Here is a 55,318-nt window from a genome sequence, read left to right as displayed (position 1 = left end):
TGTGCGAATCCAGTGGCTTTTCGCTGGACTTTTCAAACGTTCCCTCTATGGTCGTCGTCCCACCATTCCTCCACCCAGGGGAGCGTGACCAACCTGCCTCTTGCACCGACTCGCCCGATCGGCGTTCTGCGCCATCGCAAGGACCCCATGTCATCCCAGGAATCCGCGAAGAGCGGACGAAACGTTTCCCCCGACCTGGTCACCGGCAAATGGCTAACGACCGACGAACTCGCGGGCATCTTGAACCTCGATCCCTCCACGCTCCGTCGCTGGCGCACTGCACGCCCCCTGCAAGGGCCGCCGTTCGTCCATGTGTCCGATCGCATCACCCTGTACAGCGCGATTGACGTCGAACACTGGCTGCGCAGTCGCCGTGTCGATCCCGAACAGGCGGCCTGACATGGCGATAGCGACACCTGCTTCAGCCGTCGAGGCCGTGCCGGTTGGCGTCCGCCTCACCGCTGATGTCGAATACCGACCCAACCGGCCTTCGCCCTACCGAGCTCGGGTGCGCTGGTGGGACCCCACGACAAAGTCCCGCAAGTCCATCTCCGAAGCCAAGGAGACCGAGGACGAGGCCCAGGAGTGGATCTCGGCCCTGGTCGAGGCCGCTCAGGCCGGCGTCAACCCGTCGCTTGCCACCATGCCATTGGCCGACTACGGCACCGCGAACATGAACCTCGCGCTTCGAGGACTGGAGCTCAAGACGCTCGACCCCTATATGGCCGGTTGGCGTCTGCGCGTAGTGCCCTCCCTCGGGCATCTACCGGTTCGGATGATCACCAACGGTGCAGTGGACCGCACCGTCTACCGGTGGATCGCTGACGAGTACAGCCGCTCCACCGTGAAGAACACCATCGCCGTCCTCGTTCGCGTCATGGAGCAGGCCGTTCGAGACGGGCTCATCAAGGTCAACCCCGCGCGAGTCAGCGGCTGGCAGCGCCAGTACCAGCAGGTCGAGGACGAGCTGAACGACCCGCGTGCGCTCGCCTTGCCCGACTGGGAGACCCTCCAGACCCTCGCCAAGGCCCTGGTCGCTCGCTCATACGGCCAGTACCAGGGCTGGGGCGACGTGGTCACTTTCGCCGCGTCCACGGCAGCCCGCATCGGCGAGGTCTCCGGAGTCCGCGTCAAGGACATCGACACCGACACCTGGATCTGGACCGTACGACGGCAGACCACCCCCGCCCGAGGCGGGCTCGTCGACAAGGCCACCAAGGGAAAGCGCGCCCGCAAGGTACCCCTCATCGAAGAGGTACGGCCAATGGTGGCTCAACGCCTGCTCGCCGCCGGCGACAGCCCAGACGCCCGGATCTTCTTCGGCCCCCGCGGCGGACGCATCTCCACCGCCGTCCTGCGCGACGCCACCCACTGGGACAACGTCGTCACCGAGCTCGGTTTCGAGCACCTTCGACGACACGATCTGCGCCACACCGGGCTGACCTGGTTCGCCGACGCAGGCGTCCCCCTCCATGTCCTGCGCAAGATCGCCGGACACGGCTCGCTGACCACCACTCAGCGCTACCTGCACCCCGACGCCGGCCAGATCACGGCAGCTGGTGCCGCGCTGTCTGCGCACCTCATGGTGCTCCGTGCACCTCGTTCGCTGCCAGTCACGGCCGTTACCGCCGTCTGACCCGCACTGAGCGCATTGGTCCCCAACTGGTCCCCAAAAACGATCAAGGGGCCGTTTCAGATTGCTCTGAAACGGCCCCTGATCTGCGACTCTTTCGAGTCGGGACGACAGGATTTGAACCTGCGACCCCTTGACCCCCAGTCAAGTGCGCTACCAAGCTGCGCCACGTCCCGATGCGCGCTGACCTGGGGTTTCCCCTGGTTGAACGCGCAGGAGAACGATACCGCACTTCGTGGGGTGCTTGCGCGCACCTTTCCGTCTCCGGGTCCGGGCGGCCGTGTCACCGCCCTCAGCCCGTGTCCGCGGTCAGCTCCGGATGCGCGGCGATCAGGCGCTTGGGGGCCGCCTGGAGCCAGGAATCGGTGAGGATGGAGCGCAGCTCGGCCTCGTTCCGCACGGCCTCGAGTCGGACCCGGATCCAGGCGTAGTGGTCGTCGTGGCCCGGGCGCAGGAAGAACTTCTCCGGCTCCGCCGCGATCAGCTCCGCCCGGTCCTCCATGGGGCACTTCACCCCGATCGAGGTGTCGTCGTCGGCGAGCGAGACGAAGATCTTCCCGCCCACCCGGAAGGTCGGCATGCCCCAGGCGAGCTTCTCGCTGCTGTCCGGAAGCGACAGCGCGATCAGGCGGACGTCCCGTGCGGTCGTGGCCATCCCGGTTCTCCTCTCCAGCCACCGGTGAACCCTTGTCCGACGACCGTAGCCCCCGCCACTGACAGACCCGCTCACCCCCGCCGGTCCTCCCGCTCGTGCACCAGCGCCACCAGGTCCGCCGCGAGCGCCTTCACCGTGGCGAGCCCCTCCGTCCCCCACTTGCGGGGCACCACGTCCACCGCGCACACCGTGCCCAGGACGATCCCGCGCCGGTCCGTCAGCGGCGCGCCCGCGTACGACCGCACCCCGCTCTCGTCCACCACCGCGTTGCCCGCGAAACGCGCGAAGTCCCGCACGTCCTCCAGCACCAGCGCCCGCCGCCGCACCACCACGTGCGGGCAGTAGCCGTGGTCGCGGGCCAGCACGCGCGCCGGGTACCCGCTCGCCGGGGCTTCGGCGGCGTGGTGCAGCCCGGCGAAGAACTGCCGTTCCTCGCCGATGAAGTTGACCCCCGCGTACGGTGCGCCGAGCGCGTCGGCCACGCGCCTCGCGAAGGCGTCCAGTTCGGCGTCCGTCCGCTCCCCCAGGCCCAGCTCGCGCAGCCGGACGGCACGTGCGGGTGCCTCCCGGTCCACCGGCGTGAGCAGCAGGTGTCCGTTCGATTCGTAGTACGTCATGGCGGTTCCCCCGACTCCGAAGACGAAGAGCTGACCGTGGACATGCAGAGCAGGTGCCGGACGAGGGCGGCCAGCGTCCCCGTCCCGGAGCTCGCCAGGCGCGCGTCGCACCGTACGACGGGCACCTCGGGCCCGAGCCCCACCGCTTCGCGGACCTCGTCGGGCCCGTAGCGGTGACCGCCGTCGAACTCGTTGACGGCGACGATGAAGCCGATCCCGCGCCGCTCGAAGAAGTCCACGGCGGGGAAGCAGTCGTCCAGGCGGCGGGTGTCGGCGAGCACCACCGCCCCGAGCGCGCCCGCGCACAGCTCCTCCCAGAGGAACCAGAAGCGGTGCTGTCCCGGGGTGCCGAAGAGGTAGAGCACGTGGCGCTCGTCCAGGGTGATCCGGCCGAAGTCGAGCGCCACGGTCGTCGTGGTCTTCTCCTGAACGCCGTGCAGCGGGTCGAAGCCCGCGCCGAGTCCGCTGAGGAGTTCCTCCGTGCTCAGCGGTTCGATCTCGCTCACGGCGCCCACGAAGGTGGTCTTGCCCGCCCCGAACCCGCCCGCGACCAAGATCTTCAAGGTCGCGGGCGGAGCTCCGGCCGCCGGGGTCGGGGCCGGAGCGGGGGCGGGACCGTCACAGTCGTTTACGTAGGCCATCGAGCACCGCCAGGAGCAGGGACCGGTCGTCGGCGGCGAACGAGCTCCCGCCCGGGAACCGCGGCGCCTGCGCGACGACGGCCCCGTGTTCCATCAGATCGGACAGCAGCACCTTCACCACGACGGCGGGCAGCCGCAGCTGCCCGGCCACCTCGGCGACGGTGACGGTGGGGACGCCCGCGCACAGCCGCAAGGCGAGCGTGTGCTCCGCCCCGAGCGGGACGTGCGGCCGCACCCCGGTCGCCGTCACCAGCGAGAGCAGGTCGAGCGTGAAGCCCGGCCTGGTCCGTCCCCCGCTGGCGGTGTACGGGCGCATCACGCGGCCCGCCGAGTCGTCGAGCCACGGTGTGTCCCGCGCCTTCGCGCACGCCCCCGTCCCGCGGACCCTCATCGCTCCGTGTCGGCGACGGGCCGCCGCGGCGGGGCCGCGAGGTACGGACGTACGCTCTTGACCAGCATCGCCATCTCGTAGCCGAGCACCCCGGCGTCCGCCTCCCGGTCGGCCAGGACGGCCAGACAGGTGCCGGATCCGGCCGCGGAGACGAAGACGAGCGCGCTGTCGAGTTCGACCACGACCTGCCGCACCTCGGCGCCGCCCGCGAAGCGGGCCCCGGCGCTGCGGCCCAGGGAGTACAGCCCGGAGGCGAGGGCGGCCATGTGGTCGGCGCTGTCGGCGTCCATCCCGTGCACGCAGGTCACGAGCCCGTCGGCGGTGAGGAGTACGGCGCTCCGCGTGTACGGCACGCGCTGCACCAGGCCGCTGAGCAGCCAGTCGAGGTCCGAGAGCCGGCCGCCGGTCTTCGTCGCCATATCGCCGCCCATGGGGGTGCGCTCCTTGCTGATGGGGGGAGGGGTCGGGGTCATACCTGGTTCTCCGACTGGGCCAGGCCGAAGCCCCGTTGGAAGGCGGCCATCAGGCCCGGGTCGTGCACCGGCTGCTCGGGGGCCGCGGCCCGCCGGGGGGCGGGGGCCTCGCGCAGCTGGGGCGCGAGGTGCTCCTGGGCGCGGCGCCGGGGCAGCCGCGGCCGGTCGCCCGTGGCGGGCCGGTCCGGTGCGGGCTCGGCCGCGGGTGCCGGGCAGGGCGCCGGCGCCGGCGCCGACCAGGCCACCGCTCCGGTCGATGGATCCGGCACGGGCCCGATCCGGGGATCGGCAGCGGGCGCCGACCAGGTCACCGCCCCGGGCCCGTCCGTCGCCCCGGACCGGGGCGCGGGCAGGGACGCGGGACGGGGCTGGGGCCGGGGCTCGGGCCGGGGCCGGGGCACGGGCCGGGACGCGGGTTCCGACGGGGTCGCCGCTCCGGGCCCGGGCCGCGTGCCGGTGCCGGCCACGGAGACGGGGGCGGGCACGGAGACGGGGGCGGGGACGGGGACGGGGGTGGGGACGGGGGCGGACGGGGAGTGGGACGGGGATGCGGGTGCAGGTGCGGGTCCGGGGTGCAGCCCGGGTCCGGGGTGCAGCCCGGGTCCGGGGTGCAGCCCGGGTCCGGGGTGCAGCCCAGGTGCGGGGTGCAGCCCAGGTGCGGGGTGCGGCCCGGGGTCGTGCGGGGCTGCGGCCCCCGGGCCCCCGAAAGCCCGCCGAGCTTCCGGCCGGGGCGTCGGCAGGGGCATCCGTACCGGCTCCAGCGGGGGCACCGCCGCCCCCTGCCCGGTCCCCCACGAGGTGGCCCGCGAGCCGCCCGCCGCATCGGCCGCGGTGGGCGCCTCCGCGCCCAGCAGCTCCTGCGGCAGCACCAGCACCGCGAGCACACCGCCGTAGATGTTGGACTTGAGCTCGACCGCGATCCCGTGCCGGCGGGCCAGCGCCGACACCACGAACAGGCCGATCCGGCCGTCCGCCAGCAGGTGCCGGACGCTGATCTGGTCGGGGTCGCCGAGCAGGGCGTTCATCCGGTGCTGCTCCTCGGCCGGCATGCCGAGTCCCCGGTCCTCCACCTCGACGGCGATCCCGGCGGTGACCCGCTCGGCGCGCAGCACCACGTCGGTGTCGGGGGCGGAGAAGACCGTGGCGTTCTCGACGAGTTCGGCCAGCAGGTGCACCACGTCCGCGACGGCGTGGCCGCGTACGCTGCCGCCCGCCGGGGGCACGACCTTGACCCGGGTGTACTGCTCGACCTCCGCGACCGAGGAGCGGAGCACCTCGCTCAGGTCGATGGGCCTGGTCCACTGGCGGCGGGACGCCGCGCCGCCCAGCACGGCGAGGTTCTCGGCGTGCCGGCGGATGCGGGTGGCGAGGTGGTCGACGTGGAAGAGCTCCTTGAGCAGGTCCGGGTCCTCGACCGTGTCCTCGAGCTCGTCCAGCAGCGAGATCTCGCGGTGCACGAGGGACTGGAGCCGGCGCGCGAGGTTGACGAAGACCTCGATCTTGCGGTCGCTGTCGGTCGGGGCGGCCGGTCCGGCCAGCCGCAAGAGGGTCGTGTGCGCCTGTTCGCGGGCGCCCCGCAGCTCCTGGGAGAGCAGCCAGAACTCGTCCATCCCGGCCGGGTCCCCGCCGGGCAGCGGCGAGCTCGGCCCACCGCGCACCGGGCGCGGCGGGGTCTCGCCCCGTTCCAGCCGGTCGGCGGCCGTGCGCAGCTCGCCCCGGCCGCGCACGCTGGAGCGGCGCAGCGCCTCGCACCGGTCCCGTACGGCCTTGGCGGCGCGCTGGGCCCCGAGCAGGGCCGCGGCGAGTGCGCCGACCACGAGGAGGGCGCAGCCGGTGAGTACCGGCCACAGCCGGGCGTCGCGGTCGCCGGCTCCCCCGCCGAGCTGGAGGGTGAAGATCACCGCGGCGGCGCCGCTGAGCCCGGCGGCGAGCGTGGGCAGCAGGGCGGCGCGCACCAACTGGGGGCGTATCTGCCGGGCGGGACCGGAGACGACGTGTCTCGACGGGGCATGGCGGGCGGCGCGGAGTCCGGACATGTGGGCGTCCTCGGTACGTGGGGCCCGGCCCCCAGCGATCCCGGGGCCCGGTGTTGATCACCGAATACCCACGCTAGACCCCATCGCAGCACCCCGGAACGCCAGTTGGTGAACTTCGCGGGGGTGCTTCCCGCTCCCGGTGGAGCGCTCGCACAGCAGCCCGAATGCGCCGTTCGGCCCCGTGGGACCGCCCCGGCGGCGCCTCTCCCCGGCCGGCACCGATCGCCGGGCCGGCGGCGGCACCGTGCCGTGGCGGTGGGAACTCGTCCCCGCTGTCGGTCACTTGGGGTAGAACTGTCGCTGTCGGTAGCTGAACCACCCTCTGGAGCACGACGAATGACCACAACGGTTCCCCCTTCGGGCGAAGGTGTCACCCCGGCACCGTCCCCCACGGGAACGACCGCCCCGACTCCGGCCGCACCCGATCCGGCGGCCGTGGCCGCACAGGCGGCCCTGGAAGACCGCGTCAAGAAGGAGGCGCTCGCGCAGCTCCGGGGCTGGCTCGTCTCCTCGGTCCTGTTCGCGCTGATGCCGACACTCATCCAGTTCCTTGCCGGCCGGCAGACGGCGGGCTACGTTCAGCCCGAGTTCCTGGAGATGGCGAGCAAGGCCCAGCTCTACCTGGTCTCCATCGGCGTCACGATCCAGGCCCTCGTCCAGGCCCTGATGGAGCTGCGCAAGAGCGGGAACGGCAAGCTGATCAACCTCTCCCTGATGAACCTCATCATCCTGGCCGCAGCGATCTTCCTGGCGTCCACCGCGGACAGCAACGACGCGCTCAAGACCGTGGTCGGCTATCAGTCGCTGTGCCTGTTCCTCGCGGCCCTGGTGTCGTCCGGACGCAGCACGTGGATCTGCGCGAAGGAGGCTGCACGCCGTGATGGATGAATGGGTGGCCGTCGTGGCGGCCATGGCCTCCGCGCTGTTCGGCCTCGTGACCACGTCCGAAGCCCTCAGGGAGTGGATCAGGCGCCTGCGGCGGGGAGCTCGGGAACGCCGCGGGCTCTGAGCCGGAAGGACCCCCGCGGGTACGTCCGGCGGGGGTCCTTGCGTGTGTCCGGGGGCGGGCCGGGCCGGAGCGGTCGGTCCCCACCCCGGAGCCGTGCGTTACGAGCCGACGGACTCCGACTTCTCCTGACCGTCGGCGGTCACGGACGCCACCCGTGCAGGAGCCGCCGCTGCGCCCGCCCCGAGCGGCGGCACGGACGCCCGGCCGTCGAGGGGACCGCCCGCCGGACCGGCGGCGACGAAGGGCCGCCACCACGGTGCGGTGGGCGCAGCCGCCGAGCCGGGCTCGAAGGGCTGCCCCGGGATCGGGAGCGCGATGGCCGCGCCCGCGTTCTCCGATGCGGTCAGCGTGCCCTCGCCCGGCTCGTCCCACGGGTGCAGGGCCAGGTTGAAGGTGCCCCAGTGGATCGGCAGCATCGTCCCGCGGGGGGTGCCGCCCTGCAGGTCGAGGTGGGCGCGCATGCCCTCCTCCGGCGTCATGTGGATGTCGGGCCAGTACTCCGAGTAGGCGCCGATCTGGATCATGGTGGCGTCGAAGGGCCCGTGCTCGGCACCGATCTCCTCGAAGCCCGGGAAGTAGCCGGTGTCCCCGCTGTGGTAGATCCGGTGCTCGTCGCCCGCGACGACCCAGGACGCCCACAGGGTGTGCTGCTGGTTGCGCAGGCCGCGGCCGCAGAAGTGCCGGGCGGGGGTGGCCGTGAGCGAGAGACCGGCGATCTTGGTGCTCTCGTTCCAGTCCAGCTCGCGCAGCCGGTCGGCCGGTACGCCCCAGCGCTCCAGGTGCGCGCCGACGCCCAGCGGAACGGCGAAGACCGTGTCCGTCCCGGCCAGCGCCTTGATCGTCGGCAGGTCGAGGTGGTCGTAGTGGTCGTGCGAGATGACCACGACGTCGACCGTGCCCAGCAAGGCGAGCGGGACCGGTACCGGGTGCAGTCGCTTGGGGCCGGCGAAGGGGAAGGGGGAGCACCGCTCGCCCCACACCGGATCGAACAGCACCCGGCGCCCGTCGATCTCCGCGAGCACGCTGGAGTGCCCCATCCAGGTCAGCCGCAGGCCGCTCGCGGGCGGCTTCGCCAGGTCCGCGAGGGTCGTCGGGTGGACCGGGATCGGCGCGGCGGGGCTGCGCCGCACCCGCTGCTCCCGGTGGAAGTAGATCTTCGCGAACTCCGCCATCGACCCCGAGGGCCTGTTCCGGGCCCCGACCGGGTTCTGGAAAACGCCGTCGGCGAAGTTCGGCGAGCGGCGGATCCGCTCCAGCCGGGCACCGGACGGGTCCGCACCGAAGGCTTCGGGCCGCAGGGCACGCAGCCGCGGACGCAGGGGACGGGAGCCGGTCAAAGCGCCTCCAGGGAGGATGGGGTCAGGATGGTCGTCGCTCTACGACCATCCCAACGCACACCGGCGCCGAAGGATTCCGCTTCCGGCTTCCCCGCCCGCTACAGCGGCAGCAGGTCCGGCCGCTTCGCCTCCACGTGGTCCCCGGAGGACTCCCCGCGCAGCCGTCGGCCGATCCACGGCGCGAGGTGGTCGCGCGCCCACTGGATGTTGTCCCGGGTCACGTCCACCGAGCCGCGCGGCCGCTCCGGGGGCCACGGCTGGTCGGGGTCGGCCGGCACGTCCAGCCCGAGCACCTGCGCGGCGCGCAGCGCGACCCGCGTGTGCCCCTCGGGCGAGAGGTGCAGCCGGTCCGTGTCCCAGGCCCGCCGGTCCTGTACGGACTTCAGCGACCAGAGGTCGAGCACCGGGCAGTCGTAGCGGTCGGCGATGGCGCGGACGTGCGCGCTGTACGTCGCCACCTTGCCGCGCAGGTGCTTGAGCACCGGTACGCCCCGGGTGTCGAAGCCCGTGGTGATCATGACCTGGCCCACGGCCCCGGTGAGGTCGGCCACGGCCGCCTCGAACCGCTCCGCCACGTCGTCCGGGTCGGTCCCGGGCCGGATGATGTCGTTGCCGCCCGCGCAGAAGGTCACCAGGTCCGGTGCGAGGGCCTTGGCCCTCGGAAGCTGGTCGGCCACGATCTGGTCGAGGAGCTTCCCCCGCACCGCCAGATTCGCATACCGGAAGTCGTGCTCTTCGCGCTGATCGGCCAGGAGCACGGCGAGCCGGTCCGCCCAGCCGAGAAATGAATCCCCGGGTCCCGGGTCCCCCACGCCCTCGGTGAAGCTGTCCCCGATCGCCGCGTACGAGCCGATGGTCTTGAGTTTCGTCGTCGTCGCTGCCACGAGAACCCATCCTTCACTCCCGTAACCAACCTACGCCAACGTAATGAGGGGTTGACGGGCCGTGATCTATACCACGCGGGAGATAAGGAATAAGTACACGTGGGGCCGGGACCCCCCTCGGGTCCCGGCCCCACGCGTGTCGATGCTCCTGCGGCGGGTGCCGTCAGAGGCTCGCGCCCTTGGAGCGGAGGTAGGCGATCGGGTCCAGGTCCGAGCCGTAGGACGGGGTCGTACGGATCTCGAAGTGGAGGTGCGGGCCGGTCGAGTTGCCCGTGGAGCCGGAGAGGCCGATGGTCTGCCCCGCGGTGACGCTCTGACCGGAGGAGACGGAGAGCTGGGACAGGTGGGCGTACTGGGAGTACTTGCCGTCCGCGTGCTGGATGACGACCTCGTTGCCGTACGAGCCGCTCCAGCCGGCGGAGACCACGGTGCCCGCTCCGACGGCCTTGACGGTGGTGCCCATGGCGGCGATGAAGTCGACGCCGGTGTGGTAGCCGGAGGACCACATGGCGCCCGCGACCTTGTACTGGGTGGAGATGCCGCCACCGACCGGGGCCACGAAGCCGGCGGCCGACTGCGGCGCGGCGGCGGGGGCCTCGGCCCGGGACTCGGCGGCGGCTCCGGGGGCCGGGGCGGCCTGCTCGGCCTGCTTGCGGGCCTGCTTCGGCGCGACCGGCGCAGCCGGCTCCGCATCGGCTTCGGGGGCCGGGGCGGCCTCGGCCTCGGCGGGAGCCGCCCCGCCGGAACCGCCGAGGGTGAGCTTCAGGCCCGGGTGGATCAGCGACGGGTTGCCACCGACGGCCTCGCGGTTGTCGGCGTACAGCTGCTCCCAGCCGCCGGACAGGTGGCGCTCGGCAGCGATCTTGGAGAGGTAGTCGCCCGGCACGACGGTGTAGACGGTAGGCGCGGCCTGCACGGCGGCGACGGGGGCCGCCTGCAGGGCGACGGGGGCCTGCGGCGCCACCGCGGGGGCGGCGGCCGGGGCGCCGGCCGCGTGGGCGCCGGCGGCACCGATCAGCGGCAGCGCGAGGGCCGCGCCACCGGTTCCGGCGACGGCGAAACCGCGGGAAAGGGAAAGGGACTTGGGGCGGCGGTGCTTACCCTTTGCAGGCATGACGAATTCCTCTCCGGCGCCTGCGAGGTGAGCTGTCGGGTTCGAACTGGAGATGTCCGGCCGTACATGTACGGGACATGCACGTCTTCACCCCGAGCCGTCCCGGCGAATGGATCTCCGGGTCGGCGGCTTACCTGGTTCCCCCGCTCCTGCCGCGCGAATAGGTCGGATGCGGTTTCCGGGAGGCGGCAGGATTTGGCGGTCCACCCGGATCGATCGCGAAGGTAATCCCTTGCGACCTCGGGTAACAAGCCGCGAATTCCCTGACGGAATAACAGGCATGAGGGACCGCCGGAATTACCGTCACCCTGCGTCCATTCCCCACCGCCAACAACCGCCCCGACGGGGCCATTCGCCCTTAGCGATCAGGCACTCACGGTCACCGTATGATCTGGCTCACGGGGACGTGCCCGGTCTCGCCTCCGGATATGGCAAGTTGGCGCCAAATAGCGTAATTCGGACAGAGGACCCAGGACGTGGCGGAGGAGTTGCTTTGACCCAGCAGATACAGGAGCCGGAGCTGTCCGGAGTGCGCAATTTCCGCGATGTGGGCGGATTGCCGACTTCTGACGGACGAACGGTCAGGACGGGACGACTGTTCCGAAGCGGACATCTCGCACATGCCACCGAAAGCGATGCAGAGTTCCTCGCTTCGCTCGGCCTCCACACCATCTTCGACTTCCGCAACGTCGCCGACCACGCCCTGGAGGGGCCGGACGTCGAGCTGCCCGGCGTCCGGAACGTCAACATCCCGCTCTCGGACCCGGCCGACGGACGGGAGTTCTGGCGGCTGGTCCGCGACGGCGACCTCGCGCAGCTGCGCGAGATCCTGGGCGACGGCAAGGCGGCCGCCCGGATGTCGCACTCGTACCGGGGGATCATCCGGCAGCGCACCGCCGAGCACAGCCGGGTCGTGCACGCCCTCGCCGAGGACAGCGTCCCCGCGCTGATGCACTGCGCGGCGGGCAAGGACCGGGCCGGCCTGTCGATCGCCGTCACCCTGCTCGCGCTGGGCGTCGAGCGGGAGGCGATCGTGGCGGACTACCTGGAGTCGAACGCCCCGCACCGCCGCTACCGCGTGCGCCGCAGCGACGAGTCGGCGGCCGCCCGCTCCCCCGAGGTGATGGAGCTGCTCGCGCCGCTCTTCGACGCCCGCGCCGAGTACCTGGTGGCCGCCTTCGACACCATCGACGAGCTCTGGGGCGGGGTGGACCGCTACCTGGCGGAGGGCCTCGGGCTGACGCCCGAGACCCTCGACCGACTGCGCGACCGGCTGCTGGTCTGACGCGGCGGGGACCGGCGTCCCCCACGGGGTGGGCGGGCCGTCAGCGCGCGGCGACGGCCTGCTTCACCAGCGTCCTGCCGAAGTCCCAGATCAGCCCGGACCCGCCGTGCGCCTCGTCCATGACCTCGCGGAAGGCCCCGACGAACCGGTCCACGTCCGCCTCGTCCACGATCAGCGGCGGGATCAGCTTGATCACCTCCAAGTGGTCCCCGGAGACCTGGGTGAGGATCCGGTGCTTCTGCAACAACGGCACCACGACCATCTGCGCGAAGAGCCCCTTGCGGGCCGCCTGCAACATGGTCCACCGGCTGCGCAGGCCCAGCGAGGACGGCCGGCCGAACTCGATGCCGATCATCAGCCCGCGCCCGCGCACCTCGTGCAGCAGCTCGTACTCGTCCACCAGCGCCGCGAGCCGCGCGCGCAGCAGGTCGCCCGTGGCCCGGGCGTTGGCCACGACCTCCTCGTCCTCCATGACGGACAGGACGGCGAGGCCCGCCGCCATGGCCTGGGCGTTGGAACCGAAGCTCGCGGAGTGCACGAGCACCCGGTCCATGGACGAGTAGACCTTCTTGAAGATCCAGTCCTTGCCCAGGGTCGCGCCGACCGGGACGTATCCGCCCGACAGCGCCTTCGCCACGCACACCAGGTCCGGCTCCACGCCCGGCTCGTGCTGGTACGCGTAGAAGTCCCCGGTACGTCCGAGGCCGGTCTGCACCTCGTCCGCGATCAGCAGCGCCCCCCGCCGGTGCAGCAGCTCCTGCGCGGCGAGCAGGAACCCCGGCGGGGCGGCCAGGACCCCCTTGCCCTGGATCGGCTCGACGACGAAGGCGGCCACGTCCCCGCGCTTCAGCTCGCGCTCGAGCGCCGCGAGGTCCCCGAGCGCGATCCTCGTGTCGGGGAGCAGCGGTGCGAAGCCGTCGCGGAACCCGCCCTCCCCGTTCACCGAGAGGGAGCCCGTGGTCAGCCCGTGGAAGGCGTGGTCGCAGTAGAGGATCCTGGGGCGCCCGGTGGCGTACCGGGCGAACTTCAGAGCCGTCTCCACCGCCTCGGTGCCGCTGTTGCCGAAGAAGACCCGGTCCAGGTGCGGGCTGTACGAGAGCAGTTTCTCGGCCAGTAGACCGGGCAGCGGTTGGCAGTCGAACCGGGTCAGGTCGGCGAGCTGGGCGTCCAGGACGTCGTGCAGGGCCCGGCGGACGACCGGGTGGTGCCGGCCCAGGCCCATCACCCCGAACCCGGCCAGCATGTCCAGGTAGTCGTTGCCCTCCGCGTCCCAGAAGTGGGCGCCCTCGGCCCGCTCGTAGACCTTGTCGAAGCCGATGGTGTGCAGCATGCGGGGCAACTGGTGGTTGAGGTGCCGGGCGTGCAGCTCGTACCGCTCCGCGCCGCGCTCGGCCAGCAGGGCGCCGAGGTCGAAACCCGGGCCCCGGCCGCCCCCTTCCTCCCCCGGCCGCCCGCTCATGCCGACTTGTCCCGGTTGCTGGCGATCGTTTCCCGGGCCGCGCGCAGGGATTCCTTGAGGGAGCCCATGGTGGCGAGGACGGCGGTCGGCTCGTAGCCGCAGTGCGCCATGCAGTTCGCGCAGCGCGGGTCCTTTCCGCGGCCGTACTTGTCCCAGTCGGTGTCGTTGATGAGCTCGCGGTACGTCGGTACGTAGCCGTCGCTCATCAGGTAGCAGGGGCGCTGCCAGCCGAAGAGGGAGTAATTCGGAATGGCCCAGGCCGTGCAGGGGAAATCGACTTTCCCTTCCAGGAAGTCCAGGAAGAGCGGGGAGTGGTTGAGCCGCCAGCGCCGGCGGTTGCCGCCCGCGAAGGCCTTCCTGAAGAGTTCTCGGGTCTGTTCGACGCCCAGGAAATGCTCCTGGTCGGGGGCCTTTTCGTAGGCATAGGCGGGCGAGATCATCATTTCGTCGACCTGGAGGTCGTCATTGAGGTAGTTGAGCACCTCGATGATCGTCTGCGGGGTGTCGGTGTTGAAGAAGGTGGAGTTGGTGGTCACCCGGAACCCGCGCCTCTTCGCCTCCTTGATGGCGGCGACCGCCTCGTCGAAGACGCCTTCCTTGGCCACGGACTCGTCGTGGCGCTCGCGCAGGCCGTCGATGTGCACGGCGAAGGCGAAATACGGGGAGGGGGTGAACTTCTCGATCTTCTTGCGCAGCAGCATCGCGTTGGTGCAAAGGAATACGTACTTCCGCCTCGCCACCAACTGCCGGACGATCTCGTGGATCTGCGGGTGCATCAAGGGCTCGCCGCCCGCGATGGACACCATGGGCGCACCGGACTCCAGTACGGCGCCGACCGCCTGGGCGACCGGCATGCGCTGCTTGAGCACCCCGGCCGGGTGCTGGATCTTCCCGCACCCCTCACAGGCCAGGTTGCAGGCGTAGAGCGGTTCCAGTTCGACGATCAGCGGGAACTTCTCGCGCTTGCGGAGCTTTTGTTCGAGAAGATACGTCCCGACCCTGATGGACTGGCGCAGCGGCATGGCCATCTGGCTCACCTCCTGGGGAGCAGCAACGAACGGTGCCATTCATGAAACGCGGGCAGTACGGCACGCAGGACACGGAAGGCCGATATTCCCCCGCGAACCGTGCCGATACGGACGAGCTCGTGCTCCGGAGCGTCCACGATCACCCGGACGGCCGCAACCGGACGACCGCCGCCCCGGGTGGCGGCCCACAGGGTGGCCGCGGACTCCATGTCGACCGCGATGGCGCCGGTGGCGCGCAGGTGTGCGCGTTCCTGGCCGCGGACGACGTGGTCGGATCCGCTGAGTACGCCGCGGTGCACGGTCCGGCCCGGGACGGCCCGGGACAGTGCTTCGGCGAGCAGGGCGCTCCCGGTGCAGGTGACGGTCCCCAGCGGGTCCCGGGTCTCCTCGGCGACGACCAGGTCCCCGGGGTGCATGCCGGGGACCAGCCCGGCGCAGAACCCCGTCGCGAGGACGGCGGCGAGGTCCAGTCCCGGCCGGTCCAGCGCCCGGCCGACGGCCCGCTCGGCCGCGCGCGGACCCATCCCGGTGCGCAGCAGGACGTGCCCGCCGGCCGGCCCGCCCCCCTGGCTGCGACAGGCGCTGCGCAGCGCCGCCTGCTCGATGCGCAGCGCGCAGGCCACCAGCAGCGGGTCGGGCCTGCGGGCCCGGTCCCCGCCGGTGGCGGTCATCACGCCTCCCCGGCCGCTGCCGGGTGCGCTCCGGCCGTGGCGAACGGTTCCCCGTACAGGTAGCGGCCGAGCGCGGTGAGCGGGAACACCTGCCGGTACAGGTGGTAATTGATGGAGAAGTCCCACGGGAAGCCGGTGCCGGTGAAGTACGGCTCGTCCCAGGTGCCGTCCTCCTTCTGGGTCTCCACCAGGTGGGCGATGCCCCGCTCCACGGCCTTGCCCTCGCGCTCACCGGCCGACAGCAGGGCCATCAGCGCCCAGGCGGTCTGCGAGGCGGTGGAGGCGCCCTTCCCGGCCCAGGACCGGTCCTTGTAGGAGCGCTGGTCCTCGCCCCACCCGCCGTCCTCGTTCTGTACGGATTCCAGCCAGCGCACGGCCCGCCGGATCGCGGGATGCCCCGGGGAGATCCCGGCGGCGGCGAGGGCCGGGACCACCGAGCCGGTGCCGTAGACGTAGTTGGTGCCCCAGCGGCCGAACCAGCCGCCGCTCTCCTCCTGTTCGTCCAGCAGCCAGGCGATGCCGCGCCGGGTCCGGGCGTCCCCCGCGCGGCCCTCGAAGGCGAGCATCTCCACCACGTGTGCGGTGACGTCGGCCGAGGGCGGGTCGATGACCTCGCCGAAGTCGCAGAAGGGCAGCTTGTTCGGCAGGGGGCTGGTGTTGTCGGCGTCGAAGGCGCCCCACGCCCCGTTCCTCGACTGCATGCCGAGAGTCCAGGACACCCCGCGGACGATGGCCGCCTCGATCCGGGCCGGGTCCGGGTGCTTGACCCGGCGCAGGGCGAGGACCACCTCGGCCGTGTCGTCGATGTCGGGGTAGGTGTCGTTGTGGAACTCGAACGCCCAGCCGCCGGGGGCGAGCCCTGGCCGGCGCACGGCCCAGTCGCCCGTGCGCACGATCTCCTCCCCGAGCATCCAGTCGGCGGCCTTGACCAGCGCCGGGTGGTCGGGGCGCAGGCCCGCGTCGGCCAGGGCGATCGCGGCGAGGCAGGTGTCCCACACCGGGGACTGACAGGCCTCGATCATCCGGGCGCCGTCCGCGCGCCACACCGCGAACCGTTCCAGGGACTCCAGTCCGGCGCGCATCACCGGATGCCCGAGGTCGTAGCCGAGCAGGTGCAGGGCGATGACCGAGTAGACGGCGGGCGGCTGGATCCCGCCCCAGCAGCCGTCGTTCTCCTGGCGTTCGACGATCCAGCGACCTGCGGTGGCCATCGCGGCCTTGCGCAGCCGGCGCGGAGCGAACCGCCGGTAGACGTGCAGGGCCTTGTCCATCCGCTGGAAGGCGCCGTCCCAGGTGGTCAGCGGGGCGAGTCTGCTGGCGGGGTGGGGCGTCCGCGCGTCGGCGTGCAGCTCGTCGAGGGCGAAGGGGGCCGGGCGGACCGGGCGCAGTGCGGAGACCACGGTGAGCGGGACGATGGTCTGGCGGGCCCAGCAGCCGAAGTCGTAGATGTTCAGGGGCACCCAGGGCGGCAGGAAGACCAGCTCGGGCGGGAGTTCGGGAAGGTGCTCCCAGCTCCACCAGCCGAACAGGGCCAGCCAGATCCGGGTGAAGACGCGGGCGGCGGCGATCCCGCCGTGGGCCCGGATCCAGGCCGAGGCGCGGGACATGTGCGGGGCGTCCGGCGCGTCCCCGGCGAGGCGCAGCGCGACGTAGGCCTCGATGGTGGCGGACAGTTCGGGCGGTCCGCCGTGGAAGGTGGCCCAGGTGCCGTCCTCGCGCTGTTCGCCGCGGATGAAGAGGGCGGCGGCCCGGGTGGTGGCCTCGTCCCGGATCCCGAGGAACTGACGCAGCAGCAGGTCCTCCGCGTCCATGGTGACGTTGGTCTCCAGGTCGCCCTTCCACCAGCCCTCGGGGTCCTGGCGGTCCAGGAGGTTGCGGGTGGCGCGCGCGGCGGCCTCGTACACCCCCGGCCGGGTGCCGGCCGGCGGCCGGGGCAGGTCCGCGGTGGTCCGGCCCGGCCGGTCGGACCCCGGGCCGGCGGACGGGTCCGCGGTGAGGGCACGGCCGCCGCCCCGGCCGGTGTTCGGCCCGGGCGGACCGCCCGGCTTCGCCGCGGGCGGCATCGTGGCCACGCCCTGCCGGCCGGCGGGCGGGGCGGGCGACCCCGGTTCGGCCGTCGGCGGGGCGGAACGGGCACCCTGCGCGCCGGCCGTGCCCGGCGGGCCGTACTCGGCCCGCGGGCGTGCCCGGCCCGCACGGGACGGGGCGGGCGGACCCGGTTCCGCGGCCGGACCACGGGCGCGCCCCACGCCGGGGCCTGCCGGGAGGCCCTGGGCCCCCGGGGTGGATTCGCTGCCGGCGCCGGCGCTCTCGGCGCTGCCGTCGGTCGTCGCTGTCATGGCTTCCCCTTAGAACAGTGTCCTCTGCTGTGCTGGGGTCTGCCGTCGGCCGGTGCGCGCCACGCTCAGGTGGCGGCGCCGGCCGGCGACTCGCGATTCATATCCGCTGTCGGGTGGCGATCACCTCTTGCGCACGACGACGAAGTCCGCGAGGGCCACGAGCTGGTCGCGCACGCGCTGCGGCATGTCGACGCCTTCCAGGGCCCGGATCGCGACGGCGTGCTGGCGGCGCGCCTCGTCGGCGGTCCACCGGCGGCCGCCCGCCGCCTCGATGAGGGCCGCGCGGGCCGCGAACTCCTCCTCCGAGAAGTTCTCGAAGTCGCTGCTCTTGGCGTCGGCGGCGAGCAGTTCGGCGAGCTGCTCGGAGGCCTCCCCGCCGGCGGCGAGGGCGGCGACCACCGGCAGGGACTTCTTGCGCTGGCGCAGGTCGCTCCAGGTCTGCTTGCCGGTCGCCTCCGGGTCGCCCCAGATGCCAAGCAGGTCGTCGATGGCCTGGAAGGCCAGGCCCAGGTGGTAGCCGTACTCCTCCAGCTTGTCGGCGGTGCGGTCGTCCGCGCCGCCGAGCACCGCGCCGATGGAGACCGCGCAGGCGAGGAGCGCGCCGGTCTTGTTGCCCTCCATCTCCAGGCACTCCTCGACGCTGACGCGCTCGCGGTGCTCGTAGGAGATGTCCTGCGCCTGGCCGTCGATGAGCTTGCGGCTGGCGGTGGTCAGCCGGCGGGTGGCGCGGCCGGCCTCGACGGTGCCGAGTTCCAGCAGGACCTCGTTGGCGAGGGCGAACAGGGCGTCGCCGACCAGGATGGCCTGGGCCGGTCCGTGGACCTTCCACACGGTGTCGCGGTGGCGGCGCTGCTCGTCGCCGTCCATCAGGTCGTCGTGCAGCAGCGAGAAGTTGTGCACGAGCTCGACCGCGACGGCGCCCGGGATGCCGACCTCGGCCGCGGCGCCCGCGGCCTCGGCGGAGAGCAGCGCGAGCGCGGGACGCACGGCCTTGCCGCCGTCGCCGTCCGCCGCGTTGCCCTGGGCGTCGATCCAGCCGAAGTGGTAGGCGGCGACGGTGTCCATGGGCGCCGCGAGCCGGTCGACGGCGGCACGGAGCGCGGGGGTCGAGAGCGTACGGCCGCGTTCCAGGAGCGCGATCGTGTCCGCCTTCTCCACGCCCCCTCCGGCTGTGCCCACACTGGCATCCGTGTTCTCGACAGCCGGGTTCCCCGGGTTCACTGGCTCTCCTCTTGTTCCTGTACGTGCGGTGCTGGTGGTACCGGTGCTGTTGGTGCCGGTGCTGCTGATGGTGCTCGTCATGCCGCCTCCTGCAGAGGGTGTTCGCGGTGGCGGCCGAGCGCGGCGAGTGCGGCGTGGGCCGCGTTCAGTCCGCTCCGGACGGCGCTCTCCATGGTCGCGGGCCAGCCCGTGGCAGTCCACGCACCGGCGAGATAGAGCCCCGGCGTGTCGGTGCGCGCCCCGGGGCGCAGCCGGCCGACGCCGGGGGTGGGGGCGAAGGTGGCCGTCCGCTCCCGGGTGACGAAGAAGTCCCGTACCTTGGCGTCGCGCGCGGCGGGCAGCAGCCGCTCCAGCTCGGGCAGGTACTTGGCGCGCAGGACCGAGACGGGCTCGTCGATGTCGTCCTGGGCGACGGATTGGGACAGGGCCAAGTACTGGCCGCCGTCGGGGAGTCCGGAGGATTCCGTGCGGTCGAAGACCCACTGGACCGGGGAGCCGAGGGCGGCGAAGAAGGGCTGCTTGAGCACCTTGCGGTCGTAGACCACGTGGACGTTGAGGATGGGCGCGGTGCCGATGTCCAGGAGCGCGTCGCGGTCGGGGAGGGCGTCGGCGGGCAGCAGTCCGTGCGCCTCGCGCTGCGGGACGGCGAGCACGACGGTGCCCGCCTCCAGGGACTCGTCCTCGGTGTCGATCCGCCACGCCCCCTCGGACATGCGGGAGATGTCCGTGACGCGGGTGCGCAGCTCGGTCCGTACGCCGGCCGCGTCGAGCGCCTTGCGGGCGAGGGTGTCGTGCAGTTCGCCCAGCGGTACCCGGGCCCAGCCGATGTCGGCGGCGCCCTTCTCGGAGAGCAGGCCGGTCTTGAAGACCATGGCGGCCAGGCCCAGCGAGGACTGCTCGGCGGTGGCGTTCAGGGTGGCGATGCCGACCAGGTCCCAGAGGGCCTCGATCGTGCGGGCGGACTGCCCGTAGCGGCCGAGCCAGGTCGCGAAGTCCACGCCGTCGAGCGCCGGGTCGGTGGGGTCCAGGCGGCGCAGGGCGAGGGCGGCGCGGCCGACGCTCAGCCGTTCGGCGAAGGAGAGGTGCGGGTAGCGGGCGAGCGATCCGGCCAGGTGCAGGGGCACGGGCAGGGCGCTGCGGCGCAGCCGGCCCAGGCGCGGTCCGCCGGGGCGGGCGACGTCCAGGACGGGTACGTCGAGCCGGTCCTGCAGGGGTGCGAGGGCGGCCCCGTCGACGCGGTCGAGGAACCACCGGTAGGCGGTGCAGCAGCGCAGGTAGACGTGCTGTCCGTTGTCCACTTCGAGGTCGCCGCGCTTGAAGGAGAAGGCGAGCCCGCCGAGCCGGGGGCGGCCCTCCAGCAGGGTGACGCGGAGCCCGGCGTCGGCGAGTTCGAGGGCGGTGGTGACCCCGGCGAGTCCGCCGCCCACGACGACGGCGTGCTGTTCGAAGCCGTTCATGCGCCCTCCCCCGTGGTGCGGTGGCCCTCCGGGCCGGCCGGTCGGTCCTGCACGGGCGGGGCCGCCCGGTGTGCGGCGGCCCGGCCCGTGTGGCCGTGGTCCGCCGGAAGAGACGCACCCGCCGCCGGGGCGGTTGCCCGGGCGGCGTCCCGGCCGGGACGGCCGGTCGGGCGCGGGTGTGTGCGCGCCGCGGGTGCGGCCGGACCGGCCGCCTCCGGAAGCGCGGTGATCGTGGTCATCAGGCTCGCCTCCGGGTGTTCTGGCGGGAGACGGTCCGTGCGTCGAGGCCGGACAGGCCGCGCACGGCGACGTACGCCTTCTCGTGCGGCGGCAGCGACACGCGGCCCCGCAGCACCGCCTCCGGTTCCCGCTCGATGCGGTCCAGCAGGCGCCGGTAGATGCCGGCCATGGCGGCCACGCAGGCGCCGCTGCGCCGGTCGAGCATCGGCAGCAGCCGGTAGCCCTCGGCGAACAGGGCGCGGGCGCGCCGGACTTCGTGGTGGACGAGTCCGGCGAAGTCGGAGCCGGCGGGCATCCGGTCGCTGCCGAAGCCTTCCGAGCAGCCGAACTTGGCGAGGTCCTCGGCGGGCAGGTAGGTGCGCCCGTTGCCGGCGTCCTCGCGAACGTCCCGGAGGATGTTGGTGAGTTGCAGGGCGAGGCCGAGGGTGTCGGCGTACTCCCCGGCGCGCGCGGCTTCGGCAGCTGCGAGGCCCGGGCCGTTCACCGTGCCGAACACGCCGAGCGAGAGCCGCCCGATGGCCCCGGCCACGCAGCGGCAGTAGGTCTTGAGGTCGTCCCAGGTCTCGTAGGTCTCGCCGCGGACGTCCATCAGGACCCCGTCGATGAGCTCGTCGAGACCGCCGAGCGGGATCGGGAAGCGGCGCGCGGCGTGCGTGAGGGCGACGGCGACCGGGTCGGTGTCGTCCTCGTCGACCTCCTCGGCGAGGATCCGCCCGAGCAGGGCGCGGGTCTCCTCCAGCCGGGCGAACTTCGCCTCGGGCGCCAGCGTGCCGTCGCCGATGTCGTCGACCCGCCGCGAGAAGGCGTACAGCGCGGACATCGCCTGCCGCTTGTCGGTCGGCAGCAGCCGGATGCCGTAGGCGAAGTTGCGCGCCTGTGAACCGGTGACGGCCTCGCAGTAGCTATAGGCGGCCTGGACCGGTGCGGACACGTGTGTGAGGCCCTCCACGGTCGGGCTCACCCCTTTCTCGGCGCTGTGCGCAGGACGGCGGCCACCTCGCGGAGCAGGCCGTGCTTGGTGGGCTTGGGCGGGCCGGGGAGTACGTCGAAACCGGCGGCGGTGACGGCTCGCAGAGCCGCGCGCCCCCCTCCCACGAAGCCCGCGAGCAACAGCCGGAGTCTGCCGTGCACGCTCCCCACGAGCGGGGTGCCTTCGTCGAGCAGCTCGCGTGCGCGCTCGGTTTCGAATGCGATCAGGGAGCGTACGGACGCGCCGGCGGACGGGGCCGCGAGCTCCGCCTCGGTCACGTGGAAGCGGCGCAGGTCCTCGGCGGGCAGGTAGATCCGGTCGCGGCCGAGGTCCTCGGCGACGTCCTGGAGGTGTTCGACGATCTGCAGGGCGGTGCAGACGGCGTCGGAGCGGCGGATGCGTTCGGGGGTGCTGGTGCCGGTGAGGGAGAGCACCAGGCGGCCGACCGGGTTCGCGGACAGCTCGCAGTAGCCGACCAGGTCGGCGTACGTCCCGTAGCGCGTGACCCGCTGGTCCTGGCGGTTGGCCTCGATCAGCCCGAGGAACGGTTCGGGGGTCAGGTCGTGGGCGCGGACGACGGGCCGCAGGGCCTGCAGCAGCGGGTGCCGCGGCGGGCCGGCGGCGCTGCCGGAACCGTTGAAGACCCGGTGCAGGTCCGCTTCGAGGGCGTCGAGCATGGCGAGCCGGTCGTCGACCGCGGCGGGGTCGAGACCGAGGAGTACGGCGTCGTGCCCGCCGGGGGCCAGGTCGCCGTCGCCGATGTCGTCGACGAGGCGGGCGTACCCGTAGACGGCCGTCAGTCCGTCGCGCCAGGCGCGGGGGAGGAAGACGGGAGCGACGGGGAAGTTCTCCGCCGCCGCCTTGTCGAGGGTGGCACTCACGTGGACCGTGTCGGCCGGGGGTCGGATGCCGAGCCCCGGGGTCACCGCCCGCCGCCCGGGGCGGGGACGGCCGTCGTGCCTGGGGGCCGGAGAATTCCCGTAGCCATTGCCGTCACATCTCCCGTTCTACACTGCCGACCCATTACATCCTATTTCGGACACGCCGCCGGGGGATTCCCCGGGCTGCCCCAAGGCCCTTCAACTGCGGGGAATCGTCCCCTCTTGCCGCGATTGAGGACCGCCTCAGCTTACGCTGTAGAACGTCGCGGAGCCCTCCCGGGTATTCGCTCCGCCACCGAATGTCGCCGCGAAATGCGAGAACACGATTGAGGCCCCCGCCGCGCTGAGCGGCGGGGGCCTTCGGGAGAAGCGGAAAAGCGCCGGAAGAGGGCGCCGCGCGACCCGGAGGTCAGCCGTTGGTGGCCTTCTCGTATGCCGAGACGACTTCCTCGGTGGGCCCGTCCATCAGGAGCTCGCCCTTCTCCAGCCACAGCACGCGGTCACAGGTGTCGCGGATGGACTTGTTGTTGTGGCTCACCAGGAACACCGTGCCGGCCTTCTGCCGCAGTTCGCGGATCCGGTCCTCCGAACGCACCTGGAAGCTGCGGTCACCGGTGGCCAGGGCCTCGTCGATCATCAGGACGTCGTGGTCCTTGGCCGCCGCGATGGAGAAGCGCAGGCGAGCCGCCATACCGGAGGAATAGGTACGCATCGGCAGGGAGATGAAGTCGCCCTTCTCGTTGATGCCCGAGAAGTCGACGATGCTCTGGTAACGCTGCTTGATCTGCTCGCGGCTCATACCCATCGCGAGACCGCCGAGAACGACGTTCCGCTCACCGGTGAGGTCGTTCATCAGGGCCGCGTTGACGCCCAGCAGCGAGGGCTGGCCGTCGGTGTAGACCTTGCCCTCCTCGCAGGGCAGCAGGCCCGCGATGGCGCGCAGCAGGGTGGACTTGCCGGAGCCGTTGGAGCCGATGAGGCCGATCGCCTCGCCGCGGTAGGCGGTGAAGGAGACGCCGCGCACGGCGTGGACCCGCCGGACGCCCGGGGCGTCGCCCTTCTTCCGGCGGACTATCTTGCTGAGCGCGGCGGTGGCCGCGCCCTTGCCGCTGCTGCCGGTGTTGACCCGGTAGACGATGTGGACGCCGTCCGCGATCACTGTGGGGACGCGCCCCTTGGTGTTGTCAGCCACGGCCGTAACGCTCCTCAGACTTCCAGAAGTACACGAAGCCACCGATGCCGATCACCGCGGCCCAGCCCACCGCGAAGGCCCACACGTGCGGGGGCAGGTTCTCGGCGGTGTAGTCGTCGATCAGCGCGAACCGGATGAGGTCCATGTAGATCGCGACCGGGTTCCACAGCAGCAGGTCACTGATCCACGCGGGCTGTTCCTTGAGGTAGATCCCGATCGGGAACATGACGCCGGAGGCGTACATCCAGGTACGCATCACGAACGGCATCAGCTGCGCGAGGTCGGGGGTCTTGGAACCCGCCCGCGCGAAGATCATGGCGAGGCCGGTGTTGAAGACGAACTGGAGCGCCAGGGTCGGGATCACCAGCAGCCACGAGAGCTGCGGGTAGTTGCCGAAGCAGACGGCGATCACGAAGACGACGATCATCGAGTACAGCAGCTGCTGGAGCTGCTGGAGCGAGAAGGACACCGGCAGGGCGGCGCGCGGGAAGTGCAGCGCCCGTACCAGCCCGAGGTTGCCCGAGATCGCCCGGACGCCCGCCATCAGCGAGCTCTGGGTGAAGGTGAAGACGAAGATGCCCATCACCAGGAACGGGATGTAGACGTCCTTCGGCATCTCCCGACCCGCTTTGAGGATCAGGCCGAAGATCAACCAGTAGACGACCGCGTTCAGCAGCGGGGTCGCCACCTGCCAGACCTGGCCGAGCTTCGCCTGGCTGTACTGCGCGACCAACTTGGCCCGGGAGAAGGCCATGATGAAGTGGCGCCGGCCCCAGAGCTGCCGCACGTACTCGCCCAGGCCCGGCCGGGCGCCGCTGACCGAGAGGCCGTACTTCCTGGCGAGCTCCGCGGGGCTCAGCCCCGCGTCGTCGGACAGCGGCCTGCTCGTGGCGAGGGCGCCGTCGTGGGTTGTGTCACTCACAAGTTGAAACTTTCGTCTTCAAGATGCGGCCAGGTGGGCATCAGGCTGGTGGCTCGAGGCCCGTGATCGCGTCATGTTCCCAGACGCGGGCTGGTCAGATGACAGGAGGTCGACCCAGTCGGGTCAACCGCCAGACCGTTCGCCATCTCATCGGGCGGCGGGGTCCGCAGGGAGTGGTCCATCCCTCCCGGAAACCGCCGAACCAGGCCTTGAGCGCGGGTGCCGACGGCCTGCGTACGAGCGTCAGCAGGAGCCAGACGCCCAGGTAGACCGGGACCAGCGGGGCGGGCAGGTTGCGGCGGGCGAGCCACACCCGGTTACGAGCCACCATACGGTGGTAGACCGCGTGCCGGGAGGGGGCAGTTGTCGGGTGCAGCAGCACCATGTCCGAGCGGTAGTCGATCAGCCACCCTGCGTCGAGCGCCCGCCAGGCCAGATCGGTCTCCTCGTGCGCGTAGAAGAACTCCCCCGGCAGCGCTCCGACCTGCTCGAACACCGTCGTGCGGACGGCGTTGGCGCCGCCCAGGAAAGTGGTCACCCGGGAGGAGCGCATCGGGTCGGAGGCGCGCAGCCGCGGCACGTGCCGGCGCTGGGTCACACCGGTCTCCGGATCGGCGATCCGGAAGCTGATGATCCCGAGCGCGGGGTCCTCGGCGAAGGCCTGCCGGCACAGCTCGGCGGTGTCGGTGCGCTCCAGCAGACCGTCGTCGTCCAGGAAGAGCAGCACGTCCACGTCGCTGCCACCGGGGCCGAAGGCCTCGATGCCGACGTTGCGCCCGCCCGGGATGCCCAGGTTCTCGGGCAGGTCGATGCTGCGGACGCCCTCGGGCAGGCCGGTGACCTGCACGCCCTGGCCCACGACGACCACGTCGACGGGGGCTCCGTCCTGGCGGGCCACCGAGTCGAGGAGCGCCTTGAGCTCGTCGGGCCGGTTGCCCATGGTGATGATCACGGCGCCCAGCCGCAGCGGGGCGCTCACTTGAGCCTGCTGGAGGCGAGGATGGACACCAGGTGCAGCACGGTCTGGAGCATCGCGATGGCGGCCAGTACGGCGACCCCGACGCGGGACCAGTACAGGTCGCCCTGCACCTGGTCCACGACGGCCAGCACCAGGATGAGCAGCGAGGCCTCGATACCCAGGACCAGGCGGTGGAACTTGAGCGCGGCGGCGGCCCGGCGGGCGAGCGCCATGCCCTTCGCGCGCGGCTCGGCCGCCGCGTCCTGGACCACGGGCTTGCCGGCCTGGTGGCGGGCGACGCCGACCAGGTCGGTCTCGGCCTTGATGAGGATGGCGCCGAGCGCGGCCAGGGTGCCCAGGAAGGCCCACAGCCAGTCGGCTCCCCCGGGGCCCCACAGGTCGGCGGCGCGCAGGCCGAAGCCGACCAGGACCGCGGCGTCGCACAGGTAGGCGCCGACCCGGTCCAGGTAGACCCCGGAGAGCGAGTACTGCTTCTTCCAGCGGGCGACCTCGCCGTCGACGCAGTCGAGCAGCAGGTACATCTGGACCGCGATCACGCCGAGGACGGCGCCCCAGATGCCCGGCACCAGCAGGGCCGGGAGGGCGAGGACGCCGGCGAGGGTCATCAGGTAGGTCAGCTGGTTCGGCGTGACCTTGGTGGTGACCAGGAAGCGGGTGATGCGCAGCGAGACCTCACGCATGTAGAGGCGCCCGCCCCAGTGCTCGCCACTGACCCGGTCCTTCACGCCCGCCGGGTGCACGACGGGCCTCAGTTCAGCTACGGATGGTCTTGGCATAGTCGGCGTAAGCGTCCCTGATCTCGGCTGCGGACAGGTTGAGGTGCTCCAGGATCGTGAAGCGTCCCGGGCGGGTCTGGGGGGCGTACTCGACGGCCGCGACGAACTCGTCGATGCTGAAGCCGATCTCCTCGGGGCCGACCGGCAGACCGTGCCGGCGCAGCACCTCGACGAAGTAGCCGGACTGCTCGGCGGCGCCGCGCAGGTGCATCGCGAAGGCGGCGCCGATGCCGACCTGCTCGCCGTGGAGCGCGGAGCGTCCGGGGTGGAGCAGGTCGAAGGCGTGGCTGATCTCGTGGCAGGCGCCGGACGACGGGCGGGAGTCCCCGCTGATCGACATGGCGATGCCGGAGAGCACCAGCGCCTCGGAGAGCACGGTGAGGAACTCGTCGTCGCCGCACCCGCCGGGGTGGCGCAGTACGGACTCGCCGGCGGTACGGGCCATGGCGGCGGCCAGGCCGTCGACGGGCTCGCCGTTGATCTTGTGCGAGAGCTCCCAGTCGGCGATCGCCGAGATGTTGGAGATCGCGTCACCGATGCCGGCGCGGATGAACCGGACCGGGGCTTCCTTGATCACGTCGAGGTCGATCACCATGGCGATCGGCGTCGGCACGCCGTAGGAACCGCGGCCGTTGTCGTTGTCCAGGATGGACACCGGCGAGCAGATGCCGTCGTGCGAGAGGTTGGTGGCGACGGCCACCATGGGCAGCCCGACCCGCGCCGCGGCGTACTTGGCCACGTCGATGATCTTGCCGCCGCCCAGGCCCACGACGGCGTCGTAGCGGCGGCCCTTTATGTCGTCGGCCAGCTTGACCGCGGAGTCGATGGTGCCGTCGACGACCGCGTACCAGTCGGCGTGCGGCAGCACGGGCTCCAGCCTGGCGCGCAGCGCCACGCCGGAGCCTCCGCTGATCGCGATGGCCAGCTTGCCGGAGGCGGAGATCCGCTGGTCGGCCAGGAGGCCGGCCAGGTCGTCCATCGCCCCGCGACTGACGTCGACGACGACGGGCGAGGGGATGAGCCTCGTCAGTACTGGCATGCGATCGTCCGGCCCTTGGCGAGGTCGTCGTGGTTGTCGATCTCGACCCACTTGACGTCGCCGATGGGGGCCACGTCGATGGTGAAGCCGTCGTTGACGAGCTGCTGGTAGCCGTCCTCGTAGTAGAGGTCGGGGTCGCGCTCGAAGGTGGTCTTCAGGGCCTCGGCCAGCTGCTCGGCGGCCTCGGGCTCGATGAGGGTGACGCCGATGTACTCGCCGGTGGCGTCGGCGGGGTCCATCAGCTTGGTGATCTTCTGGACGCCCTTGCCGTCGGCCGTGACGACCTTCATCTCCTCGTCGGCCAGGTTCTTGACCGTGTCGAGGGCGAGGATGATCTTCTGGCCGTTGCCGCGGGCGGCGAGCAGGGTGCGCTCGACCGAGACCGGGTGGACGGTGTCGCCGTTGGCGAGGATCACACCCTGTGCCAGGACGTCACGCGCGCACCACAGGGAGTAGGCGTTGTTCCACTCCTCGGCCTTGTCGTTGTCGATCAGGGTGATCTTGACGCCGTACTTGGCCTCCAGGGCCTCGCGGCGGGCGTACACGGCTTCCTTGCGGTAGCCGACGACGATGGCGACCTCGGTCAGGCCGACCTCGGCGAAGTTGCCCAGCGTCAGGTCGAGGACCGTGAGGCTCTCCTCGTCACCCTCGGGGCCGACCGGCACGAGCGCCTTGGGCAGGGTGTCGGTGTAGGGGCGCAGACGGCGTCCGGCACCGGCCGCGAGTACAAGGCCGATCATGCTGGTTCTCCTTCGTCATGTACGGCGGGTGCTCCGGAGGAGACCCAGAATCGGATGCTCTCCACGAGCACCACGAGTGCCACGAACACGGCCACGGCCGTGAGCGCGACGGGGAAGTCCGCTTCGCGCGTTACGAGGACGGCCGCCAAGGCCGTGATCAGCAGGACCCGGCCTTCGTGGCCGCCGATCGTCCGCACCAGCCAGTGCGGGGGCGCGCCGGTGCCGCCGCGGATGCGGTACACCGTGTCGTAGTGATGGTAGGCGACCGCCGCGATCAGGCCGAATGCCGCCGGGAGGGCCCCGGGGACGTCCGCCTTGACGGCGAGCGCGAGGACCGTGACGTACTCGGCGGCCCGGAACAGCGGCGGGATCAGCCAGTCCAGGGCGCCCCGGAGCGGTGCGGCGACGGCGAGGCCGGCCGCCATGACGTAGATCACTGCGACGGCGATCACCCGGGGGTCGCCGAAGGGCAGGAACACGGCGCCCGCGATCATCACCAGCGTGCCGAGGGCCGCCACGTACACGGAGCCGAAGGACCCGGCCCGGCCGCGCAGCAGGCGGGCCTGGAGCTCGGCGAGCGGTCCCGAGTCGGCCAGGTCGGCCAGCGCCCGGGCCGCCCGGTCGGTGCGGGTGGCCCTGCGCGTCAGGGAGCGCAGGACCCGGCCGGCGGTGGTGTAGAGCGCGCCGAAGGCGCAGCCGACCAGCAGGGCGTAGAAGACGATCCGGGGGGTGGTGAAGGCGGTCAGCACCGCGATCATCGCCCAGCGCTCACCGATCGGCAGGATGATCATCCGGCGGATCCACACGGTCCAGCCGACGCTGTCGAGCCGGTCGGAGAGGGCGGCCGTGGGGCTGGTGTTGGCGGTGGCGTCGTGGTTGGCCTCGTTGAAGGAGAAGTCCACGACGTGCCGGCAGGTCATGAGGATCATGGAGCCGACGGCCAGGGCCCAGACGTCGTCGCCGTTCCGGGCCGCGCCGAGCGCGAGGCCCGCGTAGAAGGAGTACTCCTTCGCGCGGTCGAAGGTGGCGTCGAGCCAGGCGCCCATCGTCGAGTACTGGAGCGAGTAGCGGGCGAGCTGCCCGTCGGTGCAGTCCAGTACGAAGGAGACGAGGAGCAGCACGCCGGCCGCCACGTAGCCCCAGCGTTCGCCCGTGGCGGCGCAGCCGGCCGCGATGAGCGCGGTGATCAGCGAGGCGGTGGTGACCTGGTTCGGGGTCAGGCCGCGGCGCGCGCACCAGCGGGCGATGTAGCGCGAGTACGGGCTGATGCAGAAGGTGGTGAAGAAGCCGTCGCGGGACTTGACGGCGGTCCGCAGGCGCACGGCCTCGTCGTCGACGGCGGCGACGGCGGCGGTCGCCGCTTCGCGCTCCGCCGGGCCGGCGGGGACGGCGGCGACGAGGGTGCCCAGTTCGGGGCGCTGGACGGCGGTCCCGGCGGCCTCGACGGCGGCGGCGAGCCGGTCCGGGTACGGGCCTGCGCCACCGGACTCCGCGGCGGCGCCGGCGACGGCCTGGTCGAGGGCCCCCCGGGCCCCGGCCTGGACGGCGAGGGCACCGGTGACGGCGCAGGCGTCGAAGCGCGGGTCGGTCAGTGCGAGGCGCAGCGCGTGCACGTGCCCGACGAAGGCGCTGTCCACGACGGCCACCCGCTGGTCGGCGGGTACGCCCGCCAGTGCGGCGGCGGTGTCCTGGGGACCGGCGGCCGGGCGGACGTCGAAGCCGAGGGAGCGCAGCTCGTCCGCGAGCGGTGATCCGGGGACCGGCAGGCCGGTGAGGATGACGGTCGGCAGACGAACTCACTCCTTGTAACGGATTCCGAACGCGCGCCCTCATGGGGTGGCGGCACGTCGGCAGAGGCTATCGGATGAATGGAAGCAGGGGTTCACCACCCGTTTACGCCCCGATAAGCCGAATATTCGGGCCCCGGGCCGGGTTCCGATCATCATTGACGATCACGGCGCCGTACCACAAACGGCCCTGATGTTACGGTGGACGCGCCCCTGAACGTGTCGAGTGGAAAGAGGTGGGTTGATGACCGTCGTAGTGGTCGCGGCCATGCGCAGCGAACTCCGGTGCATCCCCCATTCCTTCCGGGCACCCGGCCGGGCCTGACCACACAGCTGGGCCTCGTCGGCCGGAGCCCCCGTTCCAAGGGTTCACGTTGACCGACAGCAATTCCTTCGACACCGCCTCCGATCTCGACGGCGTCGACGCCTTCACGCACGCCTTCTTCGCCCTGCACCACGGCCTGCCCCGGCAGGCTCCGGGCTCCGACGCGAGCACCCGCCACCTGTTGTCCCTGTGCGGACCGCTGCCCGAGCGGCCCCGCGTCCTCGACCTGGGCTGCGGCCCGGGCCGCAGCGCGCTGCTGCTCGCCGCCGAGGCGGGCGCGGCGGATACGGGCGCCGAGGTGACCGCCGTCGACCTGCACGCCCCCTTCCTCGACGAGCTCCGCACGGCCGCCGCGGCCCGCGGACTCGCAGGACGGGTCCGCACCGTGGAGGCGGACATGGGCGCGCTCCCCGGCGAGGGCTTCGAGGACGGCTCCTTCGATCTCGTCTGGGCGGAGGGCTCCGCCTACCTCCTCGGCTTCGACACCGCGCTCGCGCGGTGGAAGCGACTGCTCGCCCCGGGCGGGACCCTCGTCCTGACCGAGTGCCAGTGGTCGGTCGCGCAGCCGTCCGCGGGCGCCCGTGCCTTCTGGGACCCGCACTACGCGCTGCGCACCACCGCCGACAACTTGGCGGCCGCCCAGGCCGCCGGGTACCGGGTGCTCGGCGTGCACGAGCTGCCCGACTCCGACTGGGCCGAGTACTACGGCCCGCTCGCCGAGCGGGTCCGGGCCCTGTCCGCGACCGGCGGCCCGGCGATGGCGCGGGCCCTGGCCGCGACCCGCGAGGAGCTCGACGTACGGGCCCGCCACGGGCACGAGTACGGGTACGCGGGCTACGTGCTGCGCCCGGTGAGCGCCGGGGACGGCGACGCCTGGCCCGCCCGGCCGGAGACCGCGGCCGACGCGACGGCCGTACGCGAGATCAACCTGGCGGCCTTCGGGACCCCGCTGGAGGCCGACCTCGTGGACGCGCTGCGCGCCGACGCCGCCTGGCTGCCCGGGCTGTCGTACGTGGCCGAGGCCCCGGACGGTGCGGTGGCGGCGCACGCCCTGCTGACCCGGTGCGAGGTCGACGGCGCCCCGGCGCTCGCGCTCGCCCCGGTGGCGGCCGATCCCGCGCTCCAGCGCTCGGGCGCGGGCAGCTCGGTCGTACGGGCCCTGCTCGCGGCGGCCAGGGAGCGCGGGGAGTCACTGGTCCTCGTCCTGGGGCACCCGGAGTACTATCCGCGCTTCGGTTTCCTGCCGGCGTCGCGCTTCGGGATCCGGGCCCCCTTCGAGGTCCCCGACGGGGCCATGATGGCGCTGGTGCTGGATGCTTCCCGTCCGGTGCCCGCGGGAACGATCAGGTACCCGGATCCGTTCGGGGTCTGACGCGCACGTCATGTGAGGTGACACGTGATGTGATCCGCCCCTCGTCGCCTAGCACGCGACGGGGGCGGACATGCGTGGTTCTGCGAAGTGGGGACAAGCCTCTTTTGTACGGCAGACTGAAGGCCGAAGTCCGAAGCGAAGGATGGGTATGCCGACCACACCAGCCACCGCCGCGAACAGCGCGTCCAACGGCACCGGTACGCAAGAACCGATCATGCTCGAACTGGTCGACGAGGCCGGCAACACCATCGGTACGGCGGAGAAGCTCTCCGCCCATCAGGCGCCCGGGCAGTTGCACCGGGCGTTCTCCGTGTTCCTCTTCGACGAGCAGGGTCGTCTGCTGCTCCAGCAGCGGGCCCTCGGGAAGTACCACTCCCCCGGCGTCTGGTCGAACACTTGTTGCGGGCACCCCTATCCCGGGGAGTCGCCGTTCGCGGCCGCGGCCCGGCGCACCCATGAGGAGCTGGGCCTGTCGCCCTCGCTCCTCGCGCAGGCCGGGACGGTGCGCTACAACCACCCGGACCCCGTATCGGGCCTGGTGGAGCAGGAGTTCAATCACCTGTTCGTGGGACTCGCACAGACCGTCGTGCAGCCGGATCCGGAGGAGGTCGAGGACACCGTCTTCGTCACCGCCGAGGAACTGGCGAAGCGGCACGCCGAAGCGCCCTTCTCGGCCTGGTTCATGACCGTGCTGGATGCGGCGCGGCCCGCGATCCGCGAGCTGACCGGCGACGCGGCGGGCTGGTAGCAGCCCGTACGCCGCTCCGCTCCTGCGCGCTCCCGCCCTCCGCCACCCCGCCCTCCGCCGCCCCGCCGGCCGCCGCTCACCCGACGGTCGGCGGGGCGGCGAGCGGCAGGGCCGCCCAAATCACCTTGCCGCCGGTCGAGGTGTGCTCGACGTCGCAGACCCCGCCGGCCTCCAGGGTGATCTCCCGGACCAGGAGCAGGCCCCGGCCGCCGGTCTGACCGAAGTCGGCCTCGAGCGCCTTGGGTCGGTAGGGGTGGTTGTCCTCCACGGCCACCCGCACCCACGCACGGCCGATCGCGACCTCGACCGCGACCTCCGGCGAGAGCAGGGCGGCGTGCCGGACCGAGTTCGTCACCAGCTCGGAGACGATCAGGAGCAGGGAGTACACGAGGTCCTGATGGGCCGGCACCCCCTGGCGCCCGAGCAGGTCCCGGACCGCACGACGGGCTTGCGGAACGGATTCTTCAACCGCGGGAGCGGTGAACCTCCACACACCCTCATAGGCAAGGGGATCGGCCGGGGCCTCCGCCTCACCCGCCTTGGCCGGCGGGACGCTCCCGCTGACATCCATTTTCCGTCCCCCGTCTTCGCGCTCGATCGTCTCCACGCGACAAGAGTGGGGAACGGGCTGGTGCGGCCCGGACTGCTGACCAGAAGTCAGCGTCTATCGGACACATTCTGACCGCTGGCGTATGACAGAGTCAGTTGTTCGACTATTCCTGATCTTCTGTCCGCCGCTTCCCGGCCGCCTCGCCCGCCCCGTCCCCCGCGGTCGCCGCTGCCGGATCCCCATCCTCCCTGACCAACCCCAGGATGCGACGGGAGCCCATGCCCATGGCCACCAGGCTCAGCCCGTCGAACAGCAGGGCGAGGGAGAAGAAGGTTCCGATCACGTACAGACTGTTGCCGGGCCAGTTGGAGAGGATCAGGAAGCCCAGCAGGATCCCGAAGGCGCCCTGGACGACCGCGAGCCCGACATTGGCACCGCGCACCACCAGCGCTCCGACCAGCCGGAACACCCCGCCCGTCAGGAAGAGCAGCGCGGCGAACATGGTCAGCGCCTCGGCGCTCGCCTCGGGACGGCGCAGGATCACGAAGCCCGCGGCCAGGTTGATCGCGGCGACGATGACGGCGAGCCAGAAGTAGTTGCTCCTGCGCCACTGCACGGCCTGCAGCAGGCCCACCACACCGCCGATCAGCAGCAGCCAGCCGAAGAGGAACATCGAGGTGAGGGTGGCGACGGCGGTGTAGACGAGGCCGACCAGCCCGGCCAGCGCCAGCAGTACCCCGAGCGCCGTCATCAGCGCGAAACTGCGATTGAGCTTCTTCTTCTCGCGCTGCGGTTCCGGGCCCCCGACCATGGCCCCCGTACGGTCTGCACGATCTGCGCCCATGGACGTGCCACCTCCTCGCACCCCTTGATCATAGGTATGACCGCCCGGGATAGCATCCGGCGCATGGACGCAGCCACGGACGCAACCCTCCTGCACACGGTCGCCGACGGGGTGGCCACGATCGTCATCTCGCACCCCGCCAAGCGCAACGCCATGACCGCCGCCATGTGGCGGGCGCTCCCGGAGCTGGTGACGGGCCTGGCGGACGACCCGGCGGTACGGGTGCTCGTGCTGACCGGGGCCGGAGCGACCTTCTGCGCGGGCGCCGACATCTCCTCGCTGACCGGGGACGTCACGGACCCCGGGGACGCCGGGGACGGGGACCCGCGGGACCTGGCCGTGGCCGCCGAGGAGGCCCTGGCCGCCTTCCCCAAGCCCACGCTGGCGGCCATCCGCGGCTTCTGCGTGGGCGGCGGCAGCCAGCTCGCGGCCGCCTGCGATCTGCGCTTCGCCGAGGAGGGGGCCTCCTTCGGGGTGACCCCCGCCAGGCTCGGCATCGTCTACCCGGCGTCCTCCACCCGCAGGCTCGCTTCCCTGGTCGGCCCGGGCTGGGCCAAGTACCTCCTCTTCTCCGCGGAACTGATCGGCGCGGAGACGGCGCTGCGCGCGGGGTTCCTGAACGAACTGCTGCCGGCCGGCCAACTGGACAAGCGCGTCGCCGAGTTCAGCCGGATCCTGGCCTCGCGCTCACAGCTGACGCAGGCGGCGGCCAAGGAGTTCACGGACGGTCGGACCGACCGGGACGCGTACTGGAAGGACCAGGCCGCCGGGAGCGAGGACACCGCGGAGGGGGTCACCGCGTTCCTGGAGCGCCGGGCCCCTCGCTTCACGTGGACCCCCTGACGGCCGGCCGTCAGCCGGGCGTGCCACCGCTGCGCAGCATCTCGACGAGGGCGGCCGGGGCCTTCTCGGGCGAGCCGGCGTCGTAGGGCGGCTGCGGGTCGTACTCGGTCATCAGCTGCACGGCCCGGGCGAAGTCGTCCCCGGCGATCCGGCCGAGCAGGGTGAGGCCCATGTCGATCCCGGAGGACACCCCCGCGGCGGTGACGTACTTCCCGTCGAACACCACGCGCTCCCCGGTGGGCTCCGCCCCGTGCTCCGGCAGCTGCTCCAGGTACAGCCAGTGACTGGTCGCCCGTCGGCCGTCGAGCAGTCCGGCGGCGGCCAGCAGCAGGGATCCCGTGCACACCGAGGTGGTCCAGGTGGTGGTGGCGTCGACCGTGCGCAGCCAGTCCAGGACCACGGGGTTGGCCATCTCCCGCTCGGGATGCGGTCCGCCGGGCACGATGACGATGTCGGGTCGGGTGACCTCGTCGAGCCCCTTGTCGGCGACGAGCGCGAGCGACCCGTTGTCGGTCCGTACGGGGCCGGGCCGCTCGGAGACGAAGACGACCTCGACGTCGGGCAGCCGGCCGAGCGTGTCGAAGGGCCCGATGGCGTCCAGGGCGGTGAAGTGGTCGTAGAGAAGTACGGCGATCTGCATGGCTCCTCCGGAGCGCTGGTCGGAACAGTGCGCCGCCCCGGTGGGGCGGCTCCTTCTTCTGGGCGCGGCGCCGGGGCCGGCCCTCAGGGGCGCGACGTGCGGAAACGGCGGCGGTACTCGGCGGGCGGCTGGCCGAGGGTCCGGACGAAGGCCCGGCGCAACGCCTCCGGGTTCCCGTACCCGCAGGCCCGGGCGATCTGTGCGATCCCTTCCCCGCTCTCCTCCAACAGCCGCCGTGCGTGGTCCACCCGGACCCGTTCGACGTACCGGCCGGGCGTGACCCCGGTCTCCGCCTGGAAGGCCCGAGCGAAGTGCCGCGGCGACAGTCGGGCCCGGGCGGCGAGGTGCTCGACGCCGAGCTCCTCCCCAGGGTGCTCGGCGATCCACTGCTGCACGTCCCGCAGCGGGTCCCGGCGGGCCGTCTGGGCGGCCAGGTGCGCGCTGAACTGCGCCTGGTTGCCGGGCCTGCGCAGGAACACCACCAGGTGCCGGGCGATCGTCAGGGCGACGTCCTGCCCGTGGTCCTCCTCCACCAGCGCCAGGGCGAGGTCGATCCCCGCCGTGACCCCCGCCGAGGTGGCCACCGGTCCGTCCCGTACGTAGATCGGGTCCGGCTCGACGGCGACGGCCGGGTAGTCCCGCGCCATCCGCTCGCAGGCGTTCCAGTGCGTCGTCGCCCGCCGCCCGTCCAGGAGCCCCGCCTCGGCCAGCAGCAGTCCTCCCGTACACACGGAGACCAGCCGCTCCGCGCCCCTCCCGTGGGTACGGAGCCAATCGGTGAGCCGGGGATCGAAGTCCCCCGAGAACCGTCCCCCGGGCACCAGGACCGTGGTCCCGGGCCCCGGCCTGGCGCTCGCCAGCTCCCCGTCCGGCACCAGCGTCAGCCCGCTGCTGGTGCGGACGGTCTCTCCCGCGGGAGAGACCGTCCGGATCGCGTACCCGACCCGCCCCGGGAAGTGGGCGAGCGCGGCGAACACCTCCACCGGCCCGGTCACGTCCAGGCTCTGGACCCCGTCGTAGAGGAGGACGAGGACGGTGCGCGGCGATGACGACATGGCTTCATGGTGTTCCGCGCCCCCGATAGCCGCAATGACGTGCTTCCCACCTATCCGGCCATGCCGGGCGCCCGTTCGCGCGCGGATAGGATCGGCACATCATGACTGCAACCCTCGTCGCCAAGAAGCTCACCGCCGCGCACGGTGAGCGCACCCTCTTCGCCGATCTCGACCTCGTCGTCGCCCCCGGCGACGTCATCGGCCTCGTCGGCGTGAACGGCGCCGGGAAGTCCACCCTGCTGCGGCTGCTCGCCGGGCTGGACACCCCCGAGACCGGGGAGCTGCGGCTCTCCCCGCCCGGTGCCGCCGTCGGCCACCTCCCGCAGGAGCCGGAGCGCCGCCCCGAGGAGTCGGTCCGGGAGTTCCTGGCCCGCCGTACGGGCGTGGCGGCCGCGCAGGCCGAGCTCGACGCGGCGACGCAGGGTCTGGTGGACGGGACCCCGGGAGCGGACGACGCGTACGCGAACGCGCTGGACACGTGGCTGAACCTCGGCGGCGCCGACCTCGACGAGCGGGCCCAGGAGGTCGCCGACGAGCTCGGCCTCGCCGTCGGTCTCGACCTGCCCATGACGGCGCTCTCCGGCGGTCAGGCGGCCCGCGCGGGCCTCGCCTCGCTCCTCCTGTCGCGCTACGACGTCTTCCTGCTCGACGAGCCCACCAACGACCTGGACCTGGACGGTCTGGAGCGGCTGGAGCGGTTCGTCAAGGGGCTGCGGGCCGGCACGGTCGTGATCAGCCACGACCGCGAGTTCCTGACCCGGACGGTCACCAAGGTCCTCGAGCTCGACCTCGCGCAGCAGCAGATCAACCTCTACGGCGGTGGCTACGACTCCTACCTGGAGGAGCGCGAGCGCGCCCGCAACCACGCCCGCGAGGAGTTCGAGGAGTACGCGGGCAAGAAGTCGGCGCTCGAAGGCCGGGCCCAGATGCAGCGCAACTGGATGGACAAGGGCGTGCGCAACGCCCGCCGCAAGGCTTCCGACAACGACAAGATCGGCAAGAACCTGCGGGGCGAGTCGAGCGAGAAGCAGGCCGCCAAGGCCCGCCAGACGGCGCGGGCGATCGAGCGGCTGGAGGTCGTGGACGAGCCCCGCAAGGAGTGGGAGCTGCGGATGGAGATCGCGGCGGCCCCGCGCTCGGGCTCCGTGGTGGCGACCCTGCGCGAGGCGGCCGTCAAGCGCGGGGACTTCGCCTTCGGCCCGGCGAGCCTTCAGATCGACTGGGCGGACCGGGTGGCGATCACCGGGGCCAACGGCGCCGGCAAGTCCACCCTCCTCGCCGTCCTGCTGGGCCGGCTGACCCCGGACTCCGGCTCCGCCACCCTCGGCTCCGGCGTCCTGGTCGGCGAGGTGGACCAGGCGCGCGGCCTGTTCCTCGGCGACGAACCGCTGCTCGAAGCCTTCTGCGCGGCGGTGCCCGAGACCGAGCCGGCCGAGGTGCGCACGCTGCTGGCCAAGTTCGGCCTCAAGGCGGCCCACGTCCTGCGCCCGGCGGCCACCCTCTCCCCGGGCGAGCGCACCCGTGCGGCGCTGGCCCTGCTCCAGGGCCGCGGGGTGAACCTGCTGGTCCTGGACGAGCCGACCAACCACCTCGACCTGCCGGCGATCGAGCAGCTGGAGTCGGCCCTCGACGCCTACGAGGGCACCCTCCTGCTGGTCACCCACGACCGCCGCATGCTGGACGCGGTGCACGTGACCCGCCGCCTGGAGGTCTCCGACGGCAAGGTCACCGAGCTCTAGGGAAGCCGGTCCGGGCGGGCGGCGATGTCCGTGGCCCAGGCACGGAAGGCACGCAGGTCCTCGGGCGGGATGCGGAGTTCCTCGGGGACGAGGTCGGAGCGGGCCGCGACGAGGAGGTCGGCGAGGCCGAGGTGGAACCAATCCCAGTGCACGGAGTTGTAGGCCACCACGAGCGGCCGGACCCGCTCCCGGATCGCGGCCGCCTCGGTGGCGTCGACCCCGGCGGCGGCCAGCCGCTCCAGGGTCGCCGCCCGGGTCCGGCGGTCGAACTCGGTGTCGAGGAAGGGTTCGAGCAGGTCGCCCCAGACGTCGGGCCGGGAGCGCAACGGGATCCCGTTGTCGGTGCAGAACCGCGCCAGCTCCGCCTGTCGAACGGACGTCACGAAGACGATCTCGCCCGAGCGGGTGCGGATCTCGGGCGGAACGGCGGCCGGGTCGGCCTCCCGGACGGCGGACGCGCCCAAGACGCCCCCGGGTGCGGCGTCGGGCAGGTCGCCGTCGCCTTCCGAAAGGCGGACGCGGTCGCCCTCGAAGAGCGGGTCGAAGATCACCCGGGCATCTTCTCCCACGACCGCCCCGCATGGGAACGTTTGTACGAGATTACCTATTCGGGGCCCTTTCGACGGCCCCGGTACCCGTGGCCTTGCCCCGGGCGGTCGAGGCGGCTCGCCTCGTCCGTGTCCGCGGCGCGGACGGGCCCGGGCCCGGGCTTCGGAGCGTGCTTCGGACCCGGCTTCGGGCGCTGCTCGGGCTGCGGGACGTGCCGCTCCTTCGCGTCGTCGTTCCCGGCGCGGTGCGGGCTTCCTCCGGCTCCACCCTGTTCGTCCATGGCGCGTCCTCTCTCTCACCCGGCGGCTGCCCGGGACGCGGCGCCCCAAACCGGGCCCGTTCAGCCCGCCCGGTCCGCCGGCGGCCGACGCTTGCGGGCCATCCGCGCGGCCACGAACGTGCGCGGCAGGTGGCGGGCGGCGAGGGCGTAGGCACGGTAGCGGCGGCCGGTGATGCTGACCGGGCGGCGCAGGGCGAGGTCCTTCAGGGCCTGCGCGACCACGGCCTCCGGCTCCAGCCAGACCGCGTCGCGCAGCGCGCTGACGTCCATGCCGGCCCGCTCCTGGAACTCGGTGCGGGTGAAGCCGGGCACCACGGCCAGCACCCGGACCCCGTACGGCGCCATGTCCACCCGGAGCGACTCGCTGAACGCGGTGATCCAGGCCTTGGCGGCCCCGTAGGTCCCGGTCGGCAGGAGTCCCGCCACCGAGGAGACGTTGAGGACCGCGCCCCGGCGGCGTGCGCGCAGGCCCGGCAGCACGGCGTGGGTGAGTCGGAGCGGGACCTTGACCAACAGGTCGAGCATCCGCTCCTCGTCCTCGACCGGGCTGTACGGGAAGGGCGCGGGCAGCCCGAAGCCCGCGTTGTTGACCAGGATGTCCACGGGCCGGGCCGGGTCGGCGAGCCGCTCGGTGACGGCCGCGCAGTCCACCGGGTCCAGCAGGTCGGCGGGCAGCACCTCGGACGCGGTGCCGTACGCGCGGGCCAGTTCGGCGGCGACGGCGTCGAGCCGGTCCTTGTCGCGGGCCACGAGGACCAGGTCGCAGCCCTTGGCGGCGAAGCCGCGGGCGAAGGCGGCGCCCAGTCCGGCGCTGGCCCCGGTGATCAGTACGGTGGTCAAGACTCGTTCACTTCCTCGTGGTGGCGGGCGCGGCGTACGCCTGGGCGACGTCGACGAGGAACCGAGCCTCGTCCGCCAGGTCCCCGCCCTCCTGCGAGGTGTGGATCGCGGCGGGCAGTTCCAGCGCGGCCGCTTCGCCCGGCTGCCCGGGCGCCCCGTCGAGCTTGGCCTGCCGGGCCTCCTTCAGTACGCGGGCCAGCGCGGCGGCGGTGGCCCGCTGCTCGGGGACCCCGTCTCCGGTGGCCTGGCCGCGGGCCTGTTCCAGGGCGCCCGGGGCCACGTACTCGCCCAGGATCAAGATCGCGTCGCGCGTCTCGATGACCTTGCGGTACACGAGCAGGTTGCGCGGGACCGGCGGCCACATCAGCTCCATCACCCGCCAGGCGCGCGGCTTGTTGAGCGCCACGTGCGGCACCGCTTCCACCAGGTCGCGCCACAGAGGCCACAGCCGCCAGGTGGTGGCGATGTCGGCGCAGGTGCGCCGGAAGGTGAACAGCGTGGGCACGAGGATCGCTGCGGCGCGCAGCAGGCCGTGCAGGTTCATGAGCAGGGGGAGGGCGGGCATCGCCCAGGTGCTGCCGAACAGGGCCTTGAGCAGGTACGCCAGCCAGAACAGTCCGGCGAGCGCGGTGCCGAGACCGAACAGTCGCAGCCCGGCGGCCAGGCCCCGGCTCTCGGTACGCCGGCTGTAGCGCGAGCACAGGGCCACGCAGACGATGTTGGCGGTCACGTGCGCGGAGATCAGGACCAGCCAGTACGCGAGGGAGGGCACCGGGTCGCCGACCGGCGGCATGGTGTGCGTGCCGTGGTCGGGCGCGGCCGCGTCCAGCGCGAGGAGCGCGCCGAGCCAGGCCACGGTGGCGACGCAGGCGGTGAGCTGGAGCCGGCGACCGCGGGTGGTGGCGGCCACGAAGTAGAGGACGGCGCCGGCCGACAGCACTCCGATGAGGTTGCGGACGAGGCCGATGGTGTGGGCGTAGCCCGGGCCGCGGCCCATCGCGTACGAGACGACGTCCGGGAGGTTGAGGGTCATCGCGGCGGCGGCGGTGGCGACGGCCAGCCACAGGCCGCGCTGCTGGGGGGAGCGCAGGGCTCCGGGGGCGCGGAGCAGGACGGCGATCCACAGGCACACCACGCTGGGGACGGCGAGCCAGTTGCCGAAGGCGGTCAGGTCACTTGCCATCGGTGCCCCGCTCGTACCCCATGGCGGACTCCAGTCGGGCCAGGGTGCCGCGGGCGCCGTTCGCGGACCGCGGCCCGGCGTTCGCCGTGCGGATGCGGATCATGCTGGCGAGCATCTCCGCCTCCTGCTCCTGCCGGGTGGTGTAGTTGGTGCGGCCGAGCACCACGGGGGCGTTCCCGTCGGTCTCCTCCCCTTCCAGGGAGTTGTGGCCGAAGAGGATGTGGCCCAGCTCGTGGAGGACGATGTGCTCCCGGTGCAGCGGGGTGGTCTGCGCCTCGTAGAAGACGTAGTCGACGCTGGCCGTGCCCACCCACAGTCCGCAGACCCCGGACTCCGCCGCTTCCTTGGGGAGCGGATGGAGCCGGATGGGACGGCCTCGCCGCTCGGCTATCCGTCGACACAGGTCGTCGAGGGAGAAGGGGTGGGTCAGATCCAGATGGCCGAGAATCTGCTCGCACCTTTTGCGGATGCTGAGTTGCCGGTGGGGCATGTGATCCCTCTTCGGACCCTTTCCGGGGCAACGGCGGTAGGCGTGTATGGGCATGGGCATGACGTCCTGTGCCTTCGAGGCGGCCTCGGGGAATGCGGTCCTGAGGGGAAAACGCGGAAGCCCGTCCGCCGAGTGACGAACGGGCGTTCCACCATGCCTACAGATCTTGTACGCGAGTTGGCAAGGCAAGTCCCCAGGTGGGGAAGCTATTCGGCCACTCGGTACGAAGACCGACACGCGCCGGGTGGCTGCAAGACACCCTTGACGGCTCCTACTTCTTGCGGCGCTCCTCGGGGGCGGTGAGGCCCGCGCGGCGCAGGGCGTCGGCCATCGCGCTGTTGGCGGGGGCGGGGGCGCTGCCGCCGCCCTGCCGGCGGCCCTGGCCGCGCTCGCCCTGACCGCGCTCGCCCTGGCCCTGGTTGCGGCCACCCTCGCGGCCACCGGACCCGCCGCGCTGCTGCGGCGGACGGCCACCGCCGCCTCCGCCGCCACCGCCGCCGCGCCGGTCCTCGCGCTGCCGCGGAGCACCCGCGCCGCGCTCCGCCCCGGCCTCGTCCTCCAGCCGCAGGGTCAGCGAGATCCGCTTGCGCGGGATGTCCACGTCCATGACCTTCACACGGACGATGTCGCCCGGCTTGACCACGTCCCGGGGGTCCTTGACGAAGGTCTTCGACAGCGCCGAGACGTGCGCCAGACCGTCCTGGTGGACGCCGATGTCGATGAAGGCGCCGAAGGCGGCCACGTTGGTGACCACGCCCTCCAGGATCATGCCGGGGGCCAGGTCGCCGATCTTCTCGACGCCCTCCTTGAACGTGGCCGTCTTGAAGGCGGGGCGCGGGTCGCGGCCCGGCTTCTCCAGCTCGCGCAGGATGTCCGTGACGGTGGGCAGGCCGAAGGCCTCGGTGACGAACTGCTCGGGACGCAACGAGCGCAGCACGCCCGAGTTGCCGATCAGGGCCGCCACCTCGCTGCCCGCCGTCTTGGCCATGCCCCGGACCACCGGATAGGCCTCGGGGTGCACGCTGGAGAAGTCCAGCGGGTCGTCCCCGCCGCGGATCCGCAGGAAGCCCGCGCACTGCTCGTACGCCTTCGGGCCGAGCCGGGCCACGTCCTTGAGCCCCTTGCGGCTACGGAAGGGGCCGTTGGCGTCGCGGTGGGCCACGATGTTCTCGGCGAGGCCGCCGCTGATGCCCGAGACCCGCGAAAGCAGCGGCGCGGAGGCGGTGTTGACGTCCACCCCGACGCCGTTCACACAGTCCTCGACGACCGCGTCGAGCGAGCGCGAGAGCTTCACCTCGGACAGGTCGTGCTGGTACTGGCCGACGCCGATCGACTTCGGGTCGATCTTGACCAGCTCGGCGAGCGGGTCCTGCAGGCGGCGGGCGATGGAGACGGCGCCGCGCAGCGACACGTCCATGCCGGGGAGTTCCTGAGAGGCGAAGGCCGAGGCCGAGTACACGGAGGCGCCGGCCTCCGAGACCATCACCTTGGTGAGCCCCAGCTCGGGGTGGCGCGTGATGAGGTCCCCGGCGAGCTTGTCGGTCTCGCGGGAGGCCGTGCCGTTGCCGATGGCGACCAGCTCGACCGCGTGCTCCTTCGCGAGGCGGGCCAGCTTGGCGAGGGACTCGTCCCACTTGTTGGCGGGCACGTGCGGGTAGATCACGTCCGTGGCAACGACCTTGCCGGTGGCGTCCACGACGGCGACCTTCACGCCGGTACGGAAGCCCGGGTCCAGGCCGAGCGTCGCCCGGGTGCCGGCGGGAGCCGCGAGCAGCAGGTCGCGCAGGTTCGATGCGAAGACCCGCACCGCCTCGTCCTCGGCGGCCTGGCGCAGCCGCATCCGCAGGTCGATGCCGAGGTGCACCTGGATCTTCGTGCGCCAGGCCCAGCGGACGGTGTCGGCCAGCCACTTGTCGCCGGGGCGGCCGCGGTCGTTCACCCCGAAGCGGCGGGCGATCATGCCCTCGTACGTGGACGGGCCGGGCTCCTCGCGGGGCTCCTCCGGCTCCAGGGTGAGGTCGAGGACGTCCTCCTTCTCGCCGCGCAGCATGGCGAGGACGCGGTGCGAGGGCAGCGCGGTGAACGGCTCGGCGAAGTCGAAGTAGTCGGCGAACTTGGCGCCCGCCTCCTCCTTGCCCTCGCGGACCTTCGCCGCGAGCCGGCCCCGGCCCCACATGCGCTCGCGCAGTTCACCGATCAGGTCGGCGTCCTCGCCGAACCGCTCGGTGAGGATGGCCCGGGCGCCCTCGAGGGCGGCCGCCGGGTCGGCTACGCCCTTGTCGGCGTCGACGAACGCGGCCGCGGCCGCGGCCGGTTCCACCGACGGGTCGGCCAGCAGGCCCTCGGCGAGCGGCTCCAGACCGGCCTCGCGGGCGATCTGCGCCTTGGTGCGCCGCTTGGGCTTGAAGGGCAGGTAGATGTCCTCCAACCGGGCCTTGGTGTCGGCCGCGGCGATCCGCGCCGCCAGTTCGTCGGTGAGCTTGCCCTGCTCCCGTACGGAGTCCAGGACCGCCGCACGGCGGTCCTCCAGCTCCCGCAGGTACCGCAGCCGCTCCTCTAGGGTGCGCAGCTGGGCGTCGTCGAGCATCTCGGTCGCTTCCTTGCGGTAGCGCGCGATGAACGGCACGGTGGAGCCGCCGTCGAGCAGCTCGACGGCGGCCTTGACCTGCCGCTCCCGTACGCCGAGCTCCTCGGCGATCCTGCCTTCGATGGACGTCGTCACGATCGGGTCCCGCCTGCCTTCGTTTGCACTGGAAGGCTGCCAATTGTGGCAGGTGGCGGTGGCGGACGGCGGGAACCCTGCCCGTTCCGCCGGTCAGGCCCGGCCGAAGAGGTCGCGCGGGAAGGCCCCGGCGCCGATCGCCTTCGTGACGAAGGCGCCGCCGAGTTCGGCGAGGCGGGCCAGCCCCTCCTCGCCCAGGTGCTCGTACGGGGCGGCGTCGAGGCGGTCGGTGTCCGCCTCCAGGCGCTCGCGCACGGCCTTGCCCTCGTCGGTGAGCCCGCCGTCGGCGTCGAGGATGCCGCGCGCACGCAGCCGCTCGGTCGCAGCGTCCAGGTCGGACTGCTCCCAGCCGCGGATGGCCTTGATCCACTTCGCGGTCATGCCGCGGCCGGTGGCGGTGTGGCTGACCAGGGCCTCCACCGGGTCCAGGCCCGCGAGGAGCAGGGCGGCGAGGTGGCCGTCGCCGCGGTGCTCGCGCAGCAGGGTGGTGGCGTGCCACAGGCGCAGGTGCGGGGCCTCGGGCACGGGGAGGTCGGCGTGGGCGGCGTAGAGCGTGCGGGCGTGCCGGGTGCAGCCCTCGGTGGCGAGCATGGCCAGGTCGGCGGCCTCGGCCAGCTCGGCCGATTCCACGGTCTCGGTGCCCAGGAGCCGGCGCAGGGTGCTGTCGGCGGCCCGCAGGCGGGCGGCGAGGACCTGCTCGGGCGTGGCGGTGCCCCAGACGGCGGGCAAGTGCCGGGTGAGCAGGTCGTGGCGGTAGTTGTAGAAGGTGGCGGTGACCGTGCCGGGGCCTACGGCGCCCATCGCGGCGGAACGGCTCGCGAGGTTGACGGCGACCGGGTCCGTGACTCCGAGGGCCGCGAGCTCCTTGGCGAGGTCCGGCGAGAAGTAGATCGTCGCGTGCAGCGGGTTGATCGCAGCATGCCAACAGCGACGGGCGGCGAGCGGGGGAAGCGTCATGCCGGGAGGTTACCGACTGTTCGGTATGTCGGGTAGGGCCGGGGCCCGTGGCGCGGGTCTCACCTTGCGGACGGCGGGCCCCCGTACGCCGCCCAGGCCCGGGAGGGCCGGGCCACCAGCTCCACCAGCCGCGGCTCGGGCAGCGTGAACGGGAGCCGGACGTACGCGTCGTGGTCGCCCGAGGGGCCGGTCGCAGCCCCGGGGACCAGCTCGACGCCGTGCCGGAGCGCGACCCGGGCGAAGACAGCGGCGCCCGCGCCGCGCAGTTCGTCGTAGGCGGCGACCACGGTGGCCCGGCTGACGCCCAGGGCCGCGGCGAGGGGCCGCTCGGCGGGCAGCCCGTCGCCGGGCGCGAGGTCGCCCGTACGGACCGCACCGCGCAGGGCTGCGGCGAGGCGCCGGTACGGCGGGCCCGGACCGGCGAGCCGGCCGCCGAGCACCGCGTCCGGCTCGGCCGGCGACCAGGTGTGCGACGCGGAACGGTCCACTTCCCCCTCCATCGGGCCGCGGCTCTCACCCCTCCCCCCGGCCCCGACCAGCCTCGGCGCATGCCCCTCAGCACCCTCCTCGCCTTCGTCGCCGCCGCATCGGCGCTCGTCCTCCTCCCCGGCCCGAACACGGTCCTGATCGTCACCCGCGCCGCCGCCCAGGGCCGCCGCGCGGGACTGGCCACCGCCGCGGGGGTGGAGAGCGCCACCGTGGTGCACATCGCCGTCGCCGTGTCGGAGGGCGCGGAGCTGGTGTTGCGCTCCCCGGCCGCGTACCTGGTGCTCACCCACGCGGGCGCGGCCCACCTGGTCCTCCTGGGCGTACGGGCCCTGCGCGCCGGCCCGTTCCTGCCCGCCGTTGGGGAGGCGGCGCCCGCGCGGTGGGGCCGCGCCCACCTCGACGGCGTGCTGGCCAACCTCCTCATTCCCAAGGTGACCCTCTTCTTCCTGGCCTTCCTCCCACGGTTCGTCCGGCCGGATTCGGCCGATCCGCACGCCCTGATGTGGCTGCTGGGCATGGTGTTCCTCGCCCTCGGGGCCCTCCTCGACATCGGCTACGCCTGCACCGGCGGGGCCCTGAGCCGGTGGTTGCGCCGCAGGCCACGGGTCCTGGCCCGGCAGCACTGGGTCGTCGGCGGGCTCCATCTGGCGCTCGGTGCCCCCGACGCCGCCGCGGCGCCGCCCGTCGGCCCGTGACGGCCGAATGGCGATCGTGTGACAGCAGGGGCCATGGACATGACCTGGCGCTCACGGGTGAATACGGTCGAGCGACAAGGCCTTGGACCACTCTGTGAACCGATCTGTCTCCCCTACCACTTGGAGCCATTCGTGCACCGCAAAGTCATCGCCCCGAGCGTGCTCGCCGCTTCCCTCCTGCTGGTGATCCCGGCGTCGGCGGCGGGTTCGGGTTCGGGCGCCCCGGGTATCGGCGATCCCTACTACCCGGCCAGCGGCAACGGCGGATACGACGTGTCGCACTACGACCTGCGCCTGCAGTACCAGCCGAAGACGGACCTGCTGGAAGGCACGGCCACCCTGCTGGCCACCGCCAAGCAGGACCTGTCCCGCTTCAACCTGGACTTCGGCCTCCAGGTCAGCGAGATCCGGGTCAACGGGGTCAAGGCGAAGTTCGCCACGTCCGGCTCCCACGAGCTGGAGGTCACCCCGGCGAAGCCGCTCGCGCGCAACACCCCGCTGTCCGTCGTCGTCAAGTACGCCGGGAAGCCCTCCGAGCTGAAGGTGGACGGCTGGACGGCCTGGCAGCGCACCCCCGACGGCGCGGTCGCGGCACAGGAGCCCGACTCGGCGGTCTGGTGGTTCCCGAGCAACGACCACCCGCTGGACAAGGCCACCTTCGACGTCTCGATCAACGTGCCCGACGGCACCCAGGCGATCAGCAACGGCGTGCTGCAGTCCCAGACCTCGCGGCTCGGCTGGACCCGGTACAACTGGCGTTCCAACAAGCCGCAGGCGACCTACCTGGCCACCCTCGCCGTCGGCAAGTTCGACATCACCACCGACAAGACGGCGAGCGGGCTGCCGATCCTCAACGCGTACAGCAAGGACCTCGGTGACAACGCGGGCGCGGCCCGCGCGAGCGTGGAGCGGACCGGCGAGGTCACCGAGTGGCTGGAGGGGGTCTTCGGGCCGTACCCCTTCAACGCGCTCGGCGGCTACGTGCCGAACGTGACCGCCGGTTTCGCCCTGGAGACCCAGACGCGGCCCTTCTACGGCCCGGCCCAGTTCCGCAACGGCGCCAACGTCTCGGTGGTCGTGCACGAGCTGGCGCACCAGTGGTACGGCGACAGCGTGTCCGTCGAGGGCTGGAAGGACATCTGGATCAACGAGGGCTTCGCCCGCTACAGCCAGTGGCTGTGGTCGGAGAAGGAGGGCGAGGGCACGGCGCAGGAGCTGGCCGACTGGGCCTACGCCCTGCGCCCGGCCGAGGACGCGTTCTGGCAGGTCAAGCCGGGTGACCCGGGCCCGGAGAACCAGTTCCACGGGGCCGTCTACGACCGCGGCGCCATCGCCCTGCAGGCGCTGCGCAACGAGATCGGCGACGAGAAGTTCTTCGAGATCCTGAAGGGCTGGCCGACCGAGCGGGCCTACGGCAACGCCAAGGTCGGGGACTTCGTCCGGTACGCCGAGAAGGTCTCGAAGAAGCCCCTCGCCCAGCTCTTCGAGACCTGGCTCTACACCCCGGGCAAGCCGGCGGCCTCGGCCCTCAACCCGTCGGCGGCGGGGCCTTCGGCCCGCTCGCCGCAGCAGGCCGCCCCGGCGAAGCCCGCCGCGGAGCCCAAGTCCTGGAAGAAGATCGCGGAGACCAACACGATCCACGACACCGAGCACGGCTCCGGGCCCGGCCACCGGCACTGAGCCGGCGTCGGCCCCGCGCACCGCAACCGTGCCCCGCAACCGCGCACGGGCTCCCGCTTCCGGCGGGGGCCCGTGCGCCCCGGGGCCCGTCAGCGGCCTCCCGCGTGCCAGGCGGCCCGCGCCCGGTAGGCGATCGGCAGGTACCGCAGCCGCTCCGGCAGCAGCGGTACGAGGATCCGTACGGCCGTGCTGAACCGCCGGAGCGTGCGCTCCTGGGCCGGGCTCCACTCCAGCCCGATCGCGGCGCGGGCCTCGGGCGGCATGTAGCCGACGGTGACGAAGGCCCGCAGGCGCAGGAACGCGGCCCGCAGCACCGGCCAGGTGAGCCGCAGGAGCAGGCGCACGGCGGGCGAGCCGGCCTCCGGCCGGGGCAGCCGCACTTCGGTGGAGATCAGCTCGCGGGCGACCGCGGTGGGCTCGATCTCCTCGGCCAGCATCCGGCCCCAGTAGGTCCAGTACTCCTCGATGCTCTGCGGCATGTCCCGGTCGTGCAGACCGAGGATCCGTCCCACCTGGAGCCACTCCTGGTAGAGCTGCCGTTCCTGGGCGGGGGTGAAGCGGCGCAGCAGGTAGCGCCCGGCGTACAGGTAGACCGGGAAGCCGGTGGCGTGGACCCAGGCGTAGCAGGCGGGGTCGAGGGAGTGGTAGCGGCGGCCGCGGGTGTCGGTGCCCTGGATGTCCTTGTGCAGGCGGCGCACCCGGCGGCCCTCCTCCGCCGCCCCCTCCCCGCCGTACACCCACAGCTGGACCGAACGCAGGGAGCGCTCTCCGCGGCCCCAGGGGTCGGTGCGGAAGACGGAGTACTCGTCGACACCGGCCGCGATCGCGGGGTGGGCGACCTGCATGGTGAAGGCGGCGGGCAGCATCAGCAGGGCCCTGACGTCACCGGCGATGGTCCACAGCACGCCACCGGGCGGGGGCGGCTCGGGGTCGGTGCGGCGCGTGGCCGCAGGTCCGGCGGGGTGTGCGGAGTCCGTCTTCGTCATACGACAAGTATGCGAGCACCGGACGGCCGTCTCACGGACAGAAAGCCTCTGCACGGGTGTTACCCAGAGGTAACTGCTGCTGCTTGTATGACGGCGTCGATCTTCCCCCGCAGGAATGATGGAGACCTTCATGCTGCTTTCCTCGCCCCGCTCGCGTCGCGCCGCCGCCACGGCCGTCGCGGCGGTCGCCGCGGGCGCGCTGGCCGCCGCCACCGCGCCGGCCGCCTCGGCCGCGGAGACCGCCGCCGCCCCGCGGCTCAGCGTCCTGTCGTACAACGTGTTCCTGATGAGCAAGAACCTGTACCCGAACTGGGGCCAGGACCACCGGGCCGCCGAGATCCCCAAGACCTCCTTCTACAAGGGCCACGACGTGGTCGTGCTCCAGGAGGCCTTCGACAACAGCTCCTCGGACGCGCTGAAGGCGAACTCCGCCGCGCAGTACCCGTACCAGACCCCGGTCGTCGGCCGCAGCAAGAGCGGCTGGGACGCCACGGGCGGGGCGTACTCCGCCACGACCCCGGAGGACGGCGGGGTCACGATCCTCAGCAAGTGGCCGATCGTCCGCAAGGAGCAGGTCGTCTACAAGGACGCCTGCGGCGCCGACTGGTGGTCGAACAAGGGCTTCGCCTACGTCGTCCTGAACGTGAACGGCACCAAGGTGCACGTGGTCGGCACGCACGCGCAGTCCACCGACCCCGGCTGCGGCGCGGGCGAGGCCGCGGAGATGCGTGCCCGTCAGTTCCGTGCCGTGGACGCCTTCTTGGACGGGAAGAACATCCCGGCGAACGAGCAGGTCATCGTGGCGGGCGACCTCAACGTCGACTCGCGCACGCCCGAGTACGCGAGCCTGCTCGCCAACGCCGACCTGGCGGACTCCGACAGCCGCACGGGCCACCCGTACTCCTTCGACACCGCACTGAACACGATAGCCAACTACCGCTACCCGACCGACCCGCGCGAGGACCTGGACTACGTCCTCTACCGCAAGGGCAACGCCCGCCCGGCGGGCTGGGAGAACAACGTGGTGAAGGAGCAGTCGGCGCCCTGGACGGTCTCCAGCTGGGGCACCTCCTACACCTACACCAACCTCTCCGACCACTACCCGCTGATCGGCCGCTAGGCCTGTCGTCGCCGGCCCGTAACTGATCGAGAACCTCCATTGCGCTGCCACTCAACGGCACCTGGACCACCAACCCGCTCGCCTTCAGCCACGGGTGCCACCATCAAGGTGAACTGCGGGTTGAGCGCGCCGCGGCTCCGGTACACGAACATGCTCAGCGGCCAATCGTCCCCGCGCGCCTCACTCGGCCTCACCCGGCAGTCAACGAGGATCATCAACAGCGGCTGGGCCAGCCAGTGGTACGGCGTCTCCTGAACAGCACAACGCCCCCTTCCGGCCCTTCGGGGTCGGGAGGGGGCGCTTTCGTGCGTCCGGGCTCAGTCCAGCGGGAGGGCCCGGTGTGCAGCAACGATCGCGTCGATGCGGTGCGCAAGGTCGAAGTCAGCCCGCGTCAGTCGGTTGCCCGCGTCGTGCGTCGTGATCGAGGCACGCAGGTGGTCGATACGGAGGTCGAGGTCGGCGTGATGCTGGATGCGCCGGGACCGGTCTGCGATGGTGACGATCGCGGCCACCGCGGCGTGGTAGCGGATCTCGTACGTCCGGGTGATCGCATCGCCCTCCTGTACCCAGCCCGGCAGCTTCTCCAGGCCTTCGGCGATCTCCTCGTGCGTCAACGGATTCGGTACACCCATGTCAGCTCCCCTCGTTCACGGGTGCCAGAACCTCCGCGAGGTCCCGACCTACCGGGGCATCGTGCCACGGCCGCATGGCCCGCTCCAGGCCCCGCAGTTCACGCAGCATGCGGGCCGACCGGGTCTCGGCCGCGATATCGGCGGCCGCGCGGGCGATCTCGACGGCTTGTTCCGGCTGGCGGGCGCCGGCCGCCGCGGTGGCGTGCCGGGCGAGGTACACGCCGCGGTCCCGGCGGGCCGTCGCGGGTACCTCGTCGAGGACCTGCGACCACAGATGCTCGGCCTCCCGGCCGAGGCCGAGCCGCCCGTAACAGGTGGCCCGTTGCACCTCGAGGTAGCCGGGGGTGCGGCGGCAGGCGTTGCCCCAGGGCAGGTCGTCGTCGACGCGGCCGAGGAGCTCTGCGGCGTCGTCGATGAGCCGGTCGACGGCCGTACGGTCGCCTGTGAGGCTGGCGCCGTGGGCCTGCTGCTGCATCGCCATGATCCGCACCTTCGGGAACAGGCGGTCGTCGTCGAGGGCGGCTTCGCACAGGTCGATGACGCCGTGGCCGTCGCCGAGGTCGGTCCGCACGTGGGCGAGGTTGACGAGGCCGTAGCCGATGAGGTGCGGGTCCTGGGACCTGGCCGCTATTTCCTGCGTGATCCCCCGCCAGAACGCGGCCACGCCGAGGTCGCCGGCGTCTTGGTAGAGCCAGCCGACGAGCGCCGCGTACGCGGCTCCGACGCGCAGCAGCCCGCGCCGGGTCTCGCCCTGTGCGGACCGGACGAGCTTGTCGATGAGCTGGTACTGGGCAGACACGGTGCCGATGAGGTCGTGCGGCCCGAGGAACATGTCGGCCCGGTAGTGGCCCTCCAACTGCTGCTGGAAGTAGTCGATGAGCGCGGGGTCGACGTGCTGCCTGGCGGTAGGGCCGGGCAGGAGCGCGGCCGCGGTGACGTTGACGAAGGTCCTGCGGTTCACGTCTTCCCCTTGGTGTGCCTCGGGGCGGATCCAGCCGGCGGGTGCCGTGAATCCCAGCTCCTCGGGCCACCGTCCGAGCGCGTCGTGCAGCACGGTCGCGGTCTCTTCCGGCGGCCAGCCGGGTGCACCGCCTTCCCACCGGCGCCACGTGCGCGCGCTGACGGTGAAATGGGCGTCGTCGAGGAACCGTTGGCCGTGCGCCTGTAGCGCGCCGGCGGCCTGTTCGATGCTGCGCCACCCGACCCGGAGTCGGGCGGCCCTGAGCGCGTCGTTTCGGGGGCTCATGGCCCCAGTGTGAGGTGTCATCGCGTCTGTCCCCGGCCGTGGCCGCTACGTGGCCACCGATGGCCATGCGATGGCCTATCTGCCCATCTGCACGCCCGCCCATCATCCTCCTATGACGACGAGCGGCGCAGACGAACAGCACCGCAGAACAGGCGTGTTGCCGGAACTGTGGCCGGGGCCCAGTGCTGAGCTGGTGGCTCGTGCGGCTGTCGGCTGGGAGCGGTTCCTTCGCTCCGCGGCAAAGCTGCCTTCTCCCTGCCGACGACTTCATGATCGTCACGGCTACTCTCGCCCGCCAGCACCCCGAGCTGGGCTGGGTCGCCGCAGAGCAGCGGGTGGTCGAGGCCTTGAAGTTCGTCGCCACGGTCGCACACAGCGCCGCCACCGATCTGGCCCCCTCCGGCCCGGTCGATGCCGGCTGGCACGCCCTGATCTCTTGCACCGTGACCTACGCCGAACTGTGCGCGCGGTTGGGTACGGTCGTCCACCACCACCCCGAGGTCACCGGGGCGGCAACTCCCGCACCCGGCTGGTTGGACCGCACCACGGCCGCGATCGAGGCCGCCGGGTACGACATCGCCACGGACCTGTGGTGATCACCACCGAGTACGTGACGTCGATGACCGACGTCGTCGTCTGTGAAGCCTGCTGGGTCGAACTGGTCGAAGCCGTTCGCACGACGGCACACGGTCACGGCCGGGACCTGCTGTGCATCCCCTGCGCCGAGGCCGGCTACCCGACCCGCGTCGACCTGTTCCCCCCGCTCGGAATCTACGGACTCAACGGAAGGAAGCTGAAGATGGGTAAGCACGGCTCCGGAAGCCCGAAGCTGCCGCCGGATCCCGGCCCGCCGCTGCCGGCTCCGCCGCCCACCCCTACACCCGGCCGCCCGCCGGTGTAGGGCCATGAGACTGCCCCGGCCGGCAATCCCCCCGTCGGCCGGAGCTACTCGCGGACCGGCACCGTCGTCAGCGCCGGCCGTCGAGTGGCGGGGACGCGGAGGACGGCTCGGCCGCGTCGGCCTCCGGATCGCCGGACGGGCCGATGCGGATCTCGAATTCGCCGCCGTACTCCTCGTGGCCCGCAGCCACGGCCCCGGCCACGGCTTCCTCGCCCCGTTCGCCCTGGATGATCAGCGGGTCCCGGCGCAGGTCCCGCATGAGTGCCACGCACATACCGATCATGACCAGGGTGAACGGTGCCGCCACGAGGATCGTCAGGTTCTGCAGTCCGGCGAGCGCGTCGCCCTCGCCGTTGCCGATGAGCAGCATGATGGCCGCGACGGCGCCGGTGACCACTCCCCAGAAGACGACCACCAGTCGGGACGGTTCGAGGACGCCCTTCTGTGAGAGCGTGCCCATCACGATGGAGGCGGCGTCCGCGCCGGAGACGAAGAAGATCGCGACGAGGATCATGACCAGCAGGCTCATCACGGTGGCGGCGGGGAACTGCTGGAGCAGCCCGAAGAGCTGTCCCTCGGGGGTGCTCTCGCGGGGGAGGTCGCCGCTCTCCTGGAGCTTCATGGCCGTGCCGCCGAAGACGCAGAACCACAGCAGGCTGACCGTGCTCGGTACGAGGATGACGCCGCCGATGAACTGCCGGATGGTGCGGCCGCGGCTGATCCGGGCGATGAACATGCCGACGAACGGGGTCCAGGAGATCCACCAGGCCCAGTAGAAGACCGTCCAGCTGCCGAGCCAGTCGGCGACCTCGCCGGCGCCGGTGGCCTCGGTACGGCCGACGAGCTGGGGGAGATCGCCGAGGTAGGCGCCCAGGGACGTGGGCAGGAGGTCGAGCACGATGATGGTCGGCCCGGCGATGAACACGAAGACGACGAGCACCAGGGCGAGCACCATGTTGATGTTCGACAGCCACTGGATGCCCCGCTCCACGCCGGAGACCGCGGAGGCCACGAAGGCGACGGTCAGGACGGCGATGACGGCCACGAGGAGTCCCGTGCCGACCGAATCCATCCACCCCAGCTCGCGGATGCCGCTGCCGATCTGGAGGGCCCCGAGGCCGAGCGAGGCGGCGGAACCGAAGAGGGTGGCGAAGATCGCCACGATGTCGATGACCCGGCCGGCCCCGCCGTGGGCGTGCCGGGCGCCGATCAGCGGCTCGAACACGGCACTGATCGTCTGGCGACGGTCGCGACGGAAGGTGCTGTAGGCGATGGCGAGCCCGACGACCGCGTAGATGGCCCACGGGTGGAGCGTCCAGTGGAACAGGGTGGTGGCCATCGCCGTCTGCATCCGCTCGGCCGAGTCGACCGGATGCGTGCCGGGCGGGGGCGTCCCGTAGTGCGCCAAGGGCTCGCTGACGCCGTAGAACATGAGCCCGATGCCCATGCCGGCGCTGAACATCATGGCGACCCACGAGACGGTGCGGAACTCCGGGACCTCGTCCTCACGACCGAGTCGGATCCGGCCGTAGCGGCTGACCGCCAGCCAGAGGGCGAAGACGACGAAGCCGCTGGCAGCGAGCATGAAGGCCCAGCCGCAGTTGTGGATGAGCCCTTCGAGCAGGCTGCTCGACACGCTCTCCAGCGAATCCGTCGCCACGGCGCCCCAGAGGACGAACGCGAGGGTCAGGCCCGCGGTGACCCCGAACACCACCTTGTCCGTGCGGGAAGGCTGATCGGCCGGCAACGGAGCCCCCTTCCCCGAAGGGCTGGAACCGCACATCGTGACATAGCATCATGTGATTCACATTTAAGCCCATGTCGACCGATGAGGGCCGCAGCCGCAGGACAGCCGCGCGGCGGCTCTCAGCTCCTCCGCTCCCCGGTGCGGTGAGCGCGGATCCGGCCCACCGCACCGGTGCGCCCGGGCTACACCGTCTCGTACGGCTCCTCGTACGGCTCCTCGTACAGGCCGTCGATCAGTGCGCCGTACTTGTCGCGGACCACCTGGCGGCGGAGCTTGAGCGAGGGGGTGAGCTCCCCGGTCTCGGGGCCCCACTCCTCGGTCAGCAGCCGGTACCGCTTGATCTGCTCGGTCCGGTTGAGCCGGGCGTTGGCCGCCTCCACCGCGCGGGCGATCTCCTCCCGGACGGCGGGGTGCGCGGCGAGCTCGGCCGGGGAGGTCGCCTCGACGCCCCGGGCGGCGGCCCAGACCGGGGCCAGCTCGGGGTCCAGGACCAGCAGGGCGACGAGGTAGGAGCGGCCGTCGCCGTGCACCAGGGCCTGGCCGATCAGCGGGTGCTCCTTGACCGTGTTCTCCACCAGGGCGGGCGAGACGTTCTTGCCGTTCGAGGTGATGATCAGTTCCTTCTTGCGGTCGGTCAGCCAGAGGAACCCGTCCTCGTCGACCCGGCCGATGTCCCCCGTCGCGAACCAGCCCTCGGGGTCGGCCGCGCTCTCCACCGAGCCGTCCGGCCGCAGATAGCCGCCGAAGACGGTCGAACCGCGCGTGAGGATCTCCCCGTCCTCGGCCAGCCTCAGCTCCAGCCCCTCGATCGGGCGGCCCACCGAGCCGAGCCGGAAGCCGTCCGGGCTGTTGACCGTGCACACGCCCGAGGTCTCGGTGAGCCCCCAGGCGTCCATGATCGTGATGCCC

General features: G+C 72.2%; 56 protein-coding genes, 1 tRNA gene and 1 riboswitch (1 of these 58 only partly in view). Of the genes, 15 read left to right on the top strand and 42 right to left on the bottom strand.

The genetic code is table 11. The features are described 5' to 3' along the window. Nucleotides 1-84 precede the first annotated feature (84 nt). Nucleotides 85-399, top strand: coding sequence for an AlpA family transcriptional regulator (locus OG594_RS35675; RefSeq protein ID WP_266353965.1), 315 nt, complete (start codon nt 85-87; stop codon nt 397-399). Between the two features lies 1 nt (nt 400). Beyond that, nucleotides 401-1,636, top strand: a complete 1,236-nt coding sequence (locus tag OG594_RS35670) for a site-specific integrase (protein WP_323185392.1) — start codon at nt 401-403, stop codon at nt 1,634-1,636. A 99-nt stretch (nt 1,637-1,735) separates the two neighbouring features. On the opposite strand, the gene OG594_RS35665 is transcribed toward OG594_RS35670, so the two are convergent. The 7 genes from OG594_RS35665 to OG594_RS35635 all read right to left on the bottom strand — a co-directional run bounded on the left by OG594_RS35665 (nt 1,736) and on the right by OG594_RS35635 (nt 6,446). After that, nucleotides 1,736-1,809: transfer RNA gene (locus OG594_RS35665), tRNA-Pro, on the bottom strand. A 116-nt stretch (nt 1,810-1,925) separates the two neighbouring features. After that, entirely contained in the window at nt 1,926-2,288 is a 363-nt protein-coding gene (locus OG594_RS35660) for an MmcQ/YjbR family DNA-binding protein (protein WP_266606511.1), read from the bottom strand. A gap of 71 nt (nt 2,289-2,359) precedes the next feature. Continuing rightward, on the bottom strand, nt 2,360-2,905 hold the full coding sequence (locus OG594_RS35655; protein WP_266606510.1) for a GAF domain-containing protein: 546 nt from the start codon (nt 2,903-2,905) through the stop codon (nt 2,360-2,362). Beyond that, nucleotides 2,902-3,546 carry an ATP/GTP-binding protein gene (locus OG594_RS35650; protein WP_266606509.1) on the bottom strand — a complete coding sequence of 215 codons (645 nt, stop codon included), beginning with the start codon at nt 3,544-3,546 and terminating at the stop codon, nt 2,902-2,904. The genes OG594_RS35655 and OG594_RS35650 overlap by 4 nt, the downstream gene beginning before the upstream one ends. Continuing rightward, nucleotides 3,524-3,937, bottom strand: a complete 414-nt coding sequence (locus OG594_RS35645) for a DUF742 domain-containing protein (RefSeq protein ID WP_266606508.1) — start codon at nt 3,935-3,937, stop codon at nt 3,524-3,526. The genes OG594_RS35650 and OG594_RS35645 overlap by 23 nt, the downstream gene beginning before the upstream one ends. Continuing rightward, a complete protein-coding gene (locus OG594_RS35640; RefSeq protein WP_266606701.1) occupies nt 3,934-4,368 on the bottom strand; it encodes a roadblock/LC7 domain-containing protein in 435 nt (144 codons plus the stop codon). The genes OG594_RS35645 and OG594_RS35640 overlap by 4 nt, the downstream gene beginning before the upstream one ends. Before the next feature lie 38 nt (nt 4,369-4,406). Further along, nucleotides 4,407-6,446: a sensor histidine kinase KdpD gene (locus OG594_RS35635; RefSeq protein WP_266606507.1), complete on the bottom strand. Its 2,040-nt coding sequence runs from the start codon at nt 6,444-6,446 to the stop codon at nt 4,407-4,409. A gap of 336 nt (nt 6,447-6,782) precedes the next feature. On the opposite strand from OG594_RS35635, the gene OG594_RS35630 reads away from it, so the two are divergent. Together OG594_RS35630 and OG594_RS35625 are read left to right on the top strand one after the other, a co-directional pair. Beyond that, entirely contained in the window at nt 6,783-7,334 is a 552-nt protein-coding gene (locus tag OG594_RS35630; protein WP_266606506.1) for a hypothetical protein, read from the top strand. Next, the gene (locus OG594_RS35625) at nt 7,324-7,455 is read left to right on the top strand and encodes a hypothetical protein (RefSeq protein ID WP_266606505.1); all 132 of its coding nucleotides are present in this window, start codon (nt 7,324-7,326) and stop codon (nt 7,453-7,455) included. The genes OG594_RS35630 and OG594_RS35625 overlap by 11 nt, the downstream gene beginning before the upstream one ends. 98 nt (nt 7,456-7,553) lie before the next feature. Here OG594_RS35625 and OG594_RS35620 read toward each other — a convergent pair whose 3' ends face one another. The 3 genes from OG594_RS35620 to OG594_RS35610 all read right to left on the bottom strand — a co-directional run bounded on the left by OG594_RS35620 (nt 7,554) and on the right by OG594_RS35610 (nt 10,790). Next, entirely contained in the window at nt 7,554-8,792 is a 1,239-nt protein-coding gene (locus tag OG594_RS35620) for an MBL fold metallo-hydrolase (protein ID WP_266606504.1), read from the bottom strand. Between the two features lie 98 nt (nt 8,793-8,890). Then, the gene (locus OG594_RS35615; protein WP_266606503.1) at nt 8,891-9,676 is read right to left on the bottom strand and encodes an SGNH/GDSL hydrolase family protein; all 786 of its coding nucleotides are present in this window, start codon (nt 9,674-9,676) and stop codon (nt 8,891-8,893) included. 163 nt (nt 9,677-9,839) lie between these two features. After that, on the bottom strand, nt 9,840-10,790 hold the full coding sequence (locus OG594_RS35610; protein ID WP_266606502.1) for a LysM peptidoglycan-binding domain-containing M23 family metallopeptidase: 951 nt from the start codon (nt 10,788-10,790) through the stop codon (nt 9,840-9,842). Between the two features lie 4 nt (nt 10,791-10,794). Then, nucleotides 10,795-10,991: riboswitch (cyclic di-AMP (ydaO/yuaA leader) on the bottom strand. 292 nt (nt 10,992-11,283) lie between these two features. On the opposite strand from OG594_RS35610, the gene OG594_RS35605 reads away from it, so the two are divergent. After that, complete coding sequence (locus OG594_RS35605; RefSeq protein WP_266606501.1) at nt 11,284-12,075, top strand: tyrosine-protein phosphatase; 792 nt, start codon at nt 11,284-11,286, stop codon at nt 12,073-12,075. A 40-nt stretch (nt 12,076-12,115) separates the two neighbouring features. Here OG594_RS35605 and OG594_RS35600 read toward each other — a convergent pair whose 3' ends face one another. The 16 genes from OG594_RS35600 to OG594_RS35525 form a co-directional block, all read right to left on the bottom strand. Beyond that, a complete protein-coding gene (locus OG594_RS35600) occupies nt 12,116-13,534 on the bottom strand; it encodes an aspartate aminotransferase family protein (protein ID WP_266606500.1) in 1,419 nt (472 codons plus the stop codon). Beyond that, complete coding sequence (gene hpnH / locus OG594_RS35595; protein ID WP_266606499.1) at nt 13,531-14,562, bottom strand: adenosyl-hopene transferase HpnH; 1,032 nt, start codon at nt 14,560-14,562, stop codon at nt 13,531-13,533. Before hpnH ends, OG594_RS35600 begins: the two co-directional genes overlap by 4 nt. Before the next feature lie 5 nt (nt 14,563-14,567). Further along, complete coding sequence (locus tag OG594_RS35590; protein WP_266606498.1) at nt 14,568-15,233, bottom strand: 1-hydroxy-2-methyl-2-butenyl 4-diphosphate reductase; 666 nt, start codon at nt 15,231-15,233, stop codon at nt 14,568-14,570. Continuing rightward, nucleotides 15,233-17,572: a squalene--hopene cyclase gene (gene shc, locus OG594_RS35585; RefSeq protein WP_266606497.1), complete on the bottom strand. Its 2,340-nt coding sequence runs from the start codon at nt 17,570-17,572 to the stop codon at nt 15,233-15,235. Before shc ends, OG594_RS35590 begins: the two co-directional genes overlap by 1 nt. A 120-nt stretch (nt 17,573-17,692) precedes the next feature. Next, nucleotides 17,693-18,874 carry a polyprenyl synthetase family protein gene (locus OG594_RS35580; protein ID WP_266606496.1) on the bottom strand — a complete coding sequence of 394 codons (1,182 nt, stop codon included), beginning with the start codon at nt 18,872-18,874 and terminating at the stop codon, nt 17,693-17,695. Next, the gene (hpnE, locus tag OG594_RS35575) at nt 18,871-20,250 is read right to left on the bottom strand and encodes a hydroxysqualene dehydroxylase HpnE (protein WP_266606495.1); all 1,380 of its coding nucleotides are present in this window, start codon (nt 20,248-20,250) and stop codon (nt 18,871-18,873) included. The genes OG594_RS35580 and hpnE overlap by 4 nt, the downstream gene beginning before the upstream one ends. Further along, nucleotides 20,247-20,489 carry a hypothetical protein gene (locus OG594_RS35570; protein ID WP_266606494.1) on the bottom strand — a complete coding sequence of 81 codons (243 nt, stop codon included), beginning with the start codon at nt 20,487-20,489 and terminating at the stop codon, nt 20,247-20,249. The genes hpnE and OG594_RS35570 overlap by 4 nt, the downstream gene beginning before the upstream one ends. Then, a complete protein-coding gene (gene hpnD, locus OG594_RS35565) occupies nt 20,489-21,439 on the bottom strand; it encodes a presqualene diphosphate synthase HpnD (protein ID WP_266606493.1) in 951 nt (316 codons plus the stop codon). Before hpnD ends, OG594_RS35570 begins: the two co-directional genes overlap by 1 nt. Before the next feature lie 8 nt (nt 21,440-21,447). Further along, nucleotides 21,448-22,341: a squalene synthase HpnC gene (hpnC, locus tag OG594_RS35560; protein ID WP_266606492.1), complete on the bottom strand. Its 894-nt coding sequence runs from the start codon at nt 22,339-22,341 to the stop codon at nt 21,448-21,450. Nucleotides 22,342-22,750: 409 nt separating this feature from the next. After that, complete coding sequence (locus tag OG594_RS35555; RefSeq protein WP_266606491.1) at nt 22,751-23,533, bottom strand: ABC transporter ATP-binding protein; 783 nt, start codon at nt 23,531-23,533, stop codon at nt 22,751-22,753. After that, complete coding sequence (locus tag OG594_RS35550; protein ID WP_266606490.1) at nt 23,526-24,455, bottom strand: ABC transporter permease; 930 nt, start codon at nt 24,453-24,455, stop codon at nt 23,526-23,528. Before OG594_RS35550 ends, OG594_RS35555 begins: the two co-directional genes overlap by 8 nt. A gap of 94 nt (nt 24,456-24,549) precedes the next feature. Further along, nucleotides 24,550-25,434, bottom strand: coding sequence for a glycosyltransferase family 2 protein (locus OG594_RS35545; protein ID WP_030010276.1), 885 nt, complete (start codon nt 25,432-25,434; stop codon nt 24,550-24,552). Beyond that, nucleotides 25,431-26,210, bottom strand: coding sequence for a CDP-alcohol phosphatidyltransferase family protein (locus tag OG594_RS35540; RefSeq protein ID WP_266606489.1), 780 nt, complete (start codon nt 26,208-26,210; stop codon nt 25,431-25,433). The genes OG594_RS35545 and OG594_RS35540 overlap by 4 nt, the downstream gene beginning before the upstream one ends. After that, nucleotides 26,188-27,249, bottom strand: a complete 1,062-nt coding sequence (locus OG594_RS35535) for an iron-containing alcohol dehydrogenase family protein (protein WP_266606488.1) — start codon at nt 27,247-27,249, stop codon at nt 26,188-26,190. Before OG594_RS35535 ends, OG594_RS35540 begins: the two co-directional genes overlap by 23 nt. Continuing rightward, nucleotides 27,237-27,989 (bottom strand): phosphocholine cytidylyltransferase family protein, encoded by a 753-nt coding sequence (locus OG594_RS35530; protein ID WP_266606487.1) that lies wholly within the window; start codon nt 27,987-27,989, stop codon nt 27,237-27,239. Before OG594_RS35530 ends, OG594_RS35535 begins: the two co-directional genes overlap by 13 nt. Beyond that, complete coding sequence (locus OG594_RS35525) at nt 27,986-29,626, bottom strand: DUF5941 domain-containing protein (RefSeq protein WP_266606486.1); 1,641 nt, start codon at nt 29,624-29,626, stop codon at nt 27,986-27,988. Before OG594_RS35525 ends, OG594_RS35530 begins: the two co-directional genes overlap by 4 nt. Between OG594_RS35525 and OG594_RS35520 the strand changes: the two genes are divergently transcribed. The 3 genes from OG594_RS35520 to idi all read left to right on the top strand — a co-directional run bounded on the left by OG594_RS35520 (nt 29,603) and on the right by idi (nt 32,221). Beyond that, nucleotides 29,603-29,740, top strand: coding sequence for a hypothetical protein (locus OG594_RS35520; protein ID WP_234314449.1), 138 nt, complete (start codon nt 29,603-29,605; stop codon nt 29,738-29,740). The genes OG594_RS35525 and OG594_RS35520 overlap by 24 nt on opposite strands. 485 nt (nt 29,741-30,225) lie before the next feature. After that, a complete protein-coding gene (locus OG594_RS35515; protein ID WP_266606700.1) occupies nt 30,226-31,473 on the top strand; it encodes a bifunctional class I SAM-dependent methyltransferase/N-acetyltransferase in 1,248 nt (415 codons plus the stop codon). Nucleotides 31,474-31,621: 148 nt separating this feature from the next. Next, nucleotides 31,622-32,221: an isopentenyl-diphosphate Delta-isomerase gene (gene idi / locus OG594_RS35510; RefSeq protein ID WP_266606485.1), complete on the top strand. Its 600-nt coding sequence runs from the start codon at nt 31,622-31,624 to the stop codon at nt 32,219-32,221. Nucleotides 32,222-32,297: 76 nt separating this feature from the next. Here idi and OG594_RS35505 read toward each other — a convergent pair whose 3' ends face one another. Beyond that, nucleotides 32,298-32,792: an ATP-binding protein gene (locus tag OG594_RS35505; protein ID WP_266606699.1), complete on the bottom strand. Its 495-nt coding sequence runs from the start codon at nt 32,790-32,792 to the stop codon at nt 32,298-32,300. Nucleotides 32,793-32,934: 142 nt separating this feature from the next. Then, the gene (locus OG594_RS35500) at nt 32,935-33,615 is read right to left on the bottom strand and encodes an HdeD family acid-resistance protein (protein WP_266606484.1); all 681 of its coding nucleotides are present in this window, start codon (nt 33,613-33,615) and stop codon (nt 32,935-32,937) included. Nucleotides 33,616-33,678: 63 nt separating this feature from the next. On the opposite strand from OG594_RS35500, the gene OG594_RS35495 reads away from it, so the two are divergent. Continuing rightward, nucleotides 33,679-34,458, top strand: coding sequence for an enoyl-CoA hydratase/isomerase family protein (locus OG594_RS35495; RefSeq protein WP_266606483.1), 780 nt, complete (start codon nt 33,679-33,681; stop codon nt 34,456-34,458). A gap of 10 nt (nt 34,459-34,468) precedes the next feature. Here the strand turns inward: OG594_RS35495 and OG594_RS35490 are convergent, their stop codons facing one another. After that, a complete protein-coding gene (locus tag OG594_RS35490; protein WP_266606482.1) occupies nt 34,469-35,098 on the bottom strand; it encodes a DJ-1/PfpI family protein in 630 nt (209 codons plus the stop codon). An 83-nt stretch (nt 35,099-35,181) separates the two neighbouring features. Next, nucleotides 35,182-36,153 (bottom strand): GlxA family transcriptional regulator, encoded by a 972-nt coding sequence (locus OG594_RS35485; protein WP_266606481.1) that lies wholly within the window; start codon nt 36,151-36,153, stop codon nt 35,182-35,184. Between the two features lie 101 nt (nt 36,154-36,254). Between OG594_RS35485 and OG594_RS35480 the strand changes: the two genes are divergently transcribed. Further along, on the top strand, nt 36,255-37,892 hold the full coding sequence (locus OG594_RS35480) for an ABC-F family ATP-binding cassette domain-containing protein (protein WP_266606480.1): 1,638 nt from the start codon (nt 36,255-36,257) through the stop codon (nt 37,890-37,892). Here OG594_RS35480 and OG594_RS35475 read toward each other — a convergent pair. The 7 genes from OG594_RS35475 to OG594_RS35445 all read right to left on the bottom strand — a co-directional run bounded on the left by OG594_RS35475 (nt 37,889) and on the right by OG594_RS35445 (nt 45,353). Continuing rightward, nucleotides 37,889-38,443, bottom strand: a complete 555-nt coding sequence (locus tag OG594_RS35475) for a hypothetical protein (protein WP_266606479.1) — start codon at nt 38,441-38,443, stop codon at nt 37,889-37,891. The genes OG594_RS35480 and OG594_RS35475 overlap by 4 nt on opposite strands. 338 nt (nt 38,444-38,781) lie before the next feature. Next, nucleotides 38,782-39,561 carry an SDR family oxidoreductase gene (locus OG594_RS35470; RefSeq protein WP_266606478.1) on the bottom strand — a complete coding sequence of 260 codons (780 nt, stop codon included), beginning with the start codon at nt 39,559-39,561 and terminating at the stop codon, nt 38,782-38,784. Nucleotides 39,562-39,568: 7 nt separating this feature from the next. Beyond that, a complete protein-coding gene (locus tag OG594_RS35465; protein WP_266606477.1) occupies nt 39,569-40,744 on the bottom strand; it encodes an MAB_1171c family putative transporter in 1,176 nt (391 codons plus the stop codon). Continuing rightward, the gene (locus tag OG594_RS35460; protein WP_266606476.1) at nt 40,734-41,234 is read right to left on the bottom strand and encodes an ImmA/IrrE family metallo-endopeptidase; all 501 of its coding nucleotides are present in this window, start codon (nt 41,232-41,234) and stop codon (nt 40,734-40,736) included. The genes OG594_RS35465 and OG594_RS35460 overlap by 11 nt, the downstream gene beginning before the upstream one ends. A gap of 271 nt (nt 41,235-41,505) precedes the next feature. Further along, nucleotides 41,506-43,956, bottom strand: coding sequence for a Tex family protein (locus OG594_RS35455; RefSeq protein ID WP_266606475.1), 2,451 nt, complete (start codon nt 43,954-43,956; stop codon nt 41,506-41,508). 93 nt (nt 43,957-44,049) lie between these two features. Further along, complete coding sequence (locus tag OG594_RS35450; RefSeq protein WP_266606474.1) at nt 44,050-44,913, bottom strand: hypothetical protein; 864 nt, start codon at nt 44,911-44,913, stop codon at nt 44,050-44,052. Nucleotides 44,914-44,972: 59 nt separating this feature from the next. After that, nucleotides 44,973-45,353: a winged helix-turn-helix domain-containing protein gene (locus tag OG594_RS35445; RefSeq protein ID WP_266606698.1), complete on the bottom strand. Its 381-nt coding sequence runs from the start codon at nt 45,351-45,353 to the stop codon at nt 44,973-44,975. 108 nt (nt 45,354-45,461) lie between these two features. Between OG594_RS35445 and OG594_RS35440 the strand changes: the two genes are divergently transcribed. After that, the gene (locus tag OG594_RS35440; RefSeq protein WP_266606473.1) at nt 45,462-46,097 is read left to right on the top strand and encodes a LysE family translocator; all 636 of its coding nucleotides are present in this window, start codon (nt 45,462-45,464) and stop codon (nt 46,095-46,097) included. Nucleotides 46,098-46,229: 132 nt separating this feature from the next. After that, on the top strand, nt 46,230-47,777 hold the full coding sequence (locus tag OG594_RS35435; protein WP_266606472.1) for a M1 family metallopeptidase: 1,548 nt from the start codon (nt 46,230-46,232) through the stop codon (nt 47,775-47,777). A gap of 89 nt (nt 47,778-47,866) precedes the next feature. Here the strand turns inward: OG594_RS35435 and OG594_RS35430 are convergent, their stop codons facing one another. Next, the gene (locus tag OG594_RS35430; RefSeq protein WP_266606471.1) at nt 47,867-48,763 is read right to left on the bottom strand and encodes an oxygenase MpaB family protein; all 897 of its coding nucleotides are present in this window, start codon (nt 48,761-48,763) and stop codon (nt 47,867-47,869) included. Between the two features lie 130 nt (nt 48,764-48,893). Between OG594_RS35430 and sph the strand changes: the two genes are divergently transcribed. Then, entirely contained in the window at nt 48,894-49,883 is a 990-nt protein-coding gene (gene sph, locus OG594_RS35425) for a sphingomyelin phosphodiesterase (protein ID WP_266606470.1), read from the top strand. Between the two features lie 317 nt (nt 49,884-50,200). Here the strand turns inward: sph and OG594_RS35420 are convergent, their stop codons facing one another. Continuing rightward, complete coding sequence (locus tag OG594_RS35420; RefSeq protein ID WP_266606469.1) at nt 50,201-50,515, bottom strand: 4a-hydroxytetrahydrobiopterin dehydratase; 315 nt, start codon at nt 50,513-50,515, stop codon at nt 50,201-50,203. A 1-nt stretch (nt 50,516) separates the two neighbouring features. Further along, nucleotides 50,517-51,761 (bottom strand): Twin-arginine translocation pathway signal, encoded by a 1,245-nt coding sequence (locus tag OG594_RS35415; RefSeq protein WP_266606468.1) that lies wholly within the window; start codon nt 51,759-51,761, stop codon nt 50,517-50,519. 269 nt (nt 51,762-52,030) lie between these two features. Here OG594_RS35415 and OG594_RS35410 point away from each other — a divergent pair, with 269 nt between their 5' ends. After that, a complete protein-coding gene (locus OG594_RS35410; RefSeq protein WP_266606467.1) occupies nt 52,031-52,357 on the top strand; it encodes a hypothetical protein in 327 nt (108 codons plus the stop codon). 23 nt (nt 52,358-52,380) lie between these two features. Next, nucleotides 52,381-52,662: a hypothetical protein gene (locus OG594_RS35405; RefSeq protein ID WP_266606697.1), complete on the top strand. Its 282-nt coding sequence runs from the start codon at nt 52,381-52,383 to the stop codon at nt 52,660-52,662. Nucleotides 52,663-52,729: 67 nt separating this feature from the next. Here OG594_RS35405 and OG594_RS35400 read toward each other — a convergent pair whose 3' ends face one another. Both OG594_RS35400 and OG594_RS35395 read right to left on the bottom strand, forming a co-directional pair. Further along, nucleotides 52,730-54,445, bottom strand: a complete 1,716-nt coding sequence (locus OG594_RS35400) for a BCCT family transporter (protein ID WP_266606466.1) — start codon at nt 54,443-54,445, stop codon at nt 52,730-52,732. A gap of 146 nt (nt 54,446-54,591) precedes the next feature. Then, nucleotides 54,592-55,318 carry the 3' portion of a long-chain fatty acid--CoA ligase gene (locus tag OG594_RS35395; protein ID WP_266606465.1) on the bottom strand. 1,127 nt of this gene lie beyond the right edge of the window, so 727 of the gene's 1,854 nt are visible here — the last part of the coding sequence; its start codon lies off the right edge, out of view; it ends in the stop codon at nt 54,592-54,594.

This window comes from Streptomyces sp. NBC_01214, from assembly GCF_026340975.1.
Taxonomy (GTDB): domain Bacteria; phylum Actinomycetota; class Actinomycetes; order Streptomycetales; family Streptomycetaceae; genus Streptomyces.
The sequence above is the reverse complement of the archived record's forward strand: the minus strand, read 5'-3'. Positions and strand labels throughout refer to the sequence as shown.

Bases quoted from the DNA above. Each gene is read 5' to 3' on its own strand.
- OG594_RS35670 (WP_323185392.1), top strand. From the start codon at position 401: ATGGCGATAGCGACACCTGCTTCAGCCGTCGAGGCCGTGCCGGTTGGC.
- OG594_RS35660 (WP_266606511.1), bottom strand. From the start codon at position 2,288: ATGGCCACGACCGCACGGGACGTCCGCCTGATCGCGCTGTCGCTTCCG.
- OG594_RS35655 (WP_266606510.1), bottom strand. From the start codon at position 2,905: ATGACGTACTACGAATCGAACGGACACCTGCTGCTCACGCCGGTGGAC.
- OG594_RS35650 (WP_266606509.1), bottom strand. From the start codon at position 3,546: ATGGCCTACGTAAACGACTGTGACGGTCCCGCCCCCGCTCCGGCCCCG.
- OG594_RS35645 (WP_266606508.1), bottom strand. From the start codon at position 3,937: ATGAGGGTCCGCGGGACGGGGGCGTGCGCGAAGGCGCGGGACACACCG.
- OG594_RS35640 (WP_266606701.1), bottom strand. From the start codon at position 4,368: ATGGGCGGCGATATGGCGACGAAGACCGGCGGCCGGCTCTCGGACCTC.
- OG594_RS35635 (WP_266606507.1), bottom strand. From the start codon at position 6,446: ATGTCCGGACTCCGCGCCGCCCGCCATGCCCCGTCGAGACACGTCGTC.
- OG594_RS35630 (WP_266606506.1), top strand. From the start codon at position 6,783: ATGACCACAACGGTTCCCCCTTCGGGCGAAGGTGTCACCCCGGCACCG.
- OG594_RS35610 (WP_266606502.1), bottom strand. From the start codon at position 10,790: ATGCCTGCAAAGGGTAAGCACCGCCGCCCCAAGTCCCTTTCCCTTTCC.
- OG594_RS35600 (WP_266606500.1), bottom strand. From the start codon at position 13,534: ATGAGCGGGCGGCCGGGGGAGGAAGGGGGCGGCCGGGGCCCGGGTTTC.
- hpnH (WP_266606499.1), bottom strand. From the start codon at position 14,562: ATGGCCATGCCGCTGCGCCAGTCCATCAGGGTCGGGACGTATCTTCTC.
- OG594_RS35590 (WP_266606498.1), bottom strand. From the start codon at position 15,233: ATGACCGCCACCGGCGGGGACCGGGCCCGCAGGCCCGACCCGCTGCTG.
- shc (WP_266606497.1), bottom strand. From the start codon at position 17,572: ATGACAGCGACGACCGACGGCAGCGCCGAGAGCGCCGGCGCCGGCAGC.
- OG594_RS35580 (WP_266606496.1), bottom strand. From the start codon at position 18,874: ATGACGAGCACCATCAGCAGCACCGGCACCAACAGCACCGGTACCACC.
- hpnE (WP_266606495.1), bottom strand. From the start codon at position 20,250: ATGAACGGCTTCGAACAGCACGCCGTCGTCGTGGGCGGCGGACTCGCC.
- OG594_RS35570 (WP_266606494.1), bottom strand. From the start codon at position 20,489: ATGACCACGATCACCGCGCTTCCGGAGGCGGCCGGTCCGGCCGCACCC.
- OG594_RS35540 (WP_266606489.1), bottom strand. From the start codon at position 26,210: ATGCCAAGACCATCCGTAGCTGAACTGAGGCCCGTCGTGCACCCGGCG.
- OG594_RS35535 (WP_266606488.1), bottom strand. From the start codon at position 27,249: ATGCCAGTACTGACGAGGCTCATCCCCTCGCCCGTCGTCGTCGACGTC.
- OG594_RS35530 (WP_266606487.1), bottom strand. From the start codon at position 27,989: ATGATCGGCCTTGTACTCGCGGCCGGTGCCGGACGCCGTCTGCGCCCC.
- idi (WP_266606485.1), top strand. From the start codon at position 31,622: ATGCCGACCACACCAGCCACCGCCGCGAACAGCGCGTCCAACGGCACC.
- OG594_RS35505 (WP_266606699.1), bottom strand. From the start codon at position 32,792: ATGGATGTCAGCGGGAGCGTCCCGCCGGCCAAGGCGGGTGAGGCGGAG.
- OG594_RS35500 (WP_266606484.1), bottom strand. From the start codon at position 33,615: ATGGGCGCAGATCGTGCAGACCGTACGGGGGCCATGGTCGGGGGCCCG.
- OG594_RS35495 (WP_266606483.1), top strand. From the start codon at position 33,679: ATGGACGCAGCCACGGACGCAACCCTCCTGCACACGGTCGCCGACGGG.
- OG594_RS35490 (WP_266606482.1), bottom strand. From the start codon at position 35,098: ATGCAGATCGCCGTACTTCTCTACGACCACTTCACCGCCCTGGACGCC.
- OG594_RS35485 (WP_266606481.1), bottom strand. From the start codon at position 36,153: ATGTCGTCATCGCCGCGCACCGTCCTCGTCCTCCTCTACGACGGGGTC.
- OG594_RS35480 (WP_266606480.1), top strand. From the start codon at position 36,255: ATGACTGCAACCCTCGTCGCCAAGAAGCTCACCGCCGCGCACGGTGAG.
- OG594_RS35465 (WP_266606477.1), bottom strand. From the start codon at position 40,744: ATGGCAAGTGACCTGACCGCCTTCGGCAACTGGCTCGCCGTCCCCAGC.
- OG594_RS35460 (WP_266606476.1), bottom strand. From the start codon at position 41,234: ATGCCCCACCGGCAACTCAGCATCCGCAAAAGGTGCGAGCAGATTCTC.
- OG594_RS35450 (WP_266606474.1), bottom strand. From the start codon at position 44,913: ATGACGCTTCCCCCGCTCGCCGCCCGTCGCTGTTGGCATGCTGCGATC.
- OG594_RS35440 (WP_266606473.1), top strand. From the start codon at position 45,462: ATGCCCCTCAGCACCCTCCTCGCCTTCGTCGCCGCCGCATCGGCGCTC.
- OG594_RS35430 (WP_266606471.1), bottom strand. From the start codon at position 48,763: ATGACGAAGACGGACTCCGCACACCCCGCCGGACCTGCGGCCACGCGC.
- sph (WP_266606470.1), top strand. From the start codon at position 48,894: ATGCTGCTTTCCTCGCCCCGCTCGCGTCGCGCCGCCGCCACGGCCGTC.
- OG594_RS35420 (WP_266606469.1), bottom strand. From the start codon at position 50,515: ATGGGTGTACCGAATCCGTTGACGCACGAGGAGATCGCCGAAGGCCTG.
- OG594_RS35415 (WP_266606468.1), bottom strand. From the start codon at position 51,761: ATGAGCCCCCGAAACGACGCGCTCAGGGCCGCCCGACTCCGGGTCGGG.
- OG594_RS35410 (WP_266606467.1), top strand. From the start codon at position 52,031: ATGATCGTCACGGCTACTCTCGCCCGCCAGCACCCCGAGCTGGGCTGG.
- OG594_RS35405 (WP_266606697.1), top strand. From the start codon at position 52,381: ATGACCGACGTCGTCGTCTGTGAAGCCTGCTGGGTCGAACTGGTCGAA.
- OG594_RS35400 (WP_266606466.1), bottom strand. From the start codon at position 54,445: ATGTGCGGTTCCAGCCCTTCGGGGAAGGGGGCTCCGTTGCCGGCCGAT.